Origin of the sequence: Mesorhizobium sp. M0571 (genome assembly GCF_040320985.1) — a bacterium.
Lineage (GTDB): Bacteria > Pseudomonadota > Alphaproteobacteria > Rhizobiales > Rhizobiaceae > Mesorhizobium.
Genome location: NZ_JAMYQT010000015.1, coordinates 109,316 through 162,687 on the forward strand (window position 1 = coordinate 109,316; position 53,372 = coordinate 162,687).

Genomic DNA, 53,372 nt, shown 5'->3' on the forward strand with positions numbered 1-53,372 from the left:
CCGCTCGCGGCGACTGGAACCTATGTTGAACCCGTTGCGTTTTGCAGACTGAGGTTCATTGGAAAGGAAAGACCCATGACCAGCAGGGACTTTCAGCTCCAGATGCAAGGGTTTGGCCTGACGACGGCAGAAATCCACTACCGTCTGCCCGACCATCGCAGCCTGCTGCAGCTCTACATCTGGCAGGAATACGATATCGCCCCGGATTTCCCGACGCTGAAGCATTTCCTCGATTTCTGGGAGCGCGAGATCGAAGGCCCGCTGCACTCGGTGCGTGTCGCCCATCAACACCTGATCCAGCCCTCCGAATGGCGGGCCGTAAACGGCATTATCACCGTCCACTGAAGAGCAAGCCGGTTATTCCTCGTCGTCCGGCCCTTGCAGCAGTTCGATCAGCGTCGCCACCCTGGCCGTCGGCAGCGGGCGGCCCTCGTTCACCAGCGCCTCGTCGGCGCCGATCCAGGCCAGGGCCTCGCGCAGCTCCTGGACCGTCCCGTCCGTCGCCGCGATGTCGGCAATGATGGCGTCGTCGACCGGGCCTAGCACAGAAATGATCTCGTCGCGTGTCATGGTCAGCTCCATCTGCGAGTGCCGGGAATGGAGCCCGGCAACAGAAGAATCTGGGTCTTGACCTGCGACAGACAATAACCGGCCGCGGAAGTCAGCGCTGGCGATTGAAGCCGGCCGGCGAAACAGCCAGTCTCCCCCTCAAGGGCCCGCAAGGGGAGATTGGCGGCTTGGTCGACAGCGCCGACAACAACAAAACCGGTAACGCGAAAGCCACCGGGTCTTGACTTGCGGCGGACAATAACCAGATCGAAGGCACCGGTCGCCGAAATGGGGCCGGCGGAACCAGGGAGCGCCAGCTCTTTGGCGCTCCTCGTATCTATATTGCTCGATGGAGGATGTAGCTATGAGAACCGCATTCGATTTTTCCCCGCTCTATCGGTCGAGCATCGGCTTCGATCGCGTCTTCAACCTGCTGGAAAATGCTCCGCAGGCCTTCGACGCCTGGCCGCCCTATGACATCGCGCGCAGCGGCGAGAACAATTACCGCGTCACCATCGCCGTAGCCGGGTTTTCCGAGGACGACCTCGAGATCACCCACGAGCCGAACCTCCTGATCGTCTCCGGCCGGTACCAGGATCCGGACAACGCGGAGTATCTGCATCGTGGCCTCGCCGCGCGGCCCTTTACCCGCCGTTTCGAGCTTGCCGATCACGTCAAGGTAGCAGGCGCCTCGCTCGACAACGGTCTGCTCAGCATCGATCTGGTACGTGAGGTGCCGGAGGAGATGAAGCCTCGGCGCATCGCCATCGCGACCGACGCCGCCGCGCCGAAGACCGGGCCGAAGGTCGCGCAGGTCGAAGCAAACAAGCAGGCCGCCTGAACGCACCAGTCGAGAAAGGAGACTATGCAATGGCTATTCGTGATCTCATTTCCTGGGGCCGGGAGAACAATCAGGTCCCCAGCCTCTATCGCGACGGCGATCGCGATCCCTTCGTGACGCTGCATCGCGAAATGAACCGCCTGTTCGACGAGGCGTTCCGCGGCTTCGACACGCGGCTGCCGTCGCTCGGTGGCCTCTCCGCTGCCCGCGCCAGCTGGCCGAGCGTCGAAATCTCCGATGGCGAAAAGGAGATTCGCGTCACCGCCGAGATCCCCGGCATGGACGAGAAGGACATCGAGCTGCTGCTCGATGACGGCGTGCTGACGCTGCGCGGCGAGAAGCGTGAAGAGACCGAGGACAAGGACAGGCAGTTCTCCGAACGCTTCTACGGCCGTTTCGAGCGGCGTATCCCGCTCGGCTACGAAGTCGACGAAGACAAGGTGAACGCCGCGTTCCAGAACGGCGTGCTCAGCCTGACGCTGCCGAAGCCGGAGCGCGCTCAGGCTAAGGCCAAGCGCATCGCCATCGGCAAGACCTGACAGCTCGCAGGGCGACGCCCCCTTCTGTCCGCCGGTTGCGGCTGACAGAAGGGGGCAAATGTCGATGACCCGTTCTCCCGACGCTCCGGTTCCGCCAGATCAAGCGCAGCAGGCCCTGCAATGCCTGACCACCGAGCATTTCGTGCTGCAAAACGCCCGCGCGGCGACCATTCAGGAAGCCAACCAGCGAGCCGATCTGTTCCTGACCTCGGTCTCGAGCGCAACGATTGCCTTGTCCTTCGTCGCGCAGGTCACGGAGATGGGCAGGCCGTTCATCCTGTTCAGCCTGATCTTGCTGCCTTGCCTTTTCTTCATCGGCCTGGTCACCTTCGTGCGCGCTGTGCAGGTTGCCATCGAGGACATGGTGCATGCCCGCGGCATGGCCCGGATCCGCCACTATTTCGTCGAGCTGGCGCCGGCCGTGCAAAAATACCTTGTCAATTCCACGCATGACGGTCCCTCGGCGGTGCTGGTCGACAAGGGCCTCAGACCTTCGCCGCTGCAATATTTCATGACCACCGCGGGGATGGTAGGCACGATCAATGGCGCCATCGCCGGCGTCTTCACCGGCATCGTTGTAAAGTCCGCGTTTGGCGGGGGCATGACGCCCGGCGTGATTTGCGGGCTGCTGGTCTTCGCCATATGCATTCTCATCCTGCGGCGTTTCCATAGTCGCGCCTGGGCGGCGGCCGAACAAAGTTTGCTCACTGTGTTCCCGGGCGACAGTGGCGACAGCGGAAGCTAACGCCGACCCAACCGGATATCGAAAAGTGGTGGGCGCCGCCCTTGCGTCTTGTGCGCCAATTGACCATCCTCGCTGACGTTAGTTGCACCGCGGCCGGGGGGTTCCGCACATGCCGACACTTTATGCGCTGAAACCGGCCTTCCAGGCTAGGCTGCGGCCGCTTGCCGACAGCCTGGCCGGGGCCGGCATCACCGCCAACCAGATCACGCTGCTGGCCGCTGCCCTCTCGCTCGCCACCGGCCTGGTGGTGGCAGCCCTTGTCGGCCACCGTGCGATCTTCCTGCTGATGCCGCTCGTGCTGTTTATGCGAATGGCGCTGAATGCCATCGACGGAATGCTCGCAAGGGAACATGGCCAGGCCTCGAAGCTCGGCATGTATCTCAACGAGCTCTGCGATGTCGTCTCCGATCTCGCTTTGATCCTGGCCTTTGCCGTCATTTTTCCTGCCTGGGGCGTCGTCGCATTTGCTATCGCGGCGGTGATTGCGGAATTCGCCGGTGTGCTCGGCATCGCAGCCGGAACCGGGCGCAACTATGCCGGCCCGTTCGGCAAAAGTGACCGCGCGCTGGCGCTTGGCATTCTTGCCGTGCTCGTCGCCTGCGGCGTGTGGATCGAGGCGGCCGCGCCCTTTGTGTTTCCGGCCATGGCTACACTCTCGCTGGTGACCGCCATCAACCGGATACGCAGCGGCCTTAACGGGAGCGGCAGTTGAATTCCGGTCTCGCCAAGGGGCCGACCTCGCCAGGGGATGAAAACATGCTTCACCAACAGAAGATTGCCGCCGTGGCTCCGGCCAATGTCGAGCGGGTGGCGCAGGAGCGCAGCTTCAAGAGCCATGACGGCACCGAGATCTTTTACCGCTACTGGCCGGCGCTGTCGGAAAACCGCAAGGGCGCCATCCTGCTGTTCCATCGCGGCCACGAGCATGGCGGCCGCATGGCGCATCTCATCGACGAGCTCCAGATGCCCGACCACGCCTTCTATGCCTGGGACGCGCGCGGTAATGGCCGCTCCGCCGGCGAACGCGGCTATGCGCCGTCGTTTGCCGCGCTGGTGCGCGACATCGATTGCTTCGTGCGCGCGATCGGCAGTGACGGTTTTGGCCAGCGCGACATTGCGCTGATTGCGCAATCCTTCGGCGCCGTGCTTGCTGCCGCCTGGGTGCATGACTATGCGCCCGACATTCGCGCCCTGGTGCTGGCCTCGCCGGCCTTCTCGGTCAAGCTCTACGTCCCCTTCGCCAAGCAAGGCATTGCGTTCTGGCAGAAGATCAAGGGCCGCTTCTTCGTCAATTCCTACGTCAAGGCGAAATTCCTGACGCATGATCCTGAGCGCATCGCATCCTTCGACGCCGATCCGCTGATCACGCGGCCGATCGCCTCCAACATCCTGGTCGAGCTCTACGACCACGCCGCGCGCATCGTCGCCGACGCCCGCGCCATCACCGTGCCGACACAGGTTCTGGTCTCCGGCAGCGACTGGGTAGTGCGGCATGGACCGCAGCACGCGTTTTTCGTCAATCTGGCGAGCCCGGCCAAGGAGCGGCATGTGCTGCCCGGCTTCTTCCACGACACGCTGGGCGAGCGCGACCGCCACAAGGCACTCGACCTGATCAGGCCTTTCCTGGAAAAGCAATTCGCGGCGCCGGAAAAGCCGATCGACCTGACCGAGGCCGACCACGCCGGCTACACGCGCGACGAGGCCGACCGGCTGGCCTCGCCGCTGCCGCTGCTGTCGCCCAGGGGCCTCTATTGGGCAATGAGCCGCGCCTCGATCCGCATGGGCGCCTGGCTGTCGTCGGGCATGAATACCGGAATCGCCACCGGCTTCGATTCCGGCTCGACACTCGATTATGTCTACGAAAATGAGGCGCGGGGCATCAGCCCCGTCGGCCGCATGATCGACCGGACCTTTCTCGATGCCATCGGCTGGCGCGGCATCCGCCAGCGCAAGCTGCATCTCGAAGAGCTGATCGGCCGCGCTGCCGCCACGCTCAGGGCCGCCGGCCGACCGATCCATATCGTCGACATCGCCGCCGGTCATGGCCGCTATGTGCTCGACGCTGTGCAGAAATGCGCCGAGCCGCCGGCGAGCGTGCGGCTGCAGGATTTCTCCGAGCTCAATGTCTCGCTCGGCCGCAAGCTGATCGCCGAGCGCAAGCTGCCGGCGAGCGTCTCGTTCCATCAAGGTGACGCCTTCGACGCCACGATGCTGGCCGGGCTCGACCCGGCGCCGGATCTCGCCATCGTCTCGGGGCTCTACGAATTGTTTTCCGACAATGCCATGATCGCCCGCTCGCTCGGCGGACTGGCCATCGCCATGCAGCCGGGAAGCCTGCTCGTCTACACCAACCAGCCCTGGCATCCGCAGCTCGAGATGATCGCGCGCAGCCTGACCTCGCATCGCGGCGGCCAGGCCTGGGTGATGCGTCGGCGCACGCAGGCCGAGATGGACCAGCTGGTGACAGCCGCCGGTTTCGAGAAACTCGACCAGCGCATCGACCAGTGGGGTATCTTCACCGTTTCGGTCGCACGGCGCGTCTGAGCATGGACTTGCCTGCCTCTGCCTTGCCTCGCGATGCCCCTGCCCTTCCGGCGTTGCCGCGTGAGCCTTATGCCGGGATGGTCCTGCGCGCCGCCCTGTGGCTGGCATTTCTGGCGCCGTTCTTCTACGCGACCTACGGTTTCGCCAACTGGCTGGCGTCGCAGCGCGACGATGTCGGCAGCATCGTCTTCGGCTGGGAGCGCGGCATCCCATTCCTCGCCTGGACGATCGTGCCATACTGGTCGATAAACCTGTTCTACGGCGTGTCGCTGCTGTTGAACAATTCAAAGAGCGGCGTCGACCGCCTCGCCGGCCGCTATCTCACGGCGCAGATCGTCGCCGTCGCCTGCTTCATCCTGTTCCCGCTGACGGCGACCTTCGTGCGCCCCGCGACAAGCGGCCTGCCCGGTTTCATGTTCGCCGTACTCGGCGGCTTTGACAAACCCTTCAACCAGGCGCCGTCGCTGCACATCGCGCTGCTGGTCATCATCTGGGATCATTGGCGTCACAGATTGACCGGCATCGCCGGCGTCGCCTGGCATGTCTGGTGTTTCCTGATCGGCGCCTCGGTGCTGACGACGTGGCAGCACCATTTCATCGACATTCCGACCGGCGCGCTGCTCGGCCTTTTCGCCCTGTGGCTGTTTCCGCGCGACGGCGAGCTGCCGTTCGCCGGCTTCCGCCCGACTGCTGACCCGAAAGCGCGGCGGCTGGCACTGTTCTATGCGCTTGGCGCAACCCTTGCGCTGGCTGGCGCCGCTGCCGGCGCGTTGGTCTCGGCCCTGTGGCTCATCCTGTTGTGGCCGGCACTGGCGCTGGCCATTGTCGCTTTCACTTATGCCGGCGCCGGCGCCAGGGTGTTCCAGAAAACAACCGATGGCCGCGTGTCGCTGGCCAGCCATCTCCTGCTTTGGCCCTACCGGGTTGGCGCCAAGGTCAATGTGTGGGCGTGGACGCGAAAGCTTCCGGCGAAAATCATCATTGCCGACGGCGTTTGCCTCGGCCGCTTTCCGACCGCCGCCGAGGCCGACGCTTTCGGCACGGTGATCGACCTTGCCGGCGAATTGGAAAGACCGCGCGGCGCCTCGATCCGCTGGGTGAGCGTGGCCATGGTCGATCTATTGCCGCCATCGCCGGAGGCGCGTGCGCAAGCGGTGGCGGCGATCGAGACGGCGCGGGGCCAGGACACCGTGCTGGTCTGCTGCGCGCTTGGCTTCCAGCGCAGCGCCGCCGTTGTCGCCGACTGGCTGGTCGCCAGCGGCCGGGCCGACACGCCGGATCAGGCGCGAGGCAAGCTCGCCGCTGCGGGCCGGCCTGTGCATCTTGGCGTGGACGCGCCGGCATGACCGCCTATCGTGACAGCGCCGAAGCCTTCGCTGCCGGGCTGATGGTGCAGGTGGCATGGCCGCTGCTGCTGGTGGCTGCTGCCCTGCTGGCGGCGCCGGTCATCGGCCTGGCGGCCGCGCCGCAAACATCATCGCTGTCGGCAGCGGCCTGGCTGATCACCGCGGCGAGTGCCGTGGCCACGCTTATTCTCTCGGCCCTGCTTTTGTTCGATGCCCTGCTGTTCCGGCTGATGGCCAGCCACGCCAGCGAGGCAGGCGGCGGTGCCGCGATCGACGATGTGCTGGCGCGCATGCGGCTGAAACCCACGGCTGCCGGCGGCCGCTCGCTCGACCAGCGGATAGCGGGCACGCGCCGCCTGCTAGCCAAGCAGCGCATCGCGTTCGGCCTGTTCGCGGCCACCTCGGTCATCGCGGCATTCCTTTGAGCCCGTCCATGACAAAGCTTCGCCTTCGCGCCAACACTTGTACCCTGCTGCAGACCGTGACCTCGGTCGGCCTGTCGGCGCTGGCCTGGGCGGTCACCGGCGTGCGGCCGATCTGGAACGGCAGCCAGCCGTCGGACCGGCAGCGCATCTACTTCGCCAATCACGCCAGCCACGGCGATTTCATCCTGCTGTCGGCCTGCCTCAGCGAGAAGGAACGCGCCCGTACCCATGCGGTGGCGGCCGCCGATTATTGGGGCAAGACGCGGCTGCGCCGTTTCATTGCCGAGGACATGCTGTCTTCCGTGCTGATCCACAGGCAGTGGACGGATGAAACGCAGCACCCGATCTCGATCATGCTGTCGGTGCTCGACCAGGGCCATTCGCTGATCCTGTTTCCCGAAGGCACGCGCAACATGACCGACGAACCGCTGTTGCCGTTCCGCTCCGGCCTCTACAATCTGTCGATGGCGCGGCCCGATGTCGAACTCATCCCGTGCTGGATCGAGAACATGTCCCGGGTGCTGCCCAAGGGGCAATTCGTGCCGGTGCCGCTGCTTTGCCGCGTCGTCTTCGGCGCGCCGATCGCCATTCAACCGGGTGAGGAGCGCCGTGCCTTTCTCGACCGCGCCCGCGAAACGCTGCTAGCGCTGAACCCCCGGCCGCAACGAGACGATTGAGGACCAGGGTAAAATGCTCCCGATGATGCACGAAACCCTCATTCTGATCGTCGGCCTGCTTTGCGTATTGATCACCGCAAGCGTCGTCGCCGGCGTGTTGTCATGGCGCGCGCCGAAGCCGCTATCGCCGACGCTGGTCAACCTCACCCAGCGCATCAATGCCTGGTGGGTTATGGTGGTGGCGATCACTGTCGCCTTCTTCTTCGGCCGCACCGGCATGACCATCCTGTTCGCGCTGATTTCCTTCGCCGCCCTGCGCGAATTCGTGACGCTGACACACAGCCGCCGCAGCGACCACTGGGTGCTGCTCGGCATGTTCGGCATCGTCATCCCGTTCCAGTACTGGCTGGTGTGGACCGCCTGGTACGGTCTCTTCACCATCTTCATCCCGGTCTACTGCTTCCTGCTGATGCCGGCGATCACAGCACTGCACGGCGACACCGAACGCTTTCTCGAGCGGGTCTCGGCGCAGCAATGGGCCGTGATGATCTCGGTCTACTGCGTCAGCCACGTGCCGGCGCTGCTGACGCTCGAGGTGCCCGGTTTCGAAGGCCGCAACCTGTTGCTGATCGCCTTCCTGATCATCACCGTGCAAGGCAGCGACGTGCTGCAATACATCTTCGGAAAACTGTTCGGCCGCCATCTCCTGGCGCCGACGGTCTCGCCGTCGAAGACCTGGGAGGGACTGGTCGGCGGGCTGGCGGCGTCGAGCCTGCTCGGCGCGCTGCTGTCGTTCCTGACGCCGTTTTCGCCGCTGCAGGCAGCCGGCGTCGCTCTGGTCGCCTGCCTGATGGGATTTTTCGGCGGGCTGGTCGCCTCCGCCATCAAGCGCGATCAAGGCGTCAAGGACTGGGGTCACCTGATCGAAGGCCATGGCGGCATGATGGACCGTGCCGACAGCCTGGTCTTCGCCGCCCCGGTCTTCTTCCATACCGTGCGCTATTTCTGGACGGTGTGAAGGATACGCGCCGTTCGTCGCGGTTCCGTTCGGACGGTTCAGCGCGACCCTTGCGAAGACACCTGATCCGCTTCGTTATTACCGTTTTCGCGAAAACGGTAATAACAACACCACCTGCCGCCGTCCTTGGCCGCGCTCATTTTGCCGCGGCGAGCGGCTCTTTCTTGCGTGCAGGCGCCAGACGGCGCATGCGGCGTTTGGCGGCGATCTTCAGCGCCACCGGCGGATTGCTGGACAACGCGCCGAGCACCGCGCCGACCATGCCGTGTGCGACGAAATCGGCGTTGATCTCATTGGCCAATTTGGCGGCTGCTTCCTGGTTGTCGCTGTCGGGTTCCGACCACAACACGATACCCACCCGCAACCTTGGTTTGGCGCGTTTCAGCCGACGGACCAGGAACCGGCCGTGCTTGACGGAATCCCGGTTCAAAAATCCGACGACGACGGTATCGACGGCGTCGAGCTCAAGGCGGCGAATGCTCCCCGGTTCCATATCGGCGAAGCTCGCTCTCAACACCGTGGCGCCCTGGACTTCGAGCACCTGTGCCAGCATGGCGGCAGCGGCGTCGTCAAGTTCGCCGCGCCCTCCGGCGCACAGCACCGACATGCCCGTGCCATCCGGCAGTTCGGTGTCGTCCCCGCCCTGAACCTCTTTGTCCTCGCGTGAGCCGCTGTCCGCGGCCGCGGCCGTGTCGTCCTCTTCCGCCTCCTCCTGCGCGCTGTCGCCGAGGTTCGCCACCATCGTCAGCGCGCTGCCTGCGACCTGCTGTCTTTGCTCATCGCTCAGCACACCACGCACACGGTCCTGCTCCCCCAGCAGAAGTGCGGGAATCGCGACCTTGTCATAGAACTCGACCAGATATTCTTCCTCCAGCATCTCCTCGGCATGGTCGGTCGCTTCCTCGGGATCGCCGGCCAGTAGCCGCTGGTAAAGCCGGGCGTGCGGTTCAAGCACCGGTTCGTTGCCGAACAGAACGTCGAGGAATTCGAACTGCGGCACATGTCGACCGAGCACGACGAGGCAGACCGTGAGCGGCGTCGATAGAACCAGGCCCAATGGGCCCCAGAGCCAGGTCCAGAAGATCGCCGCAACGATGATGGCCAATGGCGACAGCCCGGTGCGCGAGCCGTAGAGCCAGGGTTCGATCACGTTGCCGGTGATCAGTTCCACGACCACGAAAAGCCCGGCGGTCCATAGCACGAGCGACCAGCCGGGCGCCACGGCCAGTGCCAGGAACAGAGGCAGCAGCGTCGCGATGACCGGGCCGATATAGGGAACGAAGCGCAGCGCCAGCGCCAGCAAACCCCACAGCAATGGATTGGGTATGCCCAGCAGCCAAAGTCCGATTGCAATCGGGACGGCATAGACGATGTTCACGACCAATTGCATGAGCAGATAGCGGCCGACGCGCTTGCCGGCATCCTGCAGCGCCTCGGTGGTTCGATGCAGATCGCCGTAGCCGACGAGGCGTATGAAGCGATCGCGCAGGTCCTCCCGCTCGAGCAGCATGAATATGACGACCACGATGATCAGCCCGGCCGATGCCAGCGGGCTCAGCAGCGGGCCGATCAGATTCTGGAGAACCTCAAGCGGTCGTTCGCGCGCGACGATTTCGACCGGGATCGGCTCCCGCGGAGGCTGATCGGCGGAGGGTTGTGCAGGTTCGGGTCTGTCAAGTTCCTGGCCGACGCGTTCGATCACCCGGCTCAATCTGGAAATGATGCCGCCGCCGACGCCGGTTTCCTTGAGCGACCGGACCTTGGTCAGGATATTCGCCTGGTAAAGCGGAATGTTCTGCGCCAGTTCACTGACCTGCGTGGCGACGATGAAGGAGAACAGAGCCAGCACCGTGAATGCGCCGAGCACACTGGCGATCACGGCAGGAAGACGCGGAATGCCGGCTCGCTTGAGTGCCGACACCATGGGCACGAGCGCAAAGGTAAGCAGCAGCGCGATTGCGATCGGCAGAAAGACCTCGCGCCCGAAATAGAGCGCCGCGACGGCCGTCACGACCGACGCTACGCTGGGCAACGATGTGCGCGGAAGCGCCCTGGCCGCGGAAACAATGCCCGCCCGCCGGGGCTCCGACAGGTGCGCGTCGTTTCGACGATTTGCCGCCACTTGATACCTCCGCCCCGCCGTCGCCATGATCGGGCATATTGAGCCGGCGTGCAACTTCGCAGCGTCTCACCCAGCTGGACGCCGATTACCCTGGTCGGCAGCGCGGCAAAATTCAGTCATGGTAGAATTTTTTGCATTAATGACGTCACGGGCAATCCTGTTCCATGTCTGCGCCAGAACGTGGAACTTTTGGGTCAAAACACCGTTCCTTCGTAGATCGCTGATGGACAACCTCAAAGCAGCAGCTCAGGAGGAATGATCATGAACATCAAGACGCTTTGCATGGGCGCGATGGCGCTTTCGATGATGACCGGCGCAGCGCTTGCCGGCGCTGCCACTGGCACCTCGGCGCTCGACGATCCGCAGAAAATGTCGCCCTTCTTCACCGATGCCGGCATGAAGACCATGAAGTCGCAGGCCGAATTCAAGACCGCATGGATGGCCATGTCCAAAGAGGACCAGGCGATGATGATGAAGGAATGCGGCGACGAGGCCATTGCCAAGGAGCATGACGATTTCTGCAAGATGACCAAGCAACTCGGCGGTGCCAACTAGGCACGTCGGTTCAGCACAATCGCAGTGGCGGGCAGAGATGCCCGCCATCTTCGTTTTGGGACCTTCGGTTCAGTCGGGCGCAAGCGTCAATCGCACTATTCGGCGTCAGCCGATCCTGACGACGAAGTGCTTGGTCACCGGCTCGATGATCTTCCACGTCCCCTTGAAATCGGCTTCCACCACGAAAGCATCGCCGGGGCCGACTTCGACAGGCGCGCCGCCATCGGGCGTGATGACGATGCGGCCCGATATCATGTGGACGAACTCATAGTCGCTATAGGTCGCGTGATAGGTGCCGGGGGTGGCCTGCCAGGTGCCCGACATGACCTTGCCGTCCTCGGTAATATGCTGGACGGCGGTCTTCATGGTCGGGTGGGCTTCGACCACGATCCACCCCGCGAGATCGCCGGCCTCGGCGTTTTCGACGGCGCCGAATTTGAGGATGGTCTTGTCTGTCATGGTCGGCTCCGTCTTGAATTGTGCCGGGATGGCTGCCGGTCCATAGCTGATGCACCTGGCCTCGGCAACGCGGGTGCCCGATCGCATTTGGTATTGGCGGACGGCCCGCTTGAGCCAGCAGGCTTGACCTTGTCGCCGACCGTGGGATAGGCCGGGACTGGCCCGACCACCTCCCCACCGAGGCCCTACGAAAGACTGACATGACGGACGCGATCGTAAGAGACAGCAATGGCACCGAGCTGCACGAGGGCGACTCCGTAACCCTGATCAAGGATCTCAAGGTCAAAGGCACGTCGGAGACGATCAAGCGCGGCACGCTGGTGAAGAACATTCGCCTCACCGGCAATCCCGGCGAGATCGAATGCAGCACCAGGCAGGTGAAGGGCCTAGTGCTGAAGACCGAGTTTTTGAAAAAGGCTTGATTGCCTCGGCACCCTTTGTTTTGCCCTCATATGAAACGCTCTCGTGAGTGAATCGCCCTTGTGAGGAGATGGAGGAGCCGTCGCCCTCCCCCTATGTTGCACCGCGTTAGATTTGTTGCATTGCAATATCGGGGTATCGGGTCGAGCTTCTGCGAGGTGGGCATTCCTTGCACGAGGTGACTGTGTCGGCATCATTTCGGCCTGACATCGAAGGGCTGCGCGCGCTGGCGGTGGCGGGTGTCATCGCCTTCCATTTTGGTCTCTCCGGTCTGCCCGGCGGCTTTGCCGGCGTCGACATCTTTTTCGTCATCTCCGGCTATCTGATCACCCGGCACCTGGTTACGGAAATCACCGAGACCGGACGGCTGAACCTCTGGCGCTTCTACGCCCGGCGCGCCCGGCGCCTGTTGCCGGCGGCACTGTTCGTCATCCTCGCCACGCTGTTCGCGGGTTACTTCATCCTGTCGCCGGAGGAGCAGGCGCTCTATTCGAAAGGCGCCATGTTTGCCTCCGCCTACATGATCAACCTCTGGCTGATCCGCTGGTCGTTTGACTATTTCGCCGCCGATGCCACCAATAACCCGTTCATCCACTTCTGGTCGCTCTCGGTCGAGGAACAGTTCTACCTGGCATGGCCAGCGCTGCTTTTGTTGGCCGCATGGCTGCGTCCCCGCAGGCGCACGGCTATCGTCGTGATCGGCGTCGCCGGCGTGGCCTCCTTCGCCGCCTGCGCCTGGCTGACGGAAGTGTCGCAGCCCTGGGCCTTCTATTTCTCGCCGCTCAGGGCCTGGGAATTCGCCGCCGGCGGCCTCGCGACCATGGTGCCGGCAAAGATCTGGCGCGACCGCCCGCTGCTGGCCACACTGCAGGCATGCCTCGGCTTGGCGCTGATCGCCTGGGCCTATTTGATGTTGGACGAAGACTCCCCCTTCCCCGGGGTGAATGCGCTTGCGCCTGTCGCCGGCACCGTGCTGCTGCTGCTCAGCGGCAGCGGCCGCAACCTGCCGAGCGCCGTGCTGGCGCTGTCGCCCCTGCAATGGCTGGGCCGGCTTTCCTATTCGCTTTACCTCTGGCACTGGCCGGTCATCGTCTATGCCGCGATGGTGGTTCCCAACCTGTCCACGCTTGACCGCCTTGCCTGCGCGGCGCTGACGCTGGTTCTGTCGATGTTCACCTATCATTTCATCGAGAACCCGATCCGCCGCAACGGCTGGCTGATGGCCGGAGCGGCGCGGGCGCTGGTGCCCGCGGCTGCGCTGACCGGCGCCGGCGTGGTCGCGGCCTACGGCAACGCGCGCTTTGCCGAGCACAATCTCAGCCCAGAACAGCACATTATCGCCGACAGCGCCGCCCAGCTCTCTACCGTGCGCGCGAGCGACGGCGGCTGCGTGCTCGATTTCGAGACCGTCAAACCGAGGCCTTGCATGTTCGGCCAGAAGGATGCCCAGCGCTCGGTCGTGCTGTTCGGCGACTCGCATGCCGACCATTGGTCGACGCCGCTGATCAAGGCGGCCGAGAAGAACAATTTCCGGGTCGTCACCTTTCTCAAATCCTCCTGCCGGGCTTCGCGGGTGACGACCTGGAACTGGCGGCTGAAGCGCGACTACACCGAGTGCGACCAATGGCGCGAGCAGTCGGTCAAGGACATCATCGCGCTCCATCCGCAACTGGTGGTGATCTCGGAATTCTCGATCGGCAATGTGATGAAGGAATCGCCCGAGGAGTTGAAGCACGCCAATTGGGAGGAGCAGTGGCGGACGGGTCTCACCTGGACGCTTCGAGCGTTCAGCCAGGCCGGCATCAAGGTCGCGGTCATCAGGGACGTGCCTTACAATGCAAGCTACGCCGACAAATGCGTGGCGCGGGCGCTGTGGCGGGGCCAGACGCCGGCGACATGCGACACGCCGAGGATCATGGCGGCAAACGACGACATCGCAACGATCGAGCGCGATATCGTGCGCTCGACACCGAACGCCAGCTATATCGACATGACCGATCGGTTTTGCGATCAGACCACCTGCCACGTCTTCATCGACGGCAAGCTTGCCTTCCGCGACCGCCACCACCTGGCGACGCCCTTCGCCGAGACGCTGGAGCCGGCGGTGGAGCGGGCGCTGTTTTCGGATGTGATGGCGGCGGCTGTGAAGTAACGGCGGCGGCAGCCTTTCCCACCGAAATCCTTCAGGCGGGATTTGGTGCCACCTTGACCGACGCGGGCTCCCTCGCCAAGCAACCATGCGGGGGGTCAGCTAAGGATAAGACCCGCGAGGAAAACGGTAAAGAGAAGCGACAGCGGAACTGCAAGAAGGCAGCACAGCTCCAGAGAATTGGCTCGCCAATAAGTCATTGGGCGCTTTTCCATGTTGGTCTCCTCCCTCAACGGCCAGACCGGGACGGCAGTTCCGCTTAAATGTGAGGTCGTCATTCGCGCCGCTCATATGCGATCGGCGCGAACCTCATTCCGCTTCCTAGTCATCCATCGTGCACGCGCCAGATGTGTCGCCCACGCCCGGAAAGCCCTCTCTGGCTCCTGCTCCGGGTCAATGTGCAGCACGATGCGGGCGACCTCACGCCAATCGGTCCCCTCCGCCGAAGCATCGAGCAGCCGGATATAAGTAAGCATACGATCCTCGTCATACCCGGTCGGCACCGAAGATGTCGGCGCCGCGTTCGCGATATGAAGGTTTGGCAGTGGCTTTAGCATTGCGACCTACCAGCAATGGCGCACCGTAGCAGCCTATGGAGACGCCAGCGCCCTTTGATCGGAGGATGCGGCGATCGAGATTCGCCTCGACAGTCGACAAATGCGGGCCTCAGGCGGGAGTTCACCGCCCAGGAGGGGTCACGCCTCGTTACATCGCGATCGGGTCGACGCAATCTTGAGGTATTTTAGTGGAACCTAATTTAATCGGCGCAATTATGCGTGCGTGAGAAAGGATGAAATCCAGACTGTCACTGAAAGCTGGCTATCGGGAGATCGGCTGGCCGATGATCCAGTGATTGCCGTCGATCTGGCCGAACGGATATTACAGGCAGCCGAAAACGACAGGATTGTCTGCATCGTCGTGGCAGCGGAGCATCCGGAAACCGAGCGCATCGAGAAAGCAGAGCCTCAGGAGACCAGAATTACGGCAGGTTTCGTCCGAGACTTTGAAGTGATGCTGCTTGTTCTTTATGCGGCCTACGCTCTCATTGTGCTGGGTGCGACGGCTTTCGTTTTGCTGGAATTGGGCCATATTCTGTAGGCAAACGTCGGCAACGCGACGGCGCCCGATTGTCGCTGCTTGACGGGATACATACGGCGCGGACCACAACCCGCATGAGGCTTGGAAGGAGGGGCCACGTTGCGCCGGCGGCCCCACCCTGGCGCACCGCCAGAGGCGTTTTCGCCCCGCTGGCGCTAATTTAGGGCTCTCGGTTCGTGGCATCTTGCAAATTTGTGGAACGAGGCTGCCCCTCAAGGGTTTTTCTATTAGAGGGACGTTAAAGAAGGAGGTAGCTATGAAGAAGCTCCTGCTTGCCTCGGTGATCGCCATCGCCTCGGCGGCTTCCGTGATTGGCCCGGCGAATGCCGGCGGCAGCGTCACGATCGGCATCGGCAACGGCTATGACGACGACTATTATTATCGCCACCATCGGTATTCCGATTACGACGATGAGTACGTTCCCCGTTACCGCTATGATGTCTACGACGAGGACTACAGGCCGCGCTACCGGTACCACCGGCGCTGCTACACCGAAGTCGTCAAGCACTGGCGTCATCACCAGCGGGTTATCGAAAGAATCCGTGTCTGCCGTCGTTGACGGATCGATCCGGCCGGTAGTGCCGGCCGGATCGGCGGGGCTCCTCACCTCGGCTTGCGCATCAGCATCATGCCGTAATGCACAGCCAATATGTCGAGCCCGATCTTGAGTAGCTTCACCACCACGTCGCGCGGCTCGCCGGCCAGTTCGGCCAGGCTCTTGACCGTTGCGTCGGCACAGCAGACCTTTTGCACGATGCCGGCGATCTCCCAGTGGGCAAGCGCCTTGGTGGCCTGGGCATGGTCGCGGCCGGCGGACAGGATGTGTTCTGCGACGCCGCTGCCGGTGCGGCCGCCGTCGACGCGCTCGGCCCAGGCCATCGGCTTGGCGGTTGCCTCGGACGAGTTGCGGAAATCCTGGCGGTAGCGCATGCCTGCCTCGCGCTGCTGGCGCGACAACGAGGTGAGGCCGGTCAGCGGGTCGACATTGCGCACCCGCACGATGCCGCCGGTCGCGGTGTGGCCGTCATTGGAAACCTCATAGAGGCGCGCCGCCTCCTGCGTTCCTTTGGCCAGCCGCTTGCGGCCGAACCGGTCCTCCTTCAGCGCGAAATCATGGCCGATCTCCTTGCGGATGCGCACCTGCTCGGCCTCGCCCTTCGGCAATCGCGGCAGCCTGGCTTTGGCTTTTTGCGCGGTTTTGTTGCTCATCGGCTCGGTCCTCCTGGTTTTCTGTCGTCGGGCTCTGGCGAATTTCCGTCATCCAGCGGGGCTCAAATCGCTTCGGCCGGCAGCGTGCGTAGGAAGCGCGCCGCGTGATAGGCGCAGTAGCTTTTCGAAGGCTTTGTGCGCAGCCCGCAGCACAGCATGTCCAAACCGGGGCGACTGCCGGGGGCATCGTTTTCGGCATCCTCCTGCAGCGTCGTGTCGAGCGGCGCGCGGCAGCGGTCGAACAGGCAATCGATGAAGCGCATGGCGACGAAATGTGGCTGGCGGCCGCCGGCGGCGATCGGGCGCGGCGCCGGCATTTCGAGCGGCTCGCCATCGGACCCGGTGATCCGAGTCGAACCCGGCTGCCAGGCCGGCGGCGCCAGCCTGGCTGACAGCCTTGCCGGGCGGCAGTGATGCTCGGCCGGTACCGCCCCTGCTTGGCCGGCGGGATTCGGCGGCTCTGGCGCCGATTTTCCATGCCGGCCGCCACACCAGCCTTTGGATCTGGAAAGGCCGATGGCGCGCAGACGGGCGGTGCGGTGGACGATGCCGATGATGGCCGCGCGCGAGGCCGGGCGGCCGCGCAGCGCACTCAGCCGGGTGGCGATCTTCGCGGCCGACAGCCCGCTCATCAACCAGTTCTCGATTTGTTCCAATTCGGAGGCGGAATAGCGGGCGGCCATGATGTTTTATTCCCTGCAAGGGTGGTTGTGTGCGGCGCCGGCTTCGCCGGCTCTCAGGCTCGAAAGCCGATCAGCCTTCGCGTGGCCTGCTACGATCGAGCTTCATCTCGGCCGCCTGCCTAGTTGCGCCGGACACTGCCTTGCCGGTCCGCTTGTCTAAGGCGATGACCGTGCCGTCTACGGTGCGGATCCAGGAAACCTCGGCATCCGCGTTGCTGGTCGACGGGTAATTCGTGGCCGGAGCCGTGAGGGGAACGGCTCCGGCCGTTTCGGCCGCTTGCGCTGCCGGATCCGAGGCGCGAGCCTCGGGCATCGTCCCGGCCGGGGAGGAGGACAGCCGCGACGGAGGGGAAAGGTTTGGCACATGCATGGCCTTGGCGATCGGTTGCGCTACCGCCTCCAGGCGAGCGCTGCCGGCGCGCTGAAGGGCGGATTCGAGGACCGAAAGCTGGTGAAGCGACTTGTGCATGACCGTATAAGAGCATAACTCAAACAGTAATACAAGCGATTCTTGCATAGACGAAACCGAATCTTATGCCTCAGATGGAGCCATGGTGAAAACTGCACTGTCGGTCAAGGTCGGGGCGGCGATCCGCCGGGCGCGCAAGCAGCGCGGTCTGGTGATGCGCCACATTGCCGAGCACAACGACACCGATGTCGCTGCCGTCGGCAATTGGGAAACCGGGCGCAACCTGCCCAAGACCGAGAACCTTTTGAAGACCGCCGCCTTCCTGCGCGTCGACCCGGTGGCGCTCGGCAAGGGCGAGGTCGTCTTCCTCGAAGATTCCGGGCCGGTCGCCGATGCCGAGATCGTCACCGATCCCGGCCCCCTGCCCGCCGGGCCGATGGATATCCAGCTTCTCGGCACCGCCGTCGGCGGCGACGATGGCGACTTCACCTTCAACGGCCAGCCGGCCGGCTATGTCCAGCGGCCGCCTGGGATCCGGCATCTGCGCAACGTGTTTGCGCTGCACGTGCTGAGCGATTCGATGGTGCCGCGCTACGAGCCCGGCGAGATGATCTATTGCGGCGGCCGCGAGGCCGTGCCCGGCGACCATGTGGTGATCGAGACGCTGCCCGAGGAGAACGAGCACAACGGCAAGGCCTTCATCAAGAAGCTGGTCAAGCGCACCGCCGCCGAACTGATCGTCGAGCAATACAACCCGCCCAAGACGCTGACCTTCAACCGCTACGCGATCAAGAACGTCTTCCGCGTCATCCCGCTCAAGGAATTGCTGGGGTATTGACGCGGCGCTGGCGCGCGCCCTTCTCCCCTTGTGGGAGAAGGTGGATCGGCGCGCAGCGCCGAGCCGGATGAGGGGTGTTGGAAGAAATGAGGTGTTAAAAATATTCGAACGATTCTAAATCCTTACGTCTTCAACTCCGCGATCCGTCCAACACCCCTCATCCGACCGAGCTTCGCTCGGCCGCCTTCTCCCACAAGGAGAGAAGGAAGAACACCGCCCCTCCCCTTCAAGCCCGCCTCGATTGCTCCGGCTCGCGGCCATTGAGCATCCGCGCCTCGGCCAGGGCCCGCTGCCGGTCGTCGATGAAGGCTGCCTGGATCGAAACGGCGGCGCCCGGCAGGCCGTCGGCCCGGCAGGCCTTGCAGATCAGGCGCCCCGAAAGTGCCGCCAGCGGCGTCTCCGGCCTCACCCCATGCCGCTTGAGCTCGGCCGGCTTCCACCACCTGTTGCGGCCGCAATCGATGCACTCGACGGCAATCGAGACAACATCGGCGATCGTCGCTTCCTTGCCTGCTAATGCCATAGCCATCCCCATCTTTGTTCCTGCTTTGTTCGCAACATTATCGGTTTTCGGAGCGGAGTCGAGTCGGTTCCGCTTACATTGACGTGAAAGTTTCACTTGTCATATTATTTGAGTTATGCTTATATCGATGTGCGAGCTGGAATCGGCGCGAGCAACAGAACTGCGGCCGCTCCGTCGGCCGGCAGCAAGGGAACGACGATGGACCCAGCCCAGTTCGCCCATGCCTGCGGCTATACTGGCGACAGCCCGGCCATGCTCGCCGCCTTCGCGGCCATCCGCCAGGACGGCATTCGCAAGGCGCGCCAGGGCCATCGCCGGCGCAAGGCGGCGATCGACCGGATGAAGCCGAGCCGCGCTTTGTTCCTGGTGGCGATCCGCCCGGCGCAGTCGGCCGAGGAAGCGATCGAGGACGCCGCCCGCTTCCTGTCGATATTCCGCAACATGCCGCGCTGGCGGCAGGAAAGGCGCGGCGCCGACCTCGCCCGGGCCAGGCAGCAGCGCCTCTTCGCCCGCTTCTTCCGCCGCTACGGCCACCGCCTTTGGGCGCTGGAGGCGGCGTAGCGTTGGCCGGGAACCAGCCACCTCGTTTTCACTGAAAGCTCGGCGGGACAGCGCCCCCTCTGTCCCGCCGAGCTTGCTTGCATCAGACGCTGGCGTTCGCTTGCGACTCAAGTGGGACATTGCGATCGCCGACACCGCGCCGTATGTCTCCACGTGATGAGCGAGATCGAATTCCGTCGCGCGCAAGCGCCCGACCTGCCGGCGATCGTTGCAATGCTTGCCGACGACATCCTCGGCGCGGGCCGGGAAGACCCGTCCACGCCGCTCGCGCCTTCCTATCTCGATGCCTTCAGGGCGATCGATGCCGACCCCGACCAGTTGTTGGCCGTGGCTGTCGAGGCCGGGCAAGTGATCGGCACCCTGCAACTCAGCTTCACTCCCGGCATTTCGAGGAAAGGCGCCTGGCGCGGGCAGATCGAAGGCGTTCGCGTCGCCCGGCAATGGCGCTCCCGCGGCATCGGCAAGCTGATGGTCGAATGGGCGGTTGAAACGTGCCGCTCGCGCGACTGCAGCTTCATTCAGCTCACCACGGACAAGGAACGACGGGAGGCGCACGCATTCTACGAGCGCCTCGGTTTCACCGCCAGCCATCTCGGCTACAAGATGGCGCTGTAGGTCAGCATTTCATCGCATGCAGCGCCAACTGCTCTTCTTCGCCGGCCCACTGATGGAGCATTGACAAGCCGGCCTTCCGCCCTGCTCCATCCGCTCCATGATTTACGACCGACGCTGGCTTGAAGCAGCCTTTCGCGCAAAGCCCCGGCAGAAGTTCCTGTTCTTCTGGGGCCATGAGCCGTCCAAGGACGGCCGCATAGCCGCATCGTGCTTCAGCCAGTGGTGGCATGCGCCCTTTATCGTCGATGGCCTGAGCTATCCGACTGCGGAACATTGGATGATGGCTGAGAAGGCACGTCTGTTCGGTGATGCTCAGGCGGCAACGCAAATCCTCAAGGCGGCGAGCCCCAAGCAGGCAAAGCAGCTTGGCCGGCAGGTGAGCGGCTTCGATGGGGCCAAATGGGATGCCGACAAATACCGCATCGTCGCCGAAGGGAGCTTTCAGAAATTCCGGCAGAACGCGGCGCTGCGCGAATATCTGCTGTCGACGCATGACAAGGTGCTGGTCGAGGCAAGCCCTGTCGACCGGGTGTGGGGCATCGGCCTTGCGGCGGATGACGAGAGGGTCGCGAACCCGCTGCTGTGGCGCGGCGAGAACCTGTTGGGATTCGCGCTGATGCAGGCCAGGGATCGGCTGCGCGGCTGAACAGACTGAGCGACGCGCATGCCGCGCGTCCGCCCGGCGTCTCGGTGGGCGGTAGCCTTTGCGCTGCTTGACAATCCGCCGGCAACGTTCTCTTTATGTTCCATTCAAAACTCTAGACAATGCGGCGTTTGAACCGCCGCGGGCGAACGGGCCGGATGGAAGCCAACATCCTCCACGCGGATCTGGATGCCTTCTATGCCTCGGTCGAACAATTGCTCGACCCGGCTCTGCGCGGCAAGCCGATCGCCGTCGGCGGCGGCGTTGTGCTGGCGGCCTCCTATGAAGCCAAGGCCTTCGGCGTACGCGGCGGCATGCCGGGGCGGCGTGCGCGGGAGCTCTGCCCCGGGCTGATTTTCGTCGGCGGCCATTTCAAGGACTATCAGCGGCTGGGCGATGCGGCCATCAAGGTGCTCGGCGATTTCACGCCTGTGGTCGAGCGGATTTCCATCGACGAGGCCTTTGCCGACGTCGCCGGCTGCACCCACCTGTTCGGCTCACCGGCCGAGATCGCCGGCAAGATCCGCCGCCGCGTGCGGGCCGAGCTCGGCCTGCCGATCTCGGTCGGCGTGGCGCGCACCAAGCATCTGGCCAAGATCGCCTCACAGGTCGCCAAGCCCGACGGGCTGGTGGTGGTCGATCCGCGCGACGAGCTGGAATTCCTCCACGATCTGCCGGTCGAGCTAATGTGGGGTGTCGGTCCGGTCACCAGGGAGCGGCTGGCCGGCATCGGCGTCAACACCATCGGCGAGCTGGCGAAGACCAACGGTGGGGCGCTGGAGCGCCTGCTCGGGCCGGCGGCCGGAGAAAAACTCAACGCGCTGGCGTGGAACCGCGATCCGCGCAAGCTCGAGACGCAGCGCCGGGCGCGCTCGGCCGGCGCGCAATCGGCGCTCGGCCGAAAACCCGCCGACGAGGAAGTCTTCGTGCCGGCGCTGCTGCATCTGGCCGACAGGGTCGCCACCAGATTGCGGGCGAAATCCCGGCCCGGCCGCACCGTGACGGTTCGCGTCCGCTTTGCCGATCTGCGCTCGGTGACGCGCTCGATCACGCTCAACCAGCCGATTTCGGCAACCGCCATGCTGGCCGAGATAGCCGAGGCGCTGGTGCGCAAGGTGCTGGCCGACCATCCGCACGAAAAAACCATCTCGCTGCTGGCGATCGCCGTCTCGCACCTGGAAAAGCAGCCGGGCCTGCAGCTGGAACTGCCGCTCGGGCTGGACGACGACCGCCGCCGCCCCGGCACCAGGAAGGGCGCGGCGCGCTGGACCGCCGACCGCGCCATCGACAAGATCCGCGACCGCTTCGGCTGGGAGGCGGTCGGCTATGCCTCGGTCGCGCTCGGACTGTCACGGTCGGTTCCCGACGCCTTTCGCGAACTGGCCGAAAAGGAATTGTGAGGCGGCTTGGCCGGACCGATGCGATGCACTTTGCAACAGAAGCGATCGGTCGTCGTTCCTGCAAAAACGCGACGTTCGAGGCGGCCCTGGTCGTCAGACCAAAAGCGTTGCGCTGCCCCAGGCGATCAGGGCGATGCCGGCCGCCCGGCCAACCCACCGGCCTGCAGGAAACACCTTTTCAACCATCACCAGAATAGCGAGCCCGGCAACCCACACCAGATTCATTATGCCACCCACGAACAACAACGCCATCAGCATCCAGCAGCATCCGACGCAAAACGCCCCGTGCAGTGCGCCCAAACGCAGCGCGCCAAGTGCGTGGGGACGCCACTGGCGGGAAAGGAACGCCGTCGGTGTCCGGCAATGCGACAGGCAGGCGTTCTTGAGCGGCGAGAACTGATACAGGCCCGCGGCGATCAGGACGATGCCTGAAAGCCAGCGGCTCTGCGAACTCATCATCGTCGCGGTAACGAACGCCTCGCGTTCGAGCAGCCAATGCAACCCGGCTGCCGCGACGGAGAACCCCAGCCAGACCAGGAGGTAGCCTGCCATAAATACGCCGGTGGGCGCGAGCTTGTCCTGGATCTGATCCTGTGCGAGCGCATGGCGATGTACGCGCGCATAGAGCAGGATGGTCGGCGCGGCGCTCGGGGACATCATGGCGACCATCATGACCCACCACATGGCGATCATCAGCGCCCAGATCGCGGCCCCCCAGAGCCGCGGTTCCGTCGCCATGGCCATCGCGCTCATGTCCATGCCGGGCATGTCGGAGGTCACGTCGGCAGTTTGCTGGTGGGGGAATAGCGCGAGCCTCGACATCTCCCACGCATTCATGCCGAGGCCTGCACCGGCGACGATATAAAGCCAGGTCAGCAGGCACAGCGCCACCACTCCCGCAATCGTGAGGACGCGGTCGCGTCTGAGCAGGCGTTCAAGTGGCGACGCGCCGTCCATGCGACGCGTCAGGCTCGCACCACCCCGTGATTGTTGAGATGCAGCCGCGCGAACTGGCCGTAACTGTCCTTCGTGTTCACCTGAACCGGCCCGCTGGTTGTGCTCGAGGCACTACCGATCTCGGCGACCGCATATTCGAAGCCGTTCGGCAACACGATCTGAGCGCGCGAGTCCGCGCCCGTCACCTTGTTGCGGATCGGTTCACCTACCGTTTCGATGTAGTCCTTAACGAAGATGCGGCCCCTGCGGCCGTCGATATCGAGGTCGAGATCGATCTTCGTGAAAACCGGATCATTCATTTTCGTCACGGTTGAGGCGTAGACGGCGAACATCGTCGCGAACGGGTCGGTGTCCTGGCCGGTCATGATGCGCAGCAGCGCTTGACGCTGCCGGTCTGTTGCGTTCTCGTCGACGAAAGCGATGGCTTCGCCGTTGCCTTCGTGGATCGCGCCAGGCCATTTGAAGATCGCAGCGATCCGGAGGCCATCGAGACCGGTCTCGCCATGATGCCCCTCATCGATCTGGATGCCGGCAACGGCATGGCAATGGCCTTTGTCGGGCAGCGCATTGAATTGACAGTTGCAGCCATATTCGCAGGTGCAATTGACGAGTTCGCGTCCCTTGATTTCCCAAGATGTCATGCTGTCCTCCCTGATCTTGAAATATTAGACCATCATCATACACCTGCGCCGGCCGCACCGCCATCCTGTCGCGTCAAGAGACGGCAGGCCAACGCAGTTTCTCGCCGAAATTCGGTGAACATCCGCCCTGGAGATGGCGAGGCCGATATCGGAACGGCAGAAATTGGGTCGGAACGGGCCTTTCCGACCGCAACCCGCGAAGGTCCGGAAATGCCCCCAGAAGCGGGCGTTCGGCAGCGATCCGAGCAGCAACGATTTTGGCAGGACCGGAAATCGGCATGGAATGCTGCAATCATCATCATGTCCCGTCCAAGTTGTGGACAGTTCCTTCTCAAAGGCGCACTCTTAGCGTGCGAAACGCAAGCTAGCGTTTCGTGCAATGCTTCACATGCTTGACTTGCGTCGGTGATTGTCTGACCTATCCGGATACTTCCGGGTGGGCAGCCTCACATTGTGTCGTCTATCCGTGATCAGGCTGCGGCCTAAGGCACGTTGCAGCCCGTTCCGGATCAACTGGGAGGTAAACAACATGCCTGATTTTCAGCGCAGAGAACTTCTTGTTCAAGGAAGCGCGGCTCTTGCCGCAATTGCTGCTCTCTATACCTCGCGTCGGGCTTACGCCTTTCCAACACGGCCGAGCGAGGAAGTTATTCCGTGGCTGGATCAGCCGACCAAAAATCCCGATCCGGTGGGTATCCAGAAGCAGCTTGTCTGGGAGGATTTGGACAGCTGGATAACGCCAAACGACAAGTTCTTCAGCATCTCGCATTTCAACCGACCAACGATCGACGAGAAGACATGGTCGATGGAGATCGGAGGCTTGGTCAAGAAGCCCTTGGAGTTAACGCTCGCCGACATCAGGGCGCGACCGCGGCAGGAGGTCGTTTTCACAGTGGAATGCTCGGGCAACCACGGGTTTCCCTTTTTCACCGGCGGCATCGGCAATGCTCGCTGGGCAGGGACGCCGCTCGCCCCGATCCTCGAGGAAGCCGGTGTTCTGGAGAAGGGCATCGAGGTCGTCTTTTTCGGTACCGACACAGGCGAGGTCCCGATACGCGACGTCAAGATGCAGCAGAATTTCGCTCGTAGCATGTCGCTCGCCGACGCGATGAACCCCGACAATCTCCTCTGCTATGAAATGAATGGAGCCGCCTTGCCAGCGCCCAATGGCTTCCCGGTACGGCTCATTGCTCCAGGCTGGTACGGGATCGCCAACGTCAAGTGGCTAAAGCGCATCGAGGTTCGCGATACGCGGTTCATGAGCCTTCTGATGGCCCGTGACTATGTCACCATCCGGGAGGAGGACCACAACGGCGAGACCGTATGGGCCGAGACTTCAGTCGGGCGAGCGCTGATAAAGTCCGCGCCTGCGAAGGTTACCCGGAAAGACTCGGATTACCGCATCGTCGGGGCAGCCTGGGGGGCGCCGATCGACCGGGTCGAAGTGCAAATCGATCAGGGGCCTTGGGCACCAGCGACCATTGACCACGGTGAGGAGGCAGAACACGCCTGGAAGATTTGGTCCCTGGCTTGGGCAAATCCCTCTCCTGGAGAACACACGGTGACCTCGCGCGCGGTCAGCACCACGGGACAAATTCAACCGGCGATGGACGATCCCTTGATTGCCAAGAAACACACATACTGGGAAAGCAATGGCCAGGTGACGCGCCGCGTGCGTATCGGCTAGCGCATTTTGCAGCCAAATGGAATCATTTGGCGTCCGCATAAATGCGGCAAAACAGATAGTAGAGCGAGTTACCGGGTCCAAGAGAACCGGAACCGCTCTAAGAACTTGCTGCCATGTGGCAATTGCGTCTGGGTTACCCAGGAGGAGGCTGCCTGATCCGAAAGCTGGCGCCGCTCGCATGACGGGTGTGGGCCGTAGATCCTCTTCGCGACGATACCGCTCCCGAAATCGGAAGCGGAGCCCCTCAGCTTGGGGATCGAGGCGATGGCAGACTTGTCCGGTAGCGCAACCTTGGCTATGTCGCCTTCGCGCGTCATTTCCGCACCATTTCCAGCGCTCTCCTCACCTCTCCACGGCCCTGATTTCCGCATCGACCAGGCACCACGGTGCATAGCGGAAGTCGCGGATCTGGATGATTTCATCGCCCGCCCATTCAACCAGCACGAAGCCGCGCACGGTGCCGTCGGCCGCCTGCGGGTCGCGGATGAGGATGGCCGGCCTGCCGTCGACGAAGCCGAGCGACAATGCCCAGTCGCTGATACGATCGTAATTGCCGAAATAGGTCGACGCCTGGGCCTTGCCGCGCAGGCGGACGCGGTTGACGACATCGAGCCGGACGTCCTCTGCGATCAGTGCCCTGACCGCGTCGAAGTCGCGCGCGTTGAACAGGTCGACATAGCGCCGCAGCCGGCGCTCGTCATCGGCGTCGAGCCTCGGCGCGAGCGCCTGCTCGGGCTGCAGCGCCAGCAGCTTGAGCTGCGCCCGCCCGCGATGCAGCGCGGCCTTGGTGGCGGCGAGCGTCGCGCCGGTCACTTCGCAGGTCTCGTGCAGGCTGAGGCCGAGCACGTCGACCAGGATCACGGCACTGCGCTGCGGCACCGAAAGCTGCATGAAGGAGCGCAGGCCGGTCTGGGCGGCGAGCCGGCTGTCGGCGCTGCCGGAGGGATCCTCGATGACGCTCATGTCGGCCTCGGTCATGCGCGACCTTTCCCGATTGCGCCGCCGCAGATGATCCTGCGCGGCATTGTGGGCGATGCGAAACAGCCATTGCTCCGGCCGTTCGACCATGGCGCCGCCGTCGATCGCCTGCAGCGCCTTGATCAGCACCTCCTGGACGATATCCTCGCCGTCGATCACCGAGCCGGCCATGCGCGCGCAGTAGCGATGCAGCCTTGGCCGCAACCCGACGAGCATCGCCTCCAAAGTCGCCCTGTTCATTTTCGGCGTAGCGTCCCATTTCTGCGCGAGCGGCATGGCAGGCGCTACCCGGCTTCCTGATCCGCCAGCATACGGTAATTGCCGATGACTTTGACAGGCGATCGCATTGCCGGGGTCGAACGGCGTTCGGCGTGGTTTTCCGCAAACGCCTTGAAGGCGGCAAGCCCGGTCAGCGCCGACGAATCGCCGTCCTGGCCGACGATGTGGACGAACGAGCCGTCGTCCAGCTCGAGCACGAGATAGCGCACCGTCGGCGGTGCCGCCTCGCCCAGTGCTTCGAACACTTTTTCGACCAGCGCGCGGTTATCTTCCAGGTCGGCTTGGTTCACACCGTATCGAATGAGTGCGTAGTTCATCGTCGTCTCCTGACTGGTTGGTATGAACGAAGGACGACCGGCTGCGCTGAAAAGATTCTCATTACCGAAGAATCTTTTCGGTTGCCCGCATCGTCATTCCCGCGTGGGCGGCTGCGCGGCAGCCATCAAGCAGGAGCGACGATCATGCATATCCAGTTTGCCGAGCTTCCGGTATTCGACCAGGACCGCGCCAAGGCGTTCTACACCAGGCATCTCGCCTGTCAGGTGCTGGCCGACCAGAAGATGGGCGATGGCGGCTGGCGCTGGATCGAGCTGGCATTTCCGCATGCCGTGACGAACCTGCATTTCATCAGACGCACCGACGACGCCCCCGGCGCGGAGCCCGTATTGGTGCTGGTCGACGAAAATGTCGGAGCAATGAGCGCGGCGTTGAAGGCGGGCGGCGTCGAAATCATCACCGAACCGCATGAGGCGCCGTGGCAGCCGGGGCGCACGGTGGCAGAGTTTCGCGACAGCGAAGGCAACCGCATGGTCCTCGCCAGCCGATAAGCCACCGGAGCTCTCTGTCCGGCGGGGCGTCCTACCTAAGTCCTACCTTCGGCCGGACCATCGGCCGTGCTTCCTTCGTGTTATTATTTCGTGACCTCTGCGCGCCGGAACCTTCCCTTGCATCGGGCGTTCGGGCGCTGTATTCGCGATGCCTCATATTTAGGCAGGCGGAGGAAATGCGAATAAGGGCGGGTGGCAAAACAAACATGGGCCGGGGAGGAGCATCTTACCATGTCGAACCGTAAAATCGGAATGTCCCACAGTTTGGGGCTGCGCGTCGCTGACCTCAAATCCAGAATGCAAACTGCCCAGATTACCGAGCACGAAATCAAGACGTTTCAAAAGGTTGCCGCCATCATGGGCGGCGCCAAAGGCTCACTGCGCCTCGACGCGGACGATCTGATTGCCGCATCCTTCCTTGTCGATCCCTTGGAAGATCTCCCGCTCTCCAGTTGACGGCGTTGAACGCGGGTCGAAATCCTATCGAATTTGAACCTGCGATTGCCGCCAGCGGAGCATCCGCCAGCCCAAGCCGCATGCGAGGATGACGTTGGCCAGCGCCAGACCGGAAAGCGCGGCCAACGTCCCGTGCGGGCCGAAGCGCTCCAGCAGCAATGCGCCGGCCGAGGGTGCCGCCGCCTGGGCGATCAGGCTCGGCATGGCGAGGCGGCCCATCAGTCTCGCGTAGCCATTCGAGCCGAACAGCGCGAGCGGCAGCGTTCCCCGCGCGATGGATTCGAGGCCGATGCCCGCGCCGTAGAAGCCGAGCGCCAGCGGGATGACCGGCATGCCGGCCCAGAGCGCCGAAACGCCGATCGCCACAAACGTAACCGAGGCGAACTTGGTCAGGATCGGATGGTGGTGGCGCGCGATGGTCATCTCGATCGCGCGCGCCGCCACCTGGGACGGGCCGACCAGCGCGCCGAGCCCGACGGCCGCGGCCAGCGCCATGCCGCTGCCTTGCAGGATGGTGAGCAGATGCACCGACAGCGTCGAGGAGATCACCGCCGCAAGCGTAAGTGTGGCGGCCAACACGATCATGATCGACGGATCGGGATTGTTTTCGAGGATCGGCTTCGCCTGGTTCAATCCCGGTTTGACTGCCGGCTGCGGCGCCTCACGAGGCAGGATCACCAGATAGAGCGGAAGCGCAATCACCAGCTGAAAGACAGCGTAGGCCAGGCAGGTGCCGCGCCAGCCGACCTCCCCAAGAAGCCAGGCCGAAATCGGCCAGCAGATCGTGCTGGCAAAACCGCCGAACAGCGTCAGCGTGGTGATGGCGGAGCGCGCGCCATGGCCATAGTGACGACCAAGCGTCGCGAAAGCGGCATCGTAGAGCCCCGCCCCCATGCCCAGTCCGATGACCAGCCAGGCCGCGATATAGGCCGCAAGATTAGGGGCAAGAGCCAGCCCGATCTGGCCGAGCCCGATGCATGCGGCGCTGAACGCCAGAACGTTGCGGCCGCCATGCCGCTCGATCGACGACCCGACGCGCGGAGAGATCAATCCTGCCGTGAGCAAGCCGAGGGACAGGCCGCCGACAACCCATGCCAGCGGCCAGCCGGTATCGGAGGAGACCGCCGGCGCGATGACCGCTGGAAGATAGTAGGAAGATCCCCACGCCATGATCTGCGTCAGGCCAAGCGCGGTGATGATCGCGCCGCGGCTGCGCAGGATGGAGGGCGAAGGCGCCAGAAGGCTCATGCCGCGACGCTGCAGCCACAGCCGCCTTTGCCGGCCGCCTTCGCCTCGGCGTCGGCGACACAGCAGGCGCTCGAAGCCGCCGGCGCCGGACCGCCGCAGCAACCCTTGTCGGCAATGCCGATCCTCGGCACGGTGCAGACGCCGGTGTCCGGCAGCACGAGCTGGACATTGTCGGCCGCAACCATGTCGCCGGCGATCGCCGCGGCGACGGAGCGGACCTGCTCATAGCCGGTCAGCAGCAGGAAGGTCGGCGCACGGCCATAGCTCTTGATGCCGACCGTATAGAACCCATACTCGGGATGGCTGAGCTCGCGGTGGCCGTGCGGCGGCACGTCGCCGCAGGAATGTTCGTTGGGATCGATCAGCGGTCCCAGCGCCTTGGCGCTTTCCAGCCACGGATCGAGTTCGAGCCGAAGCTCGCGGGTCAGCGACAGATCGGGGCGCTGTCCGGTCGCGGCGATGATGCGGTCGACCGGGCCAATTCGCTGCAAGCCGTCCTTGGTCTGGCCTTCGACGACCAACCGGCCGTCGGCATCGCGGATCGAAACAGCCGCAAAGCCCGTCACCAGTCTGACGCCGCCGCTTTCCACCAGCTCCCGCACTTCGACGCCGAGTTCGCCGCGTGCCGGCAATTGGTCGGCATCGCCGCCGCCATAGATGCGCACCAGGTCGGTGCCGCGCGTTGTCCAGATGAAGACCGTGCCGGGCTCCATATCCGCCAGCCTGGCGAGATCCAGCAAGGCATTGGCGGCTGAATGGCCGGAGCCGGCGACCAGCGTCGTCTTGCCGGCATAAAGGCTGCGGTCGCGGCCGAGGATGTCGGGAATGCCGTAGGCGATGCGGTCGGCAAATTGCGCTTCGCCTACGGCACGAATTCCGCCGGCGCCGAGCGGGTTCGGCATTTGCCAGGTTCCCGACGCATCGATGACGGCGCGGGCGCTGTCGCGCCGCGTGCCACTGGCGGTTTCGACCACCAGCATGAACGGCCGGTTTTCGCGTTCCTTGCTCAGCACTTTGTCGGCGCCCCAGCGCGAAATGCCGACGACGCGGGCGCCGGTTTCGATCGACGGCGACAACTGCGGAAGCTTTGCCAGCGGCTCGAGATAGTCCGCGACGAGGTCGTTTGCGGTCGGGAATGCCTCGGGCTCCGGCATCCGCCAGCCATGCACCTCGAGCAGGTTTCTAGCCGCCTGATCGACGCAATAGCGCCAGGGCGTGAACACCCGGACATGGCCCCAATCCCTGAGGTTGGATGCAACCGCATTGCCGGCTTCGTAGACTTTGACAGGAATACCTTGCGCGATGAGGTGGACCGCTGCCGCCAGGCCGACCGGCCCGGCGCCGATCACCGCGACGGGGAGTTTTTCGATCATTTCCATACCTTCGATCCTTCCGGTAATTTCGAATTATACTGCCAAAAAAATCACGCCGGCGTCTTGGCCGTCGCTTCCGCCGATGCCGGCGCACAGGTGGCGTCGGCGCAGCATTCGTCTGCGAGGTATCCGATGAGCCCATTCATGGCGGGATAGTTGGCCCGGCAGATCAGCGTCGTCGCCTGGCGCTCCTGTGTCACCAGGCCGGTGTCGACCAGCCGCTTGAGGTGATGCGACAGCGTCGAGGCGGCGATGCCGAGCCTGTCCTGGATGCGCCCGACCGGCAGCCCCTCATCGCCCGCCCGCACCAGGGTGCGGTAGAGCTGCAACCGCGTCGGGTTGCCGAGGGCTTCAAGTTGCGCAGCTGCTTTTTCGAGTTTCATGGAAATAAGCTATTTCCAGAATCGCTGCACGTCAAGAGAATTTCGACAAAGATCGAAATAAGACGATATCTAGGCGACGCGCTTGCCGCTGGCGTCGATGACGACCTCGCCGTCCTCCTTGGTGAACGGGCCGATATCCGGATTGGGCAGGATATCGAGCACGGCTTCGGAGGGTCGGGCGAGCATGGTGCTGAGCGGCGTCACCACGATCGGCCGGTTGATCAGGATCGGATGCGCCAGCATGAAATCGAGGATCTCGTCGTCGCTCCACTTGGGGTCGCCCAGGCCGAGTTCGCCATAGGGCGTGCCCTTCTCGCGCAGCAATTGGCGCGGCGTCATGCCCATCGCCGCGATCAGCTCGACGAGTTTTTGCCGCGATGGCGGGTTCTTCAGATATTCGATCACCTCCGGCTCCTCGCCGGACTGCCTGATGATGGCCAGCGTGTTGCGCGAGGTGCCGCAATCGGGGTTGTGGTAGATGGTGATGGTCATTGCGCGGCTTTCATCTGTCCGACTGGTTTCGGTCGGGCGAGCAGCCACCCTGCCAATGCCATGGCGAGCAATGCGCCCAAAAGCTCGGCGGCGATGAAGCCCGGCAGGTCGGCGGGGCGGATCCCGGCAAAAGTGTTGGAGAACGCACGGGCGATGGCGACGGCCGGATTGGCGAAGGATGTCGATGCGGTGAACCAATAGGCGGCGGTAATATAGAGCCCGACCAGCCAAGGGATCGAATCCGGACGGGAGCGTAGGCCGGCAAGGATGGTGAAGACCAGCCCGAAGGCGGCGACCAGTTCCGCAATCCATTGCCCGCTTCCGGTCCGCACCGTCGCCGACACTTGCAGGATCGGCAATTCGAACATTGCATGCGCGAGCAACGTTCCAGCGATGCCGCCGGCAATCTGGGCGGCGACGTAAGCAAGCGCTGCGGTCGTTTCGATTTCACGTCGAAGCGCGAATACCAGCGTCACCGCCGGGTTGAAATGCGCTCCGGAGATCGGCCCGAATATGGTGATCAGCACGATCAGGATCGCCCCGGTCGGCAAGGTGTTGCCGAGCAGGGAGACGGCGACGTCATCGGTCAGCCGGTCGGCCATGATGCCGGAACCGACAACGGTGGCGACCAGCAGAGCCGTGCCGAGGGCTTCGGCAACAAGGCGGCGGGAAAGATTGGCGATGCCGGAGCTCATCTCGCTAGCAGTTGCAGGTCACGGCCTGGATCACAGGCTGGCAAAGTTCCGGTGCGCCATTGCAGCAATCCTCCATGAGGTAGGCGAGCAGATCGCGAAAGCCGGTCATATCGGCAAAGTAGCGCACGCTGCGGCCCTCCCGTTCGGTCCGTACCAGGCCGGCATGCGAGAGGATCTTGAGATGAGCCGATACCGTATTGGGAAACGCGGCGAGCCGCGAGGCGATCTCGCCCGCCGGCACACCGTCGGCTCCGGCCCGCACCAAAAGGCGAAAAACGTCCAGCCGGGTTTCCTGGCCGAGCGCGGCAAGCGCCGAAAGGGCGAGTGTCTTATCCATATTTCCAAGATTCCAGAAATGACGAAGATAGTCAACGCGCATGGTGTCGGTGACGCAATGCAATCGCTTTAGATTTGAGTTCGCCTCTTACTCCGGGCGTTTGCGCTGCCCTCACCTGCCTGGCGACATAATCAGCCAGGCACCGTGGCGGCAACGGCATCAGCGCGGCCAAGACTGGCCGCGGCTTTCCTGACCCGCTGCAGATGCGCCTGACGCTCGGCCGCCGAGACGCTGTCCATCCGGTAGAGCGCCACGAATTTGGTCCGGCACAGCGGATGGCAGACGGAGCGGAAGCCGCGCAGCAGGGTTCGCCTGCCCGGGTGTCCCATGATCCACGACATCAGCGGCGTGGCGCCGCATGTGGTCATCGCCATCACCCGGCGTATGTGCCGCAATTTGGGCCGCGGGCCGTGTCGTGCGGTCGGCATCTCGAAAGCGAAGCCCGGCACCAGCACGCGCTCCAGCCAGCCTTTCAGCATGGCCGGCAGGCCATACCACCAGGTCGGATAGATGAAGACGACCGCCTCCGCCCAGAGCAGCTCCTGCGCGTGTTCGTGCACCGGTTGCAGGTTCGCCGCCTTGTCGTGGTAACCGCGCCATTCCTCGGTGCGCATGACTGGATCGAAGCCGGTCGCATAGAGGTCGAGCAGGTGGATCTGATGGCCCCTTTCGGCAAGCGTCTCCAGCACCGTATCGCGCACGGCGCCGTTGAAGCTGTCGGTGCAGGGATGGCAATAGACGACGAGGACCTTCATCTTGCGCTCAGACCGCTCGGTCGCAAGAGGATCGCGGTGGTGCATGCAAGCGCGTCGCATGCAAACAAGCCACCCGCAGACGTAGTCGATCAGCTGTTTTCATGCGAAGCAGCCCCGCAGCCCCACATCAAGACGCAACACCTCCAGTCACGTCAAGGCCCGCTCGTTCGCTCAAGGGAAATTGCGCAGACATTGGCCGCCCGGGGCGCTGTCCCGCCCCTTCTGTCCCGCAAGCCTTCCGGTCCTTCGGTCGCCCATCAGCATTGCTTCCAGAACATCCGCACCTAGCTTCTGGACGTATCCAAAACCTCAGGAGAAAAAGATGCAGACAGGAAAACTGAGCGGCAAGATCGCCTTGGTGACTGGTGCCTCCTCAGGCATCGGCGAGGCCACCGCCTTGGCGTTAGCGGCCGAGGGCGCCACGCTGGTGATTGCCGCGCGGCGCGCCGAACGCCTGGACGACCTGGCGAGGCGAATCCGTGAGACCGGCAGCGCGGCTCTGCCGATTGTCGCCGACGTCACCGACGAAGCGCAAGCCACGGCCATGGTCGAACGGGTCCTGCAGGAGTACGGCCGGCTCGACATTCTGCTTGCGGTTGCCGGCGTCGGCGTCGCCGCGCCGTTCCGCAACACGACGCCGGAAGAGTACCGCCGGATGGTCGACGTCAACATTCTGGGCCTGCTTTATCCGATCCATGCGGCACTGCCGTCGATGCAGCGGCAAGGCGCCGGCCACATCGTCGTCGTCTCGTCCGGCACCGGCCGTTACATCCACCCTTCGGTGGTCTATTCCGGCACTAAGCACGCGGTGAGCGCAATGGCGGAATCGCTGCGCCGCGAGATCGGCAAGGACGGCATCCGCGTGACCTGCATAGAGCCGGGCGCCGTCAAGACCGAGTTCACCCAGAATATGCGCGCCGATGTGCGTCAGGCAGTCGAGCAAAGGCTGGGCGACATGGAGCAGCTGGAAAGCCAGGACATCGCCGCCGCCATCCTTTATGCGGTGACGCAGCCGCCAAGGGTCAACGTCAACATCCTGACGCTCTATCCGACCGAGCAGGCGTGAGGTTGGCCGACAAGGTGGTACCCTGCGCCGCCCCCTCTGTCCGGCAGGACAGAGGGGGCGCTGTCCCGCCAACCCTTGCCGCCCCGCAGCATCATCCCCCAGTCATCAGCGTGAACACAAGCTGCCGCAACTTGCCGCCCGGGCCGAATTCAACCCGGTCGAAGTCACGGCCCCGCCTGCCGTTGCGCCTGCGAGAGTCCAGCGAGCCGTCTCGTCACTTCGATCCTGATCTTGCTGCAGCCGCGGTCATCGGGGACGGTGAGGCCGATGGTGGCCGCCTCTATCTTGTGCACCATGTCGATGATCATGGCGCCATGTATCTTTTCGTGGGCGGCTAGGCCGGCAGCGAAAACCTCCCAGTTCTTCTGGACGACGCCCGGCAGCCGTGTGCCCGGCTTCGGCAAGGTGTAGGTGATGATCAGCTTCGGCCTTGCCGATACCAGCACGCAGGCATCGCCTTGCGGCTGGTAGTCCCTGACCCAGGTCAGCTTGAAATTGGTATGCGCGATGACGCGGCGCTCGCCGAGCAGCAGCCCGCGCCCGCCGATCGAAACGTAGAGCTCAGGGCCGGATTGCCCTGAGATGGCATAGGTCTCGACCTTCTCGACCGCCTGCCAGCCGGCATGCGCCGGCGATGTCAGCAGGGAGGCGAGCAGCAGACAAAGTCGAACGGCTGTTTTCATACCGACATCAAGACGCTGCAACACCCGCCCTTAGCAAGGCGCATGCGCAATCCCGGCGCTAGGCCAGCATTTTCGATCTTGTGATCGATCCTGGCGAGGAGGTCTTCTGTCGGGACGACTGTTATGGCAGCTCATCGGGTTTGTCTCCTGAGAGCATCGCCGCGGCGGGCCTCCCGCGTCCTGAAAGTGCTGAAATAGAATACAGCCCTGCAGTAGGCATGCGAAAAGCTCCGGGTTCTCTCAGTCTGCCACCGCCGGCTTGCGGTTTTCGGATTTGTCGACCGATAGCGACAGCAAGGTGATCGCTCCGAATATAGCCGCGGCACCGACCGCTCCGACGGGCGATAGCCGCTCGCCAAGAAATATTGCTGCGCCAATCGCTCCGAATACGCTCTCTGCGCTGACGATCACGGCAGCATGGCTGGCGGACGTGAAACGTTGAGCAAATGTCTGGATGCCGAAGGCGGCCCCGGTCGAGAAAATGCCGAGCACCGCGAGTTCCGGGCCCGCCTCGCGGACGGCCGCCAGCGACAAATTGCCTTGAAAGGCGCCGAGCGGCAGGGTGATCATCGCCGCTCCGAGAAATTGAGCGGCAGCCATGGTGATTGGCGCACCGTGGGTCTTCACATGGCGGCCAAGCTCCACCATCCAAAATGCGTAACACGCGGCCGAAGCAATCGCAGCGAGATCGCCCCGGCTGAAGCCGGCAGCCAAGCCTCCGGACAGCAGCAGGACACCGCCCAGTGTCATGGCAGCAGCAAACCCACCCGTTCCAGTCGGTCGCTCGCCGATCAGGAGCCAGGCGGCGAGCGGTGTGATTACGGTTGCCGTATTCACCAGGAAGCTCGCATTGGTGACGGAGGTGCCGAGATAGGAGGCCTGCTGGATGGCAATGGAAATTGAAAACAGCAAGCTCACCTTGATGAGGCTCACACGGTAGCTGGCTCCAAATTTCCGTCCCCGCTCAAGCAGCATCAGCGGCGCGGCCATCAGCCCCGCGATAAGGCAGCGCATGCCCACGGCGCTGAGCGGATCGAGATGATCCAGCACGGTCTTCTGCGCGACATTGCCAAAGCCCCAGAAGGCGGCGGCGAGCAGGAGCAGACAGTTGGCCTGCACCTTTGACATGTCAACGCCTCGACAGAGCTTGCGCCGGATGCATTCGGCGCACGATGAGCGATCAGGTTCGGCTGTGCCGCGGGCGATGATTTGGGCTTCCTTCGGCGTTCGGCGCGGACATCGTGCTCGAATTATCGCTCAACCTGTTCGAATGGGTGCAGTGTGGGTGCGCGCTGACCGGGACGATCTGATAACCGACGGCCACCAATTGGAGCTTCATCTCCTCGAAATGCCGCCTTGAGCCGTTGACAATGGATTCAGGCGTGTAGTTCCAGCCCTTTCGCGCGGCATTGGCCAGGATGTCGGCATAGACGCGCATGCTGGCGATTTTCACGTCCGATTCCAGCAACTGCCTGCATCCGCCTGCGAGCGACGGCGACGGGCCGGCGGAAACACTCAAAATCGCGCATGCCAGAACTGTCGAAACAGTACGCATGGAAGCCTCCCCTGATTATAGCTGTTGCTGCAGGCGACCTTGCAGTTTGTGCGTCAGCGGCGGCATCGGGCAGATGCAGTATTCGACCTCCTGCATTTGTAGTATTCTTCCACCGGGGACGGGTTCTACCATGATGCTCAGTGACGCTTCGAAAGCGCAGGCGCTCGATGCCTTGTCGGGTCGCGAGCGTGCGGTTGCGGAAAAATTCGCGTCCGGCATGACTTACCGTGAAATCGGCACGGCGCTTTTCATTGCCCCGACCACTGTTCGCACTCACCTTGCGAGCATCTACGAAAAGCTCGGCGTACGGACCAAGGTCGGGCTCGCGACGTACTTTGCCACCACCTCGGGTGCGCCGCAGGAAGCGCTTTTGCCTTTGTCCGACGCCTCTCCGGTGCTCGCCATATTCCCGATCGAATGCCTGAATTCCGAAGAGGTATGGCAACGCTTTGCCGACGGGCTGTCGTCGGACATCACTATCGACCTGGCGCGGTACGCGGGCTTGCCTGTCATCGCCTTCCACACGATGAAATCGCTAGGCACCAAACCGGCCAATTTCGCCGCGGACGGCAAGGCGCTCGGCGTCACCTATATCGTGTCGGGCAGGTTGCGCGCCGATGACCAGAGGGTTCGCCTGACGATAGAGCTTGCCGATGCCCGTAATGGCGTCAGCCTGTGGAGAGAGCGCTACGACCGCGCCGTCGAGGATATTTTCGCGTTGCAGGACAGCCTGACCGAAAGCGTCATCAATGTGTTCGCCGGCAGTTACGGAACGCTCGCCACCGTCGGCCGCAACGCGGTTCGCCGCAAGCCGCCAGCCAGCTTGCGCGCCTATGACTGTTATCTGCTTGCCGTCGAACACCACACCACGTTCAGCCGAGCCGGCAATGCGGAGGCGATCCGCCTGTTTTTACGCGCGCTGGAGCTTGACCCCACTTTCGCCAACTGCTGGGCCGAGCTCGCCTATGCCTATTCGATCGAGGCCTGCAACGGCTTTGGCGACGACGTGTTGACCGCGATCGAGAACTGGCGGACGGCGGCCGAAAACGCCTTGCGCCTCGACCCGACGGACAGCTGCGCCCACGCATGCCTTGGCAATCTAAGGGCATGCGTTGGCGACCTCGAAGGAGCTGAGCGCGCGCACCGGCGCGCTCTCGAATACGGCTTCAATCATGCCGGCATACTGCCGCTGCTTGCCGGCAGCAAGGCGCTTGTCGTTGGCGATCCGGCCGAGGCGATACCGCTCATGGAACGTGCCATGCGCCTCAATCCGCTGGCCCCGCCCTGGTATTTTGGCATGCAGGGCCGCATTCTGTTCGCCGCCGGCAGACACGGGCAAGCCATTGCGGCGCTCCGCCGGAGTTCGCCGGAATCGCCGGACGTGCTGATGTTTCTGGCGCTCGCGCATGCGGCTATGGGTGAGGCCGGCGAGGCGGCCAGGTTTGCCGCCCGTTGAAAGCTGAATTCCCCGAATTTTCGGTCGAACGCTTCATCACAGCCTATCCCGTGACTAACCCGGATGCCGTGCTGGCCATACGCGACGCCGCAAGGCTGGCAAGACTCGGCTAACAGCACCGCATGAATGGCGACGGAGCCCGTGCCGGCGTGAGCCGATGTTGCGGGAAAGGACAACCAATGCAGGCCACATCCAGTCCTTGCGTGGACACAGCCGGCAGCCGGCTATACTGGGAATGCGTAACGAGAACCAAACGCATCATGTCGCCGCGACCGAACATTGTACGGCAACGCCCTGCTCCCGGGACCCAGCCTCCCGGTGTCAGCCTCTGCCGCGCGCTGTCGAAGCTTGGCCTGTGCTCGCGCAAGCAGGCCGAGCTTCTGGTTGCCGAGGGGCGCGTGCGGGTCGCCGGCAAAATCGTGCGCAACGGCTCGATGCGCGTCGATCCCGGTCGCGACCGCATCGAGGTCGACGGTCGCCGCATCGCCGCCGAGCGCAAGGTCTATCTGATGCTCAACAAGCCGCGCGGGCTGGTCACCACCCGCGACGACCCGCAAGAACGCGGCACCGTCTATGAGTGCCTGGCAGGGCTCGACCTGCCCTTCGTCTCGCCGGTCGGCCGCCTCGACAAGGCGAGCGAAGGCCTGCTCTTGATGACCAACGACACGCGCTTCGCGCAGCGCCTGCTCGACCCCGCCTCGCATGCCGCCAAGACCTATCACGTGCAGATCGGCGCCCTGCCCGACGACGGCATGCTGGCGCGGTTGCGCGGCGGCGCCACGGTCGATGGCGAATTGCTGACGGCCCGGTCGATCGAGCTGCTGCGCGGCGGCACCAGCACCGCCTGGCTGGAGATCGTGCTCGACGAGGGCCGCAACCGCCATATCCGCCGGCTGCTCGGTGCCCATGATATCGAGGTGCTGCGCCTGGTGCGGATCGCGATCGGCCAATTGCAGCTCGGCGACCTCGCCAAGGGCAAGGCACGCCATCTTACTGCGGAAGAGCGGGCGCTGCTTCAGGCCTGAGCATCTGGCGTTGGACGCGTCTCAAGCCGACGGAGCAATTGACATTAACATCTCTGTTTCATATTTTCCGTTCGTGAAACTGAAATGCGATGGTGCAGTCGAAGTGCCAGTCTGACGCGCATAGGCGAAGCTGGCTTGGAGCCGGAGAGAAAAACATGAGTACGGCGTTGCGCGCGGTTCCCAGATTCCTGGACGAATTGAGCACGTTTGGCGGTCTCAAGGGGACCGATATTGCAAACATCACCGACGTGTCCAAGGCCACGGTTTCGAGATGGAAGGCCGGCGACATCAAGCCCCAGCCGCGCAGCGAACTCATTTTGTCGGACCTGCATTATATCGTCGGCCGCCTGCAGGAGTTCTACGAGCCAAGTGATATTCGCACCTGGCTTTACGCTCGACACCCGCAATTGAATGGCGAAAGAGCAATCGATCTCATTCACGACGACCGTGCTCTCGACGTCCTCAAAGTCATCGATCGGCTGGAGAACGAGGTCTTTCTCTAATTGGCGATCACCGGGCGGAAACGACGCGACAGCCGACTCATCGACGCTATCGAAGCAATAGCTCCGGTCGAATACTCAGGAACGGTTTGGCGAGTGGTGCGCCAGGGCCGCAGCCCGATCCAGTGCTCAAGCTCCGGTGGCCGTTGGGGCGATGAAACATTCGATGTGCTCTACGCCTCACAGGCGCGGGAAGGTGCTTTGAGCGAGATGAGGTTTCACCTGACGCGGGGGCAACCAGTGGCCCCTTCGCGTGTCAGATACAATCTTTTCGAGATCGATCTTGCTTTGGAGCGGGCGCTCAGGCTGCTGGACCTGGCTGCCTTGCAGTCCCTCGGTCTGGACACGCCGCGTTATGGGCAGCTTTCGTATCAGGAAAAGCATGCCGAATATCCCAGGTCGCAAGACATCGGCGAGGCCGCGCATTTCCTCGACTATGACGGTCTGATCGTGCCCAGCGCGCGATACGACTGCCTGAACGTCGTCGCGTTTTGTGATCGGCTGCCGGCTGGGGCGATCACGACCAGAACCGATCATGGGGACATCGACTGGACTTAGCGGCGGCCCCGCTGCTGTCCATCCCCCGCGCGGGCGATGCGGCCAGGGGAAGTGGCGCGCTAGCATTGCCGCCAATTGCCGAGACTCCAACGCGCGAAGGAGGATCCATGCGTCTGGTCCGAGTGATACCGACCCTGCTGGCGTTCCTGGCAGTCATGCCGCTGAATGGCGAAGCGGCTGGCAAGAAGTACCCCAAAGGCCACGGCACGAACTGCGCCGAGAAGGACCGGGAGTGCCAGAACCAATGCCAGGCTCAGCCGATCGACTACAACAGCGTCCGGTCGATCAATGCGCGCAACGAATGCCTGAACAATTGCACCATCGGCTACGATCTGTGTCTCGGGGCACCCGCCCGAATCCAGGACCAGACAATCCAGGAGGACGCCGCGCAATAGAACCCGCTAGAGTGGGCTCCAATGCGCAAGAGATGGGTGTGATCGAAATGACAGCGACAGCCGCCCGTCACCGTCAGGTGCGGCTGCCGACCTCGTCGATATGGCGCAGCATGTCGTCGGGATCTTCGTAGACGCGGAACGCGCCCGATTGCCGAAGCTCCTCGGTGCCGTAGCCGCCGCTGAGCAGGCCGACGCCCAGCGCCCGGCAGCGAACCGCCGCCAGCATGTCCCAGACGCTGTCGCCAACGACCACCGTTGCCTCGATCGGCACGTTCAGCCTTTCGGCTGCGGCGATGAACAGGTCCGGATCGGGCTTGGCGTATTTGACCAGGTCGCGCGTCACCACCGGCGTCCGCTCCGGATCGACGCCGAGCGCGGCGAGGTTGACCGACGCCGTCTCCATGCGCCCGCTGGTGGCGATCGCCCACGGTATGCCCGCCTCCGTCAGCCACGCCAGCAATTCGCGCGCACCGGGGAGCGGCCGGATGCGGCTCGCCTGGCGCTGATAGGCTGCGGCATGGCGCCGCCGCAGCCGGTCGACGCGCTCGGTGCTGATCTCAATGTTGGTTTCGCGCAGCAGCTGGTTGGTGAACAGCCCGCCGCTCATGCCGATCTTGCGGTGGATGCGCCAGACCGACAGCTCGATATCCTCCTCGTCGAGCGCCTCCTTCCAGGCCAGCACATGCTGGTAGACGCTGTCGACCAACGTGCCGTCGAGATCGAACAGGAAAGCGGGTTGCAGACGCATTGTTTTTCTCCTGGGTGCTTTTCGATTGATCGGATGTAGCGCGGGCTGGCGGCAAGCACAGGCCGGCCAGTGCCGTCACCGCCCCGGGGATCGATCCATGATCGCTGCGCCTTCAAGCTCGGCCGAGCCCCGTCATGGATTTCGGCAAAATCGAGCCCATATCTTGTATGTGGAGCTTTGAGCGTGAAACTCTGGCGTGTGGCCCTTCTCGCCGCGACTTTCGTCGCCGCTGTGATCGTTTGTTCCTTTTCCACAACCGGAGAGGCCGGCGACCGCGAGAGGGTTGCGTTGCGCGTCGAGATAAACGGCGCCATTGGTCCGGCGAGCGCCGGCCAGTTCAAGGAAGCACTGTCGGTCGCCGCGGAGCGAAACGCCGAGGTCCTCATCCTGCAGATCGACACGCCCGGCGGGCTGGTCACCAGCATGCGCGAGATCATCGCCGGCATCCTCGCCTCGCCGGTTCCCGTCATCGGCTATGTCGCGCCCGCTGGTGGGCATGCGGCGAGCGCCGGAACCTACATCCTCTACGCGACCCATGTCGCGGCGATGGCGCCCGGCACCAATCTTGGTGCTGCAACGCCCATCGAGCTTGGCGGGCCGCTGCCATCCTTTCCCGGCGGCGGCGACAAGAACGACGACGCGAGCAAGGACCAGAAGAACGCCGCCGGGCCGCCGGCAGGCGATGCGATGATGGCCAAGGTGACCAATGACGCGGTCGCCTTGATCCGCAGCCTGGCTGAACTGCGCGGACGCAATGCCGATTGGGGTGAAAAGGCCGTGCGCGAGGCGGCCAGCCTGTCGGCCAACGCGGCGCTGCAGGAGCATGTCGTCGACTTCGTCGCCCGCGACACGACCGAACTGCTGCAACTGGCCGATGGCCGGACGGTCGAGGTGGCCGGCGGGAAAGAAGTGTTGGCGACGAAAGGGCTGCCGGTTGAAACGCTGGAGCCTGGCTGGCTCATCAGGCTTCTCGCCGTCATCACCGATCCGAACATCGCCGTCATCCTGATGCTGGTCGGCGTCTATGGCCTCGTCTTCGAGTTCACCAGCCCGGGCGCAGTGGCGCCCGGCGTGATCGGCACGATCTGCCTGCTGCTTGGCCTCTATGCGCTCAATCTCCTGCCGATCAACTATACCGGCCTTACCTTGATGCTGCTTGGCATCGCCTTCCTCGTCGTCGAGGCTTTCAATCCCACCGTGGTGCTTGGATTGGGAGGCGTGGCAGCCTTTCTGCTGGGTGCTGCCATGCTGCTCAGGATCGAGGGGCCCGGCTTCGAGATGTCGTGGGCCGTCATCGGCACTGCCGCCACCTTGACGCTTGGCCTGGCATTCCTGACCGGCAGCTATGTCTGGACCGCGCGCAAGAGGCCTGCGCGGGTCGGCGCGCAGGCCATGCGCGGACTGCCGGCTGAAATCCTCGACTGGAAGGGCGGCGAGGGCCACGTGCTTGCCCGGGGCGAGCGCTGGCGGGCGAAGGCCGACGAACCACTGGCACCAGGCGACAATGTCGAGGTGGCGGGCGTCAAGGGTCTCGTGCTCACGGTACGGCGCCGTGATGGAGCAAGGCAATGATCATCGGTTATGTCGTCTATCTGGTACTCGCTCTTATCGTGCTGATGTTCCTGTCCGCGGCCATTCGCATCCTGAGGGAATATGAGCGTGGCGTGGTCTTTACGCTGGGCCGCTTCACTGGGGTGAAGGGACCCGGTCTCATTCTCCTCGTCCCCTTCGTCCAGCAGATGGTGCGGGTCGATCTGCGCGTGGTGGTCCAGGACGTGCCGCCGCAGGACGTGATCTCGCGCGACAATGTCTCGGTGAAGGTGAATGCCGTGCTGTATTTTCGAATCGTCGACCCCGAGCGGGCGATCATCCAGGTCGAGGACTTCATGGCCGCGACCAACCAGCTGGCGCAAACCACGTTGCGCTCGGTGCTTGGCAAGCATGAGCTCGATGAAATGCTGTCCGAACGTGACCGGCTCAACAGCGATATCCAGGAGATTCTCGATCAGCGGACCGATGCCTGGGGCATCAAGGTATCCGATGTCGAGATCAAGCATGTCGACCTTAACGAGAGCATGATCCGCGCCATCGCCAAGCAGGCCGAGGCCGAACGGCTGCGGCGTGCGAAGGTGATCAATGCCGATGGTGAGCAACAGGCGGCGGCAAAGCTCGTCGAGGCCGGCAAGATGCTGGCTCAGGAACCGCAGGCCATGCAGCTGCGCTATTTCGAGGCCCTGCATGACATCGCTGGCGAGCGCTCGTCGACGGTCGTGTTTCCGCTGCCGATGGATCTGCTCTCTCATTTCATCAAGCAGCCCGGTGAGAAGAAGTGAGTTGAAACGTGCGAGGTTAGCGAAAGCCGAGATGACGGCCGATCTTCCCCTTGCGGGGGAAGATCGGCAGCTTCACCACCCCCTCACCTCCGCCACGGCGGGACGGGCGCAAAGCGTTTGCCGATCCAGTCGGCGAAGGCGCGAGTCTTGGCGGCTTGCCCCTTGGCCGAAGGCATGACGACATAGACGGCGCCCTCGTCGGCAAGCGTCCAGTCCTCCAGCACCGGCACCAGCCGGCCGTCGGCGAGTTCGCGTCCGACCAACCAATCCGTGCTCATCATCAGTCCGACGCCCTGTACGGCGGCTTCGACCAGCACCTCGGCGTCGTCGGTGACCAGCGGCCCGGAAACTTCGATACTGACGCGCCGGCCCGTGCTGTCGGTCATCTCCCAGGCCGGAAAGGTCTGGAAGCCCGAGAAGCCGAGGCAGCTGTGTTCCAGCAGCGCTTCCGGCGTAGCCGGCGTGCCCCGGCGGGCAAGGTAGGACGGTGCGGCGCACAGCAGCCGCCGCCGTGTCGCGACCTTGCGCGCCACTAGCCGCGAATCCTCCAGCGCGCCGAGGCGGACGGCGACATCGAAATTCTCGGCGACGAGGTCGACGAACCGGTTGGAGAACTCGGCCTCGATACGAACGTCGGGAAATTCGGCGAGAAATTGCGGCAGCAGCGGGCCGATCCACATGCGCCCGAACGAGCCGGGCAGCGCCAGTCGCAGCACGCCGCGCGGCCCGCCGCCGGCATGCGCCGACGCTGCAGCCTCGGCCTCGTCGACCGCGGCCAGGATGGCGCGGACGCGGACGAGAAATTCCGAACCCGCCTCGGTCAGCGACACGCTGCGCGTCGTCCGGTGCAGCAGGCGCACGTCCAGCCGCTCCTCCAGCGAGGCAAGGCGCCGCGACAGGATGGTCGCGTCGCGGCCGATGCGTGCCGCCGCCCTGGTGAAGGAGCGTGCTTCGGCGATTGCCGCGAAGGCGGCCATTTCGGCCAATGCTGCCGGTTCGTGCGATTGCTGCATCAGGCGCAGAACTCAAATGTGAAAAGCAAGGATTATATACCAATAGCGCAGCAGCTAGCTTCACTCAATCCCGGCCCGTCAATCGGCCCATCAACCGGAGTGAGACATGAAAGCGATCGAACTGACTGCCCCGAGACTGGACGCGTTTCGCGCGGCCACCGTTCCCACGCCTGAACCGCAGCGCGGCGAAGTGCTGATCCGCCTGCGCGCCGCAAGCCTGAATTTCGTCGACATCGCGGTGGCGAGCGGCAACTACCCAGGTCCGAGCTTTCCGCTCATTCCCGTCGTCGACGGCGCCGGCGAGATCGTCGGCATTGGCGAGGGCGTGTCGAGGCTCGCCGTCAACGATCGCGTCATCGCCCATGCAAAACCGCGTTGGATCGGCGGCCGCCCGCGGCCCTATGAGACCACCGAGATGCGTGGCCTGACGCTGCCCGGCTCGCTCGCCGAATATGTGGCGCTGCCGGCCAATGCCGTCGTGCCGATGCCGGCGCATTTGTCCTTCGAAGCGGCGGCGACGCTGCCGATCGCCGGAACCACCGCATGGAATGCGATCCGCGTCGCCGATGCCGGGCCGGGATCGGTCGTCGTCCTGCTCGGCACCGGCGGTGTCTCGATACTGACCCTGCAGCTGGCCAAGGCAGCCGGTGCCACGGTCATCATCACCTCGTCGTCGGACGAAAAGCTGGCGCGCGCCAAGGCGCTCGGCGCCGATCACCTGATCAACTACCGCATGACACCGGACTGGGACGCCAAGGTGCTCGAGTTGACCAACGGCCTCGGCGCCGACCTGATCGTCGAAACCGGCGGCTCCGCCACTTTCGCCCGCTCCATCAATGCCGCGGCGCCGGGCGGCACGGTGTTCGTCATCGGCTTCGTCACCGGCACGGAGGCCACCGCAAACCTGCTGCCGATTATCATCAAGGCGCTCAAGGTGGTGGGCAACAACACCGGATCGGTATCCGACCTGCGCAATGCCGCGCGCGCTATCGGCGCCGCCCGTATCGATCCGGTCATCGACACGGTCTACAGCCAAGACCAGGCAACCGAGGCCTACGCGCATATGGCAGCCGGCGGCCGGCATTTCGGCAAGCTTGCATTTGCGCTGTCGTGGTGAGCCTGGAAAGGCAGAGCGCTGTCCGCAAAGCTGCCAATCTCCCCCCTCGTGGGGGAGTTGTCCGGCAGGACAGAGGAGGGGCGCTGTCCCGCCGACCTATCAACCGATCGTAGTTCGCATACCCGCGCAAAGCTCTCGGCTGACCACAAGTTGAACTGAACGCTGGCGATCCTTCACGCCCCCCCTCTGCCCTGCCGGGCATCTCCCCCACGAGGGGGGAGATTGGCAGCCTCACGGTCTGCCCCTAAATCAGCTTCTCCAGCGTGATCGGCAAATCTCGCACCCTTTTCCCAGTAGCGTGGAACACTGCGTTGGCGATCGCCGGCGCAACGCCGACGATGCCCAGTTCGCCGACCCCCTTGCCGCCAAGAACCGAGGAATGCGGGTCGGGAATACCGACCGAGATCACCTCGATGTCTGGAATGTCGGCATTGGTGGCGATGAGATAGTCGGCGAGGTTGTTGTTGACGATGCGGCCATGCCGGCGGTCGACCATGCCTTCCTCGAGCAGCGCCTGGCCGATGCCCATGATGATGCCGCCCTTCCACTGGCTTTCGGCGAGCTTGGGATTGTAGAGCCGGCCCGAATCCAGCGCCGACACCACGCGCGATACCCGAACCGTGCCGAAATCTTCGTCGACGCGCACCTCGATGAAATGCGCGCACCAGCTGTGGCGCGAATAGTCGCCTTCGGTATGCGGCAGCGCCATGGCAATGGTGGTGTAGTTCTTGTAGCGGTCCTCGACCGTCGAATTGGCCGGCATGGTGTCGCCCTTCGCCTCGATATGCTCGCGTCCGATGCTCCTGAGCAGTTCCGCGATGGAAACTTCAGGGCCGTCGCCGCGCGGTGAGGAAATGCGGCCGCCGGCGACGACAAGCGTGTTGGCCTGCAGCGCCTGGAACGGCGAATTTGGATCGCTGATGGCGAGCCCAACAAGCTGGTCGAGCGCGGCAGTCGCCGCCTTGTGCACGGCGCCGGTCATCACCCCGGCCAGCCGCGAACCGCCGGTGACGCCGGCGCGGGCATAGCGGGAGTCACCCAGCTTGACGACGACATTGTCCGCCGGCACGCCCAGCACTTCGGCGGCGGTCTGCGCCAGGATCGTATAGGTGCCCTGCCCCATGTCGATCGACGAGCTTTCGACCTCGACCGAGCCGTCGGCCAGGATGCGCACGACCGCTTCGCCATAGGCGCGCCGCACCGGATAGGTGCCAGCGGCAACGCCCCAGCCGATCAGCTGGTTGCCGTCGCGCATCGAGCGCGGCTCAGGGGTGCGCTTCGACCAACCGAAGGCTTCCGCACCGGCCGCGAAGGCCTCGCGCAGCTGCCGTGTCGACCACGGCTTCTTCGCCTCCGGATCCTGCTCGGCATAGTTCCTGAGCCGGATTTCCAGTGGATCGATGCCGACCTCGTAGGCGAGCTCGTCGATCGCGCTTTCGATGCCGAAGGCGCTCGGGTTCTCGCCCGGCGCGCGCAACGCCCCCGGCACCACCGTGTTGACCCGCACGACGTTCTGCCGCGACGAGAAATTCGGCGTCGCGTACATGACCGAGGTGACCGAGCCGAGCGGCTCGACCCACATGCCGTCGACCGAGGTCTCGTTGACACCGCGATGCACGATCGACTGGATCTGACCGTCTGCGTTGGCGCCGAGCGCCACCGTCTGGCGCGTCGCCGCCCGTCCGCCATAGGCGGTGAAGGTCTGCGGTCTGCTGACCGCCAGCTTCACCGGCTGTCCCAGCATTTTCGCGGCCACCGCCGCTACCGCGCCGTAGCCGTAGGCGAACGCCTTGGAGCCGAAGCCGCCGCCAATATAGGGCGAGACCAGGCGCACATTCTCGAACGGCACGCCAAACCATTCGGCATACGTCCGCGCCATGCCGTCGAGCCATTGGCTCGGCTCCCAGACCGTGAGTTGGTCGCCCTGCCACTTTGCGATCAGGCCATGCGGCTCCATCGGCGCCTGGTATTCGCGCGGCGTGTTGTAGGCATTGCAGATCCTGACCGGAGCCGCGGCGAACGCTGTCTCCGCCTCGCCCCATTCCTTGGTCATCGCATCGACCGGGATGCCGTCGCCGGCTTTCGGATCGCTGAGGTCGACGATCGCCGGCGCCTCGTCATAGGCGATCTTGACCAGCGCCGCGGCGGCGACCGCCTGCTCAAAACTCTCGGCGATGACCGCCGCGACATGCTGGCCGCTGAAGGTGACGTCGCGCGCCAGCGGGCAGTAGGTAACGTCCGGCGGCGGCGTGCCCAACCAGTCCGTTGCGGTTTTCAGCGGCAGGAAATTGTCGGGCGTCAGCACCAGAAGCACGCCGGGCGCCGCCTCGGCCGCTGCCGTGTCGATCGACCGCACCCGGCCGGCGGCAATCGTGCTCTGGACCAGCACCGCGTGGGTCAGCCCCTCGAGCTGCTGCTCGACGGCGTATTTGGCGGCACCGGTGATCTTGGCCGGTCCGTCGATGCGCGACAGCCGGCCGCCGACCTGATCCGCGAGGACGGCGCCGTCCGAAGCGTCGCCGCGTTTGGACTCACCGGGCCTTGTTCTCAACTCGTGAACGGTCATGCCGTTTCTCCCATTTTGAGGATGGCGCGTGCGACGACGCGCGGCGCCAGTTCGATCTTGTAGTGGTTGGCGCCATGGTCGACGGCGCCCTCGACGGCGAGCAGGCTGGCTTGCCTGACGACCTCCGGCTCGAGCACCTTGCCTTTCAGCGCCTCTTCGACGGCGCGGGCGCGCCATGGCTTGGTGGCGACGCCGCCGAGTGCGACGCGCAGACCACGGATCGTCCTTCCGTCGGCCTCGAATTCGATACCAACGGCAGCACTTGCCGCGGCGAATTCATAGGACTGGCGGTCGCGGACCTTGAGATAGGTCGAACGGCGGGCGGCGGCCGAAGCGGGAATGCTGATCGCGGTGATCATCTCGCCGGGCTCGATCGCATGTTCCCTTTCGGGCGTGCTGCCCGGCAGGAGGAAAAAATCATCGACGGCGACCTGGCGGTCGCCGAGATGGACGATTGCGTCGAAGGCGACGAGTGCAACGGCCAGGTCGCCGGGATAGGTGGCGATGCAGGCCTCGCTGGTGCCGAGCACGGCATGGCTGCGGGTGACGCCGCCGATCGCCGAGCAGCCGCTGCCGGGCGAGCGCTTGTTGCAGGCCGGGAAATTCGAGGGATCGCGGAAATAGGGGCAGCGTGTACGCTGCATCAAATTGCCGCCGATCGTCGCCATGTTGCGCAGCTGCGCTGATGCGGCCTGCCACAAAGCTTCCGAGACTGCGGGGAACCGGCTCTTGATATCGGCATGGTCGGCGACGCGGCTCATCCTGGCCAGCGCGCCGATCGTGGCGCCCCGGTCATCGACGGCAATCGTATCCAGTCCCTTGAGATGGGTGATGTCGACCACAGTGTCGGGTTCGATGACGCCGCATTTGGCGAGATCGATCAGCGTGGTGCCGCCGGCCAGGAGCATGGCGCCCGGAAGTGCTGCTGCCTGACGGGCCGCGTCGACGGATCCGGCCCGGAGATACGAAAAGTCCCTCATGATGCGGCCTCCACGGCCGCCTGGCGCACGGCGGCGACGATGTGCGGATAGGCGCCGCAGCGGCAGAGATTGCCGGCCATGTATTCGCGGATCTCCTCGTCGGAGCCGGCATGGCCTTCGCGGATGCAGGCGACCGCCGACATGATCTGGCCCGGCGTGCAATAGCCGCACTGGAATGCATCCTGTTCGAGGAAGGCGGCCTGCACCGCATTCAGCATGCCATCCTCCCCGGCAAGCCCTTCGATTGTGGTCACCGCCCTGCCTTCGACCTGCGCGGCAAGCGTCAGGCAGGCGAGCACCCGCTGGCCGTCGACATGCAGGGTGCAGGCGCCGCATTGGCCCTGGTCGCAGCCCTTCTTGGTGCCGGTCAGGCCGAGATGATCGCGCAAGGCGTCGAGCAGCGTCACGCGTGGCTCGACCTCCAGTTCATGTCGATGTCCGTTGATTTGAAGTTGGATTGGAGTTCGGGTTTTGCTTGTCATGGGGCGTCTGGCTCCAGTTGCTTGACGCGGGAGGGGATGATCCGGTGCCCGGCCGGCGAGCGGCAAGGTCAGCTTATGGCTAAGTGTGAACGGGCGAAGGCGGGGGTGACGGCCAATCTCCCTCCCTTGCGGGCCTCGCTAATCTCGGGATGCGGCTTGCGGAGTCGAAAGACGTGACATACCGGTTCCCCCGATTATATGATGAAGGCGCTCCACAAATCGGAGGCACCTCCGTTTGTTAGCTAGGAGCCTGCCCTGCCCTGTTCAAGCCCCGGATCGAAATTGATCGATGTTGGAGAAAAAGTGGCAGGGCAGCCAGCCGCGATGCTTGGAGACAAGGCGGAAGCCGCCGCGGCAACCGCTTGCGCGCCGACAGCGACTTCGAATTCAGCCGCGCCATTCAAACCAGAACGTCGGCGGTGCCGAGCAGAGCAACGAGCGGACCATTGGGGCGCCGAAGGGGCTGGCAAAGCACCACCGGCCGAAGCCGGTGGTGCTCCTGGACTGTCTGTAGGGGCAGGACAGTCCAATGATCCTGAGGGGATCGTGCTCAATGTCGGCTCATTTTTGCTTGGAGGCATCGGCCGAACAGATGAGGAGTGCCGGCCGCGAGGACATATTCTCCGTCGTCCTCCACCGGTCGTCCACCGGAGACGGGCAAGATACCTCGCTTGCCGGAACGCCGGCCCAGACTCGATTCTGTGACTATATTTACTTGTGATTATATTTGTCGGAGACGTAACGAAGGTGGAGGCGTCTCCGTTGTTGAAACGGGGCCTGCCCTGTTTCGCCTCGGATCAACACTGGAGAAAAAATTGGCCGCAGAGCCGCCCGTCGCACCTGGAGACAAGGCCGAAGCCGCCGCTGCAAAACCGCTGCGCGCCGACGCGCAGCGCAACCGCGACGCGCTGGTCGAGGTCGCCGCGAAGGCCTTTGCCGCACATGGCGTTGACGCCTCGCTGGAGGAGATTGCGCGTCAGGCCGGCGTCGGCATCGGCACGCTCTACCGGCATTTCCCAACCCGCGAGCATCTGGTCGAGGTGGTTTATCGGCGCGAAGTGGAAGGGCTGTGCCAGGCGGCCGACGAGTTCGCCCTCGATCATCCGCCCGACGTGGCGCTCGAACAATGGATGCAGCGCTTCGTCGACTACATCGCCACCAAGCGCGGGCTGTCGACAAGCCTGCGCATCCTGCTCACGACCAACTCCACCCTGTTCTCCGACGTTTCGGGCAGGGTGACGCTCGCCTTGCGGCGGCTGATCGATGCCGCGGTCGCCCACGGCTCGATCCGCAGCGACGTCGATGCCTCCGACGTGCTGCATGCGCTGGGCGGCATCTATTCGGCCCCCGACACCAAGGACTGGCGCGACCGCTCGCGTCGGCTGGTATCGCTGCTGATGGATGGGCTGCGGTTTGGGGCGGCGAAGGGTGATGGGTGAAGGCGATCAGCTTTGCCGCCTCCTGAAAGCGGACATTGTATGCGCGCCACAAACTGGATGGGACCGTGGATGCTGCGAGCGTTGCTCGGATACGCCAGGGTCAAAATGTCCGAGAAAAGCTTCCATGAGGCCGGCATAACGAAAGCCGGTGACAGGGTCGCGCCTGTATCCCTGGCCCCGGTAAAGCAGGGCGCTCGACTCTGCGGTCGAACGGCACTCCCTTACTTCACCGTGATGCTCATACCACTGAGATCGGCGTTGATTTGCAGGCCTACCTGCCTGCCTGTGAGTTCAAGCTGGGCACCCTTGTCATTGGTCATGACGATCACCTGAGCCCCTTTGCCGAGCGCGCCGCCACCGCCCGCTGCACCGTACACCCCCGTCACATCCCGGGCGCGGCGTATGTGGCGCACCGTACCTTTGAAATAGGTCTTGGAGGCACCGAAGGCGAGGCCGCCCGAGATGCCACCGACCGAGATGGGATATCGGTGACCATGGAAGGTCAGCGTGCCCTCGCCTCCGGCGCCACCGATGAAGAAGGCCGCCTTGTAGATGGCGAAGCGGATCGTACCGCTGTCAGCATGTGCGACGCTGGCAAAGCTAACTCCCGCGGCGGCGATGACGGCAACCGCGACTGAACGAAATCTGGACGAAATCTTCATGGTGAGAGACTCCTTAAGATCGCCGCATGCCCAGCTGGCCGGGCACGTCAGCGTCGTATCAAAGTCATAGCTGAACAGTCTCGCCCGTCATTGGTTCCAAACACGCGGCCTGAATCCGGCTGCGAGAAGACCGCCACGCAACGAGGCGGATGGCGAGCATAGTCTTGGCTGTGAGAACAGTGGCCGAATAGTGGGGACCTGTCGCCGCCGTTCCTACGAAAACGTAGGTGTTGAAGAGGAATGGTATTAGTCTGCGCTGTCTGGGGTTTTGGGAGCGCGGCAAAAGAATGGATTTGAGCTCGGGCCATGGCTACCTCCTCATCGGCGGCCTGATCCTGGTCGGTGCGGGGCTCCTGGTCCTTTCGCTGATCGTCAATCTTCGCGTGGCGCACAGTGTGCGCGACGACGTGCGCCATCGTGAAAAGCTGCTGGAATATTATCGCAACATCTTTTCGCAGCTTGGCGTGATCATGATCGGGATTGGCGTGTCCCTGTTCATCTTCTTTTTCCAGCAGAATTATCAGGACCAGCGCAAACGCGAAACGGAACTCCAGCAGGTTCTCGCCAAACTGGCGGCGCGTATTGCCCGCGGCAGCGCCGTCGTGGAGGCCCTCGGCGAATTCGATGCGCTGCTGGATGATGGCGGCGCCTATGTCAGTCCGGAACTCGGCGGCAACAATGCCGCCGTCAGCGCCCACGGTACAGAGGTCGCCAAGCAGGTCGCCCAGATCCTTCTGGTCGAGCGCGACGTCGATGTTCAGGGGTTCGATATCCTGAATTTGTCACGCGATTTCGAAGCATCGTTCGTCGTCAACGAGATCAACACCACGCTATGGTTCAACATCGTCCGGGACGAGAGCGACATCAAATATGCCACCACTCAGATCGCTCTGGACTACAAGGACCTGCAGGATGCGATCGGCGGCGAGCCGATCGAGGTTGCGATCGCCAATCCCGAAAAGGAGCGGAAGATCAAGCAGGAGGTGCTCGACATCTTTTATGATGCCGACCTCCTGCGCCAGCGCAGCAGGCGGTTTCTCGGCCGCGCGTGCTGGCTTTTCAGCAAGGGGCGCGGCTTCGTCAAGCTTGCACCGGCCAATGAGATCGAAGCCGACGCCAGGTCGCACCAGGAGTGGATCGATCGGTCAAAACCCCTGCTGACGCAGGCGACCTCGGGCAGCGGCGATTGCTTCAAATTGGTCCAGTTCGGCCCGGCGTCCTGAACAGGCAAAGGCCCCGCCCGCCGGTGGCTAGTCTCCCACGCGCTGCAGCGTGCCGAGATGATTGTCGTCGAGAAAGTCGATGGTCATGGTTGACGCCTCGCCGTCTGGGCCGACTGCAAAGCTTACGGCCGAGGGCCTGTCCGGCGTCTCGGCAT

General features: G+C 63.9%; 62 protein-coding genes and 1 pseudogene (1 of these 63 cut by a window edge). 34 read left to right on the forward strand and 29 right to left on the reverse strand.

Going from position 1 to position 53,372, the window contains the following annotated elements:
• Positions 1-75: 75 nt before the first annotated feature.
• Positions 76-345 carry an usg protein gene (locus NKI85_RS19160; RefSeq protein ID WP_352524048.1) on the forward strand — a complete coding sequence of 90 codons (270 nt, stop codon included), beginning with the start codon at positions 76-78 and terminating at the stop codon, positions 343-345.
• Positions 346-357: 12 nt separating this feature from the next.
• Here NKI85_RS19160 and NKI85_RS19165 read toward each other — a convergent pair whose 3' ends face one another.
• Positions 358-570: a hypothetical protein gene (locus tag NKI85_RS19165; RefSeq protein ID WP_352524046.1), complete on the reverse strand. Its 213-nt coding sequence runs from the start codon at positions 568-570 to the stop codon at positions 358-360.
• Positions 571-913: 343 nt separating this feature from the next.
• Between NKI85_RS19165 and NKI85_RS19170 the strand changes: the two genes are divergently transcribed.
• From NKI85_RS19170 to NKI85_RS19210, 9 genes are all read left to right on the forward strand, one after another.
• Positions 914-1,390, forward strand: coding sequence for an Hsp20 family protein (locus NKI85_RS19170; protein ID WP_352777450.1), 477 nt, complete (start codon positions 914-916; stop codon positions 1,388-1,390).
• 29 nt (positions 1,391-1,419) lie between these two features.
• Positions 1,420-1,929, forward strand: coding sequence for an Hsp20/alpha crystallin family protein (locus tag NKI85_RS19175; RefSeq protein ID WP_352777452.1), 510 nt, complete (start codon positions 1,420-1,422; stop codon positions 1,927-1,929).
• 64 nt (positions 1,930-1,993) lie between these two features.
• Positions 1,994-2,674: a hypothetical protein gene (locus NKI85_RS19180; protein WP_352524041.1), complete on the forward strand. Its 681-nt coding sequence runs from the start codon at positions 1,994-1,996 to the stop codon at positions 2,672-2,674.
• Positions 2,675-2,783: 109 nt separating this feature from the next.
• Complete coding sequence (locus tag NKI85_RS19185) at positions 2,784-3,386, forward strand: CDP-alcohol phosphatidyltransferase family protein (protein ID WP_352524039.1); 603 nt, start codon at positions 2,784-2,786, stop codon at positions 3,384-3,386.
• A gap of 44 nt (positions 3,387-3,430) precedes the next feature.
• The gene (locus NKI85_RS19190) at positions 3,431-5,218 is read left to right on the forward strand and encodes a bifunctional alpha/beta hydrolase/class I SAM-dependent methyltransferase (RefSeq protein WP_352524037.1); all 1,788 of its coding nucleotides are present in this window, start codon (positions 3,431-3,433) and stop codon (positions 5,216-5,218) included.
• Between the two features lie 2 nt (positions 5,219-5,220).
• Positions 5,221-6,564, forward strand: a complete 1,344-nt coding sequence (locus NKI85_RS19195; RefSeq protein ID WP_352524035.1) for a phosphatase PAP2/dual specificity phosphatase family protein — start codon at positions 5,221-5,223, stop codon at positions 6,562-6,564.
• A complete protein-coding gene (locus NKI85_RS19200) occupies positions 6,561-6,989 on the forward strand; it encodes a hypothetical protein (RefSeq protein ID WP_352524033.1) in 429 nt (142 codons plus the stop codon). The genes NKI85_RS19195 and NKI85_RS19200 overlap by 4 nt, the downstream gene beginning before the upstream one ends.
• A gap of 8 nt (positions 6,990-6,997) precedes the next feature.
• Entirely contained in the window at positions 6,998-7,666 is a 669-nt protein-coding gene (locus NKI85_RS19205) for a lysophospholipid acyltransferase family protein (RefSeq protein WP_352524032.1), read from the forward strand.
• A gap of 22 nt (positions 7,667-7,688) precedes the next feature.
• On the forward strand, positions 7,689-8,624 hold the full coding sequence (locus NKI85_RS19210; RefSeq protein WP_352524206.1) for a phosphatidate cytidylyltransferase: 936 nt from the start codon (positions 7,689-7,691) through the stop codon (positions 8,622-8,624).
• Positions 8,625-8,760: 136 nt separating this feature from the next.
• Here the strand turns inward: NKI85_RS19210 and NKI85_RS19215 are convergent, their stop codons facing one another.
• Complete coding sequence (locus tag NKI85_RS19215) at positions 8,761-10,773, reverse strand: AI-2E family transporter (RefSeq protein ID WP_352524031.1); 2,013 nt, start codon at positions 10,771-10,773, stop codon at positions 8,761-8,763.
• A gap of 234 nt (positions 10,774-11,007) precedes the next feature.
• Here NKI85_RS19215 and NKI85_RS19220 point away from each other — a divergent pair, with 234 nt between their 5' ends.
• Positions 11,008-11,301 carry a hypothetical protein gene (locus tag NKI85_RS19220; RefSeq protein WP_352524029.1) on the forward strand — a complete coding sequence of 98 codons (294 nt, stop codon included), beginning with the start codon at positions 11,008-11,010 and terminating at the stop codon, positions 11,299-11,301.
• A 105-nt stretch (positions 11,302-11,406) separates the two neighbouring features.
• Here NKI85_RS19220 and NKI85_RS19225 read toward each other — a convergent pair whose 3' ends face one another.
• Positions 11,407-11,760 carry a cupin domain-containing protein gene (locus NKI85_RS19225; protein ID WP_352524027.1) on the reverse strand — a complete coding sequence of 118 codons (354 nt, stop codon included), beginning with the start codon at positions 11,758-11,760 and terminating at the stop codon, positions 11,407-11,409.
• Positions 11,761-11,960: 200 nt separating this feature from the next.
• Here NKI85_RS19225 and NKI85_RS19230 point away from each other — a divergent pair, with 200 nt between their 5' ends.
• The gene (locus tag NKI85_RS19230; RefSeq protein WP_352524026.1) at positions 11,961-12,182 is read left to right on the forward strand and encodes an alkylphosphonate utilization protein; all 222 of its coding nucleotides are present in this window, start codon (positions 11,961-11,963) and stop codon (positions 12,180-12,182) included.
• 182 nt (positions 12,183-12,364) lie between these two features.
• Positions 12,365-14,332, forward strand: coding sequence for an acyltransferase family protein (locus tag NKI85_RS19235; RefSeq protein ID WP_352524025.1), 1,968 nt, complete (start codon positions 12,365-12,367; stop codon positions 14,330-14,332).
• A gap of 284 nt (positions 14,333-14,616) precedes the next feature.
• Here the strand turns inward: NKI85_RS19235 and NKI85_RS19240 are convergent, their stop codons facing one another.
• A complete protein-coding gene (locus NKI85_RS19240; RefSeq protein ID WP_352524024.1) occupies positions 14,617-14,886 on the reverse strand; it encodes a DUF2285 domain-containing protein in 270 nt (89 codons plus the stop codon).
• A 223-nt stretch (positions 14,887-15,109) separates the two neighbouring features.
• Here NKI85_RS19240 and NKI85_RS19245 point away from each other — a divergent pair, with 223 nt between their 5' ends.
• The gene (locus tag NKI85_RS19245) at positions 15,110-15,427 is read left to right on the forward strand and encodes a hypothetical protein (protein ID WP_352524023.1); all 318 of its coding nucleotides are present in this window, start codon (positions 15,110-15,112) and stop codon (positions 15,425-15,427) included.
• A gap of 256 nt (positions 15,428-15,683) precedes the next feature.
• Entirely contained in the window at positions 15,684-15,986 is a 303-nt protein-coding gene (locus NKI85_RS19250; protein WP_352777458.1) for a hypothetical protein, read from the forward strand.
• A 44-nt stretch (positions 15,987-16,030) separates the two neighbouring features.
• Here NKI85_RS19250 and NKI85_RS19255 read toward each other — a convergent pair whose 3' ends face one another.
• From NKI85_RS19255 to NKI85_RS19265, 3 genes are all read right to left on the reverse strand, one after another.
• The gene (locus tag NKI85_RS19255) at positions 16,031-16,636 is read right to left on the reverse strand and encodes a DUF6456 domain-containing protein (RefSeq protein WP_352524021.1); all 606 of its coding nucleotides are present in this window, start codon (positions 16,634-16,636) and stop codon (positions 16,031-16,033) included.
• Positions 16,637-16,698: 62 nt separating this feature from the next.
• Positions 16,699-17,319, reverse strand: a complete 621-nt coding sequence (locus NKI85_RS19260) for a GcrA cell cycle regulator (RefSeq protein ID WP_352524020.1) — start codon at positions 17,317-17,319, stop codon at positions 16,699-16,701.
• A gap of 70 nt (positions 17,320-17,389) precedes the next feature.
• Positions 17,390-17,788: a hypothetical protein gene (locus tag NKI85_RS19265; RefSeq protein WP_352777462.1), complete on the reverse strand. Its 399-nt coding sequence runs from the start codon at positions 17,786-17,788 to the stop codon at positions 17,390-17,392.
• 82 nt (positions 17,789-17,870) lie between these two features.
• Here NKI85_RS19265 and NKI85_RS19270 point away from each other — a divergent pair, with 82 nt between their 5' ends.
• Complete coding sequence (locus tag NKI85_RS19270; protein ID WP_352524018.1) at positions 17,871-18,566, forward strand: XRE family transcriptional regulator; 696 nt, start codon at positions 17,871-17,873, stop codon at positions 18,564-18,566.
• 226 nt (positions 18,567-18,792) lie between these two features.
• Here NKI85_RS19270 and NKI85_RS19275 read toward each other — a convergent pair whose 3' ends face one another.
• A complete protein-coding gene (locus tag NKI85_RS19275; protein WP_352524017.1) occupies positions 18,793-19,095 on the reverse strand; it encodes a hypothetical protein in 303 nt (100 codons plus the stop codon).
• Between the two features lie 192 nt (positions 19,096-19,287).
• Between NKI85_RS19275 and NKI85_RS19280 the strand changes: the two genes are divergently transcribed.
• The 4 genes from NKI85_RS19280 (at position 19,288) to dinB (ending at position 22,308) form a co-directional block, all read left to right on the forward strand.
• Positions 19,288-19,650 (forward strand): hypothetical protein, encoded by a 363-nt coding sequence (locus tag NKI85_RS19280; protein WP_352524016.1) that lies wholly within the window; start codon positions 19,288-19,290, stop codon positions 19,648-19,650.
• A 156-nt stretch (positions 19,651-19,806) separates the two neighbouring features.
• On the forward strand, positions 19,807-20,265 hold the full coding sequence (locus NKI85_RS19285; RefSeq protein ID WP_352524015.1) for a GNAT family N-acetyltransferase: 459 nt from the start codon (positions 19,807-19,809) through the stop codon (positions 20,263-20,265).
• A 97-nt stretch (positions 20,266-20,362) separates the two neighbouring features.
• Positions 20,363-20,911, forward strand: coding sequence for a riboflavin biosynthesis intermediates N-glycosidase (gene ybiA / locus NKI85_RS19290; protein WP_352524014.1), 549 nt, complete (start codon positions 20,363-20,365; stop codon positions 20,909-20,911).
• A 155-nt stretch (positions 20,912-21,066) separates the two neighbouring features.
• A complete protein-coding gene (dinB, locus tag NKI85_RS19295; protein ID WP_352524013.1) occupies positions 21,067-22,308 on the forward strand; it encodes a DNA polymerase IV in 1,242 nt (413 codons plus the stop codon).
• A 93-nt stretch (positions 22,309-22,401) separates the two neighbouring features.
• Here dinB and NKI85_RS19300 read toward each other — a convergent pair whose 3' ends face one another.
• The gene (locus NKI85_RS19300; protein WP_352524012.1) at positions 22,402-23,265 is read right to left on the reverse strand and encodes a DUF2182 domain-containing protein; all 864 of its coding nucleotides are present in this window, start codon (positions 23,263-23,265) and stop codon (positions 22,402-22,404) included.
• A gap of 8 nt (positions 23,266-23,273) precedes the next feature.
• Positions 23,274-23,906 (reverse strand): DUF1326 domain-containing protein, encoded by a 633-nt coding sequence (locus NKI85_RS19305; RefSeq protein WP_352777467.1) that lies wholly within the window; start codon positions 23,904-23,906, stop codon positions 23,274-23,276.
• 529 nt (positions 23,907-24,435) lie between these two features.
• On the opposite strand from NKI85_RS19305, the gene NKI85_RS19310 reads away from it, so the two are divergent.
• A complete protein-coding gene (locus NKI85_RS19310; protein WP_352777469.1) occupies positions 24,436-25,593 on the forward strand; it encodes a sulfite oxidase in 1,158 nt (385 codons plus the stop codon).
• A 342-nt stretch (positions 25,594-25,935) separates the two neighbouring features.
• Here the strand turns inward: NKI85_RS19310 and NKI85_RS19315 are convergent, their stop codons facing one another.
• Positions 25,936-26,811, reverse strand: a complete 876-nt coding sequence (locus NKI85_RS19315) for a sigma-70 family RNA polymerase sigma factor (RefSeq protein WP_352777472.1) — start codon at positions 26,809-26,811, stop codon at positions 25,936-25,938.
• A 44-nt stretch (positions 26,812-26,855) separates the two neighbouring features.
• The gene (locus NKI85_RS19320; RefSeq protein ID WP_352524007.1) at positions 26,856-27,167 is read right to left on the reverse strand and encodes a hypothetical protein; all 312 of its coding nucleotides are present in this window, start codon (positions 27,165-27,167) and stop codon (positions 26,856-26,858) included.
• Positions 27,168-27,311: 144 nt separating this feature from the next.
• On the opposite strand from NKI85_RS19320, the gene NKI85_RS19325 reads away from it, so the two are divergent.
• Positions 27,312-27,677, forward strand: a complete 366-nt coding sequence (locus NKI85_RS19325; protein ID WP_352524006.1) for a VOC family protein — start codon at positions 27,312-27,314, stop codon at positions 27,675-27,677.
• A 231-nt stretch (positions 27,678-27,908) separates the two neighbouring features.
• Entirely contained in the window at positions 27,909-28,133 is a 225-nt protein-coding gene (locus tag NKI85_RS19330; protein ID WP_352524005.1) for a hypothetical protein, read from the forward strand.
• A 24-nt stretch (positions 28,134-28,157) separates the two neighbouring features.
• On the opposite strand, the gene NKI85_RS19335 is transcribed toward NKI85_RS19330, so the two are convergent.
• From NKI85_RS19335 to NKI85_RS19365, 7 genes are all read right to left on the reverse strand, one after another.
• On the reverse strand, positions 28,158-29,381 hold the full coding sequence (locus NKI85_RS19335) for an MFS transporter (RefSeq protein ID WP_352524003.1): 1,224 nt from the start codon (positions 29,379-29,381) through the stop codon (positions 28,158-28,160).
• Positions 29,378-30,754 (reverse strand): NAD(P)-binding domain-containing protein, encoded by a 1,377-nt coding sequence (locus NKI85_RS19340; RefSeq protein ID WP_352524002.1) that lies wholly within the window; start codon positions 30,752-30,754, stop codon positions 29,378-29,380. Before NKI85_RS19340 ends, NKI85_RS19335 begins: the two co-directional genes overlap by 4 nt.
• A gap of 50 nt (positions 30,755-30,804) precedes the next feature.
• Complete coding sequence (locus NKI85_RS19345) at positions 30,805-31,137, reverse strand: ArsR/SmtB family transcription factor (protein WP_352524001.1); 333 nt, start codon at positions 31,135-31,137, stop codon at positions 30,805-30,807.
• A gap of 69 nt (positions 31,138-31,206) precedes the next feature.
• Positions 31,207-31,629, reverse strand: coding sequence for an arsenate reductase (glutaredoxin) (gene arsC / locus NKI85_RS19350; RefSeq protein ID WP_352524000.1), 423 nt, complete (start codon positions 31,627-31,629; stop codon positions 31,207-31,209).
• Complete coding sequence (locus tag NKI85_RS19355) at positions 31,626-32,324, reverse strand: aquaporin (protein ID WP_352523999.1); 699 nt, start codon at positions 32,322-32,324, stop codon at positions 31,626-31,628. Before NKI85_RS19355 ends, arsC begins: the two co-directional genes overlap by 4 nt.
• A 4-nt stretch (positions 32,325-32,328) precedes the next feature.
• Complete coding sequence (locus NKI85_RS19360; protein WP_352523998.1) at positions 32,329-32,661, reverse strand: ArsR/SmtB family transcription factor; 333 nt, start codon at positions 32,659-32,661, stop codon at positions 32,329-32,331.
• 131 nt (positions 32,662-32,792) lie between these two features.
• The gene (locus NKI85_RS19365) at positions 32,793-33,416 is read right to left on the reverse strand and encodes an NAD(P)H-dependent oxidoreductase (RefSeq protein WP_352523997.1); all 624 of its coding nucleotides are present in this window, start codon (positions 33,414-33,416) and stop codon (positions 32,793-32,795) included.
• A 322-nt stretch (positions 33,417-33,738) separates the two neighbouring features.
• Between NKI85_RS19365 and NKI85_RS19370 the strand changes: the two genes are divergently transcribed.
• Complete coding sequence (locus NKI85_RS19370; RefSeq protein WP_352523996.1) at positions 33,739-34,482, forward strand: SDR family oxidoreductase; 744 nt, start codon at positions 33,739-33,741, stop codon at positions 34,480-34,482.
• 91 nt (positions 34,483-34,573) lie between these two features.
• On the opposite strand, the pseudogene NKI85_RS19375 reads toward NKI85_RS19370, so the two are convergent.
• The 3 genes and pseudogenes from NKI85_RS19375 to NKI85_RS19385 form a co-directional block, all read right to left on the reverse strand.
• Positions 34,574-35,165: pseudogene (locus NKI85_RS19375) on the reverse strand (DUF922 domain-containing Zn-dependent protease).
• Between the two features lie 240 nt (positions 35,166-35,405).
• Positions 35,406-36,293: a DMT family transporter gene (locus NKI85_RS19380; RefSeq protein WP_352523994.1), complete on the reverse strand. Its 888-nt coding sequence runs from the start codon at positions 36,291-36,293 to the stop codon at positions 35,406-35,408.
• 52 nt (positions 36,294-36,345) lie between these two features.
• Positions 36,346-36,618: a hypothetical protein gene (locus NKI85_RS19385; protein WP_352777480.1), complete on the reverse strand. Its 273-nt coding sequence runs from the start codon at positions 36,616-36,618 to the stop codon at positions 36,346-36,348.
• A 232-nt stretch (positions 36,619-36,850) separates the two neighbouring features.
• Here NKI85_RS19385 and NKI85_RS19390 point away from each other — a divergent pair, with 232 nt between their 5' ends.
• The 5 genes from NKI85_RS19390 to NKI85_RS19410 all read left to right on the forward strand — a co-directional run bounded on the left by NKI85_RS19390 (position 36,851) and on the right by NKI85_RS19410 (position 40,654).
• On the forward strand, positions 36,851-38,176 hold the full coding sequence (locus tag NKI85_RS19390; RefSeq protein ID WP_352777483.1) for a LuxR C-terminal-related transcriptional regulator: 1,326 nt from the start codon (positions 36,851-36,853) through the stop codon (positions 38,174-38,176).
• 260 nt (positions 38,177-38,436) lie between these two features.
• Complete coding sequence (locus tag NKI85_RS19395) at positions 38,437-39,201, forward strand: pseudouridine synthase (RefSeq protein ID WP_352523991.1); 765 nt, start codon at positions 38,437-38,439, stop codon at positions 39,199-39,201.
• A 155-nt stretch (positions 39,202-39,356) separates the two neighbouring features.
• Positions 39,357-39,704: a hypothetical protein gene (locus NKI85_RS19400; RefSeq protein WP_352523989.1), complete on the forward strand. Its 348-nt coding sequence runs from the start codon at positions 39,357-39,359 to the stop codon at positions 39,702-39,704.
• Positions 39,705-40,259, forward strand: a complete 555-nt coding sequence (locus NKI85_RS19405; protein ID WP_352777485.1) for an RES family NAD+ phosphorylase — start codon at positions 39,705-39,707, stop codon at positions 40,257-40,259.
• Positions 40,260-40,366: 107 nt separating this feature from the next.
• Positions 40,367-40,654 (forward strand): hypothetical protein, encoded by a 288-nt coding sequence (locus NKI85_RS19410; protein WP_352523987.1) that lies wholly within the window; start codon positions 40,367-40,369, stop codon positions 40,652-40,654.
• Positions 40,655-40,727: 73 nt separating this feature from the next.
• On the opposite strand, the gene NKI85_RS19415 is transcribed toward NKI85_RS19410, so the two are convergent.
• Complete coding sequence (locus tag NKI85_RS19415; RefSeq protein WP_352777487.1) at positions 40,728-41,402, reverse strand: HAD family hydrolase; 675 nt, start codon at positions 41,400-41,402, stop codon at positions 40,728-40,730.
• Positions 41,403-41,585: 183 nt separating this feature from the next.
• On the opposite strand from NKI85_RS19415, the gene NKI85_RS19420 reads away from it, so the two are divergent.
• Together NKI85_RS19420 and NKI85_RS19425 are read left to right on the forward strand one after the other, a co-directional pair.
• The gene (locus NKI85_RS19420; protein ID WP_352523985.1) at positions 41,586-42,974 is read left to right on the forward strand and encodes an NfeD family protein; all 1,389 of its coding nucleotides are present in this window, start codon (positions 41,586-41,588) and stop codon (positions 42,972-42,974) included.
• Positions 42,971-43,735, forward strand: a complete 765-nt coding sequence (locus tag NKI85_RS19425) for a slipin family protein (RefSeq protein ID WP_352523983.1) — start codon at positions 42,971-42,973, stop codon at positions 43,733-43,735. Before NKI85_RS19420 ends, NKI85_RS19425 begins: the two co-directional genes overlap by 4 nt.
• An 83-nt stretch (positions 43,736-43,818) precedes the next feature.
• On the opposite strand, the gene NKI85_RS19430 is transcribed toward NKI85_RS19425, so the two are convergent.
• Complete coding sequence (locus NKI85_RS19430; protein WP_352523981.1) at positions 43,819-44,748, reverse strand: LysR family transcriptional regulator; 930 nt, start codon at positions 44,746-44,748, stop codon at positions 43,819-43,821.
• 106 nt (positions 44,749-44,854) lie between these two features.
• Here NKI85_RS19430 and NKI85_RS19435 point away from each other — a divergent pair, with 106 nt between their 5' ends.
• Positions 44,855-45,865, forward strand: a complete 1,011-nt coding sequence (locus tag NKI85_RS19435) for a zinc-dependent alcohol dehydrogenase family protein (protein WP_352523980.1) — start codon at positions 44,855-44,857, stop codon at positions 45,863-45,865.
• 244 nt (positions 45,866-46,109) lie between these two features.
• Here NKI85_RS19435 and NKI85_RS19440 read toward each other — a convergent pair whose 3' ends face one another.
• From NKI85_RS19440 to NKI85_RS19450, 3 genes are read right to left on the reverse strand one after another with little or no spacing between them, the layout of a single operon-like run.
• Complete coding sequence (locus NKI85_RS19440) at positions 46,110-48,431, reverse strand: xanthine dehydrogenase family protein molybdopterin-binding subunit (protein ID WP_352523978.1); 2,322 nt, start codon at positions 48,429-48,431, stop codon at positions 46,110-46,112.
• Positions 48,428-49,411, reverse strand: a complete 984-nt coding sequence (locus tag NKI85_RS19445; protein WP_352523976.1) for an FAD binding domain-containing protein — start codon at positions 49,409-49,411, stop codon at positions 48,428-48,430. The genes NKI85_RS19440 and NKI85_RS19445 overlap by 4 nt, the downstream gene beginning before the upstream one ends.
• Entirely contained in the window at positions 49,408-49,893 is a 486-nt protein-coding gene (locus NKI85_RS19450; RefSeq protein ID WP_352777493.1) for a (2Fe-2S)-binding protein, read from the reverse strand. Before NKI85_RS19450 ends, NKI85_RS19445 begins: the two co-directional genes overlap by 4 nt.
• 815 nt (positions 49,894-50,708) lie before the next feature.
• Here NKI85_RS19450 and NKI85_RS19455 point away from each other — a divergent pair.
• Positions 50,709-51,332 (forward strand): TetR/AcrR family transcriptional regulator, encoded by a 624-nt coding sequence (locus NKI85_RS19455; RefSeq protein WP_352523972.1) that lies wholly within the window; start codon positions 50,709-50,711, stop codon positions 51,330-51,332.
• Between the two features lie 221 nt (positions 51,333-51,553).
• Here the strand turns inward: NKI85_RS19455 and NKI85_RS19460 are convergent, their stop codons facing one another.
• A complete protein-coding gene (locus tag NKI85_RS19460; RefSeq protein WP_352523970.1) occupies positions 51,554-51,994 on the reverse strand; it encodes a lipid-binding SYLF domain-containing protein in 441 nt (146 codons plus the stop codon).
• Positions 51,995-52,281: 287 nt separating this feature from the next.
• Between NKI85_RS19460 and NKI85_RS19465 the strand changes: the two genes are divergently transcribed.
• On the forward strand, positions 52,282-53,217 hold the full coding sequence (locus NKI85_RS19465; protein WP_352777495.1) for a hypothetical protein: 936 nt from the start codon (positions 52,282-52,284) through the stop codon (positions 53,215-53,217).
• 27 nt (positions 53,218-53,244) lie between these two features.
• Here the strand turns inward: NKI85_RS19465 and NKI85_RS19470 are convergent, their stop codons facing one another.
• On the reverse strand, positions 53,245-53,372 hold the 3' end of the coding sequence (locus NKI85_RS19470) for a serine hydrolase (RefSeq protein ID WP_352777498.1). It continues 1,447 nt past the right edge of the window; the window shows 128 of its 1,575 coding nt (coding positions 1,448-1,575); its start codon lies beyond the right edge, outside the window — the gene reads right to left on this strand; the stop codon is at positions 53,245-53,247.

What these genes read in the sequence shown, in the direction of transcription:
- NKI85_RS19215 (WP_352524031.1), bottom strand. Translation starts at nt 10,773, where the DNA reads ATGGCGACGGCGGGGCGGAGGTATCAAGTGGCGGCAAATCGTCGAAAC.
- NKI85_RS19300 (WP_352524012.1), bottom strand. Translation starts at nt 23,265, where the DNA reads ATGGACGGCGCGTCGCCACTTGAACGCCTGCTCAGACGCGACCGCGTC.
- NKI85_RS19260 (WP_352524020.1), bottom strand. Translation starts at nt 17,319, where the DNA reads ATGGCCGCCCGCTATTCCGCCTCCGAATTGGAACAAATCGAGAACTGG.
- NKI85_RS19175 (WP_352777452.1), top strand. Translation starts at nt 1,420, where the DNA reads ATGGCTATTCGTGATCTCATTTCCTGGGGCCGGGAGAACAATCAGGTC.
- NKI85_RS19170 (WP_352777450.1), top strand. Translation starts at nt 914, where the DNA reads ATGAGAACCGCATTCGATTTTTCCCCGCTCTATCGGTCGAGCATCGGC.
- NKI85_RS19220 (WP_352524029.1), top strand. Translation starts at nt 11,008, where the DNA reads ATGAACATCAAGACGCTTTGCATGGGCGCGATGGCGCTTTCGATGATG.
- ybiA (WP_352524014.1), top strand. Translation starts at nt 20,363, where the DNA reads ATGATTTACGACCGACGCTGGCTTGAAGCAGCCTTTCGCGCAAAGCCC.
- NKI85_RS19185 (WP_352524039.1), top strand. Translation starts at nt 2,784, where the DNA reads ATGCCGACACTTTATGCGCTGAAACCGGCCTTCCAGGCTAGGCTGCGG.
- NKI85_RS19410 (WP_352523987.1), top strand. Translation starts at nt 40,367, where the DNA reads ATGCGTCTGGTCCGAGTGATACCGACCCTGCTGGCGTTCCTGGCAGTC.
- NKI85_RS19270 (WP_352524018.1), top strand. Translation starts at nt 17,871, where the DNA reads ATGGTGAAAACTGCACTGTCGGTCAAGGTCGGGGCGGCGATCCGCCGG.
- NKI85_RS19285 (WP_352524015.1), top strand. Translation starts at nt 19,807, where the DNA reads ATGAGCGAGATCGAATTCCGTCGCGCGCAAGCGCCCGACCTGCCGGCG.
- NKI85_RS19415 (WP_352777487.1), bottom strand. Translation starts at nt 41,402, where the DNA reads ATGCGTCTGCAACCCGCTTTCCTGTTCGATCTCGACGGCACGTTGGTC.
- NKI85_RS19240 (WP_352524024.1), bottom strand. Translation starts at nt 14,886, where the DNA reads ATGCTAAAGCCACTGCCAAACCTTCATATCGCGAACGCGGCGCCGACA.
- NKI85_RS19355 (WP_352523999.1), bottom strand. Translation starts at nt 32,324, where the DNA reads ATGAGCTCCGGCATCGCCAATCTTTCCCGCCGCCTTGTTGCCGAAGCC.
- NKI85_RS19280 (WP_352524016.1), top strand. Translation starts at nt 19,288, where the DNA reads ATGGACCCAGCCCAGTTCGCCCATGCCTGCGGCTATACTGGCGACAGC.
- NKI85_RS19335 (WP_352524003.1), bottom strand. Translation starts at nt 29,381, where the DNA reads ATGAGCCTTCTGGCGCCTTCGCCCTCCATCCTGCGCAGCCGCGGCGCG.
- NKI85_RS19310 (WP_352777469.1), top strand. Translation starts at nt 24,436, where the DNA reads ATGCCTGATTTTCAGCGCAGAGAACTTCTTGTTCAAGGAAGCGCGGCT.
- NKI85_RS19445 (WP_352523976.1), bottom strand. Translation starts at nt 49,411, where the DNA reads ATGAGGGACTTTTCGTATCTCCGGGCCGGATCCGTCGACGCGGCCCGT.
- NKI85_RS19315 (WP_352777472.1), bottom strand. Translation starts at nt 26,811, where the DNA reads ATGAACAGGGCGACTTTGGAGGCGATGCTCGTCGGGTTGCGGCCAAGG.
- NKI85_RS19225 (WP_352524027.1), bottom strand. Translation starts at nt 11,760, where the DNA reads ATGACAGACAAGACCATCCTCAAATTCGGCGCCGTCGAAAACGCCGAG.
- NKI85_RS19195 (WP_352524035.1), top strand. Translation starts at nt 5,221, where the DNA reads ATGGACTTGCCTGCCTCTGCCTTGCCTCGCGATGCCCCTGCCCTTCCG.
- NKI85_RS19435 (WP_352523980.1), top strand. Translation starts at nt 44,855, where the DNA reads ATGAAAGCGATCGAACTGACTGCCCCGAGACTGGACGCGTTTCGCGCG.
- NKI85_RS19210 (WP_352524206.1), top strand. Translation starts at nt 7,689, where the DNA reads ATGATGCACGAAACCCTCATTCTGATCGTCGGCCTGCTTTGCGTATTG.
- NKI85_RS19395 (WP_352523991.1), top strand. Translation starts at nt 38,437, where the DNA reads ATGTCGCCGCGACCGAACATTGTACGGCAACGCCCTGCTCCCGGGACC.
- NKI85_RS19460 (WP_352523970.1), bottom strand. Translation starts at nt 51,994, where the DNA reads ATGAAGATTTCGTCCAGATTTCGTTCAGTCGCGGTTGCCGTCATCGCC.
- NKI85_RS19160 (WP_352524048.1), top strand. Translation starts at nt 76, where the DNA reads ATGACCAGCAGGGACTTTCAGCTCCAGATGCAAGGGTTTGGCCTGACG.
- NKI85_RS19440 (WP_352523978.1), bottom strand. Translation starts at nt 48,431, where the DNA reads ATGACCGTTCACGAGTTGAGAACAAGGCCCGGTGAGTCCAAACGCGGC.
- dinB (WP_352524013.1), top strand. Translation starts at nt 21,067, where the DNA reads ATGGAAGCCAACATCCTCCACGCGGATCTGGATGCCTTCTATGCCTCG.
- NKI85_RS19370 (WP_352523996.1), top strand. Translation starts at nt 33,739, where the DNA reads ATGCAGACAGGAAAACTGAGCGGCAAGATCGCCTTGGTGACTGGTGCC.
- NKI85_RS19330 (WP_352524005.1), top strand. Translation starts at nt 27,909, where the DNA reads ATGTCGAACCGTAAAATCGGAATGTCCCACAGTTTGGGGCTGCGCGTC.
- NKI85_RS19465 (WP_352777495.1), top strand. Translation starts at nt 52,282, where the DNA reads ATGGATTTGAGCTCGGGCCATGGCTACCTCCTCATCGGCGGCCTGATC.
- NKI85_RS19400 (WP_352523989.1), top strand. Translation starts at nt 39,357, where the DNA reads ATGAGTACGGCGTTGCGCGCGGTTCCCAGATTCCTGGACGAATTGAGC.
- NKI85_RS19265 (WP_352777462.1), bottom strand. Translation starts at nt 17,788, where the DNA reads ATGCACAAGTCGCTTCACCAGCTTTCGGTCCTCGAATCCGCCCTTCAG.
- NKI85_RS19180 (WP_352524041.1), top strand. Translation starts at nt 1,994, where the DNA reads ATGACCCGTTCTCCCGACGCTCCGGTTCCGCCAGATCAAGCGCAGCAG.
- NKI85_RS19205 (WP_352524032.1), top strand. Translation starts at nt 6,998, where the DNA reads ATGACAAAGCTTCGCCTTCGCGCCAACACTTGTACCCTGCTGCAGACC.
- NKI85_RS19325 (WP_352524006.1), top strand. Translation starts at nt 27,312, where the DNA reads ATGCATATCCAGTTTGCCGAGCTTCCGGTATTCGACCAGGACCGCGCC.
- NKI85_RS19275 (WP_352524017.1), bottom strand. Translation starts at nt 19,095, where the DNA reads ATGGCTATGGCATTAGCAGGCAAGGAAGCGACGATCGCCGATGTTGTC.
- NKI85_RS19250 (WP_352777458.1), top strand. Translation starts at nt 15,684, where the DNA reads ATGAAGAAGCTCCTGCTTGCCTCGGTGATCGCCATCGCCTCGGCGGCT.
- NKI85_RS19390 (WP_352777483.1), top strand. Translation starts at nt 36,851, where the DNA reads ATGATGCTCAGTGACGCTTCGAAAGCGCAGGCGCTCGATGCCTTGTCG.
- NKI85_RS19255 (WP_352524021.1), bottom strand. Translation starts at nt 16,636, where the DNA reads ATGAGCAACAAAACCGCGCAAAAAGCCAAAGCCAGGCTGCCGCGATTG.
- NKI85_RS19305 (WP_352777467.1), bottom strand. Translation starts at nt 23,906, where the DNA reads ATGACATCTTGGGAAATCAAGGGACGCGAACTCGTCAATTGCACCTGC.
- NKI85_RS19450 (WP_352777493.1), bottom strand. Translation starts at nt 49,893, where the DNA reads ATGACAAGCAAAACCCGAACTCCAATCCAACTTCAAATCAACGGACAT.
- NKI85_RS19360 (WP_352523998.1), bottom strand. Translation starts at nt 32,661, where the DNA reads ATGGATAAGACACTCGCCCTTTCGGCGCTTGCCGCGCTCGGCCAGGAA.
- NKI85_RS19230 (WP_352524026.1), top strand. Translation starts at nt 11,961, where the DNA reads ATGACGGACGCGATCGTAAGAGACAGCAATGGCACCGAGCTGCACGAG.
- NKI85_RS19365 (WP_352523997.1), bottom strand. Translation starts at nt 33,416, where the DNA reads ATGAAGGTCCTCGTCGTCTATTGCCATCCCTGCACCGACAGCTTCAAC.
- NKI85_RS19340 (WP_352524002.1), bottom strand. Translation starts at nt 30,754, where the DNA reads ATGATCGAAAAACTCCCCGTCGCGGTGATCGGCGCCGGGCCGGTCGGC.
- NKI85_RS19190 (WP_352524037.1), top strand. Translation starts at nt 3,431, where the DNA reads ATGCTTCACCAACAGAAGATTGCCGCCGTGGCTCCGGCCAATGTCGAG.
- NKI85_RS19165 (WP_352524046.1), bottom strand. Translation starts at nt 570, where the DNA reads ATGACACGCGACGAGATCATTTCTGTGCTAGGCCCGGTCGACGACGCC.
- NKI85_RS19425 (WP_352523983.1), top strand. Translation starts at nt 42,971, where the DNA reads ATGATCATCGGTTATGTCGTCTATCTGGTACTCGCTCTTATCGTGCTG.
- NKI85_RS19320 (WP_352524007.1), bottom strand. Translation starts at nt 27,167, where the DNA reads ATGAACTACGCACTCATTCGATACGGTGTGAACCAAGCCGACCTGGAA.
- NKI85_RS19380 (WP_352523994.1), bottom strand. Translation starts at nt 36,293, where the DNA reads ATGTCAAAGGTGCAGGCCAACTGTCTGCTCCTGCTCGCCGCCGCCTTC.
- NKI85_RS19430 (WP_352523981.1), bottom strand. Translation starts at nt 44,748, where the DNA reads ATGCAGCAATCGCACGAACCGGCAGCATTGGCCGAAATGGCCGCCTTC.
- NKI85_RS19200 (WP_352524033.1), top strand. Translation starts at nt 6,561, where the DNA reads ATGACCGCCTATCGTGACAGCGCCGAAGCCTTCGCTGCCGGGCTGATG.
- arsC (WP_352524000.1), bottom strand. Translation starts at nt 31,629, where the DNA reads ATGACCATCACCATCTACCACAACCCCGATTGCGGCACCTCGCGCAAC.
- NKI85_RS19345 (WP_352524001.1), bottom strand. Translation starts at nt 31,137, where the DNA reads ATGAAACTCGAAAAAGCAGCTGCGCAACTTGAAGCCCTCGGCAACCCG.